General features: G+C 65.2%; 52 protein-coding genes. 31 read left to right on the top strand and 21 right to left on the bottom strand.

Annotation, left to right across the window (positions count from 1 at the left end; all coding sequences use genetic code 11):
- Positions 1 to 116 precede the first annotated feature (116 nt).
- Together I6F17_RS35660 and mnmA are read right to left on the bottom strand one after the other, a co-directional pair.
- The gene (locus I6F17_RS35660; protein WP_225131784.1) at positions 117 to 755 is read right to left on the bottom strand and encodes a methyltransferase domain-containing protein; all 639 of its coding nucleotides are present in this window, start codon (positions 753 to 755) and stop codon (positions 117 to 119) included.
- Positions 756 to 835: 80 nt separating this feature from the next.
- Complete coding sequence (mnmA, locus tag I6F17_RS35655; protein ID WP_225131783.1) at positions 836 to 2,017, bottom strand: tRNA 2-thiouridine(34) synthase MnmA; 1,182 nt, start codon at positions 2,015 to 2,017, stop codon at positions 836 to 838.
- 372 nt (positions 2,018 to 2,389) lie between these two features.
- Here mnmA and I6F17_RS35650 point away from each other — a divergent pair, with 372 nt between their 5' ends.
- The 9 genes from I6F17_RS35650 to I6F17_RS35610 all read left to right on the top strand — a co-directional run bounded on the left by I6F17_RS35650 (position 2,390) and on the right by I6F17_RS35610 (position 12,081).
- Positions 2,390 to 3,964 carry a flagellar hook-length control protein FliK gene (locus I6F17_RS35650; protein WP_346657050.1) on the top strand — a complete coding sequence of 525 codons (1,575 nt, stop codon included), beginning with the start codon at positions 2,390 to 2,392 and terminating at the stop codon, positions 3,962 to 3,964.
- 13 nt (positions 3,965 to 3,977) lie between these two features.
- Positions 3,978 to 4,682, top strand: coding sequence for a flagellar hook capping FlgD N-terminal domain-containing protein (locus I6F17_RS35645; protein ID WP_225131781.1), 705 nt, complete (start codon positions 3,978 to 3,980; stop codon positions 4,680 to 4,682).
- Between the two features lie 384 nt (positions 4,683 to 5,066).
- Positions 5,067 to 5,342: a DUF1153 domain-containing protein gene (locus I6F17_RS35640; RefSeq protein WP_002714638.1), complete on the top strand. Its 276-nt coding sequence runs from the start codon at positions 5,067 to 5,069 to the stop codon at positions 5,340 to 5,342.
- Between the two features lie 178 nt (positions 5,343 to 5,520).
- The gene (fliF, locus tag I6F17_RS35635; RefSeq protein ID WP_225131780.1) at positions 5,521 to 7,131 is read left to right on the top strand and encodes a flagellar basal-body MS-ring/collar protein FliF; all 1,611 of its coding nucleotides are present in this window, start codon (positions 5,521 to 5,523) and stop codon (positions 7,129 to 7,131) included.
- A 32-nt stretch (positions 7,132 to 7,163) separates the two neighbouring features.
- Positions 7,164 to 8,261 (top strand): flagellar motor switch protein FliG, encoded by a 1,098-nt coding sequence (fliG, locus tag I6F17_RS35630; protein ID WP_036043749.1) that lies wholly within the window; start codon positions 7,164 to 7,166, stop codon positions 8,259 to 8,261.
- The gene (locus I6F17_RS35625) at positions 8,261 to 8,884 is read left to right on the top strand and encodes a FliH/SctL family protein (protein ID WP_225131779.1); all 624 of its coding nucleotides are present in this window, start codon (positions 8,261 to 8,263) and stop codon (positions 8,882 to 8,884) included. The genes fliG and I6F17_RS35625 overlap by 1 nt, the downstream gene beginning before the upstream one ends.
- A gap of 3 nt (positions 8,885 to 8,887) precedes the next feature.
- The gene (gene fliN, locus I6F17_RS35620; protein WP_035704875.1) at positions 8,888 to 9,238 is read left to right on the top strand and encodes a flagellar motor switch protein FliN; all 351 of its coding nucleotides are present in this window, start codon (positions 8,888 to 8,890) and stop codon (positions 9,236 to 9,238) included.
- A 51-nt stretch (positions 9,239 to 9,289) separates the two neighbouring features.
- Complete coding sequence (locus I6F17_RS35615; RefSeq protein WP_225131778.1) at positions 9,290 to 10,675, top strand: sigma-54 dependent transcriptional regulator; 1,386 nt, start codon at positions 9,290 to 9,292, stop codon at positions 10,673 to 10,675.
- A gap of 257 nt (positions 10,676 to 10,932) precedes the next feature.
- A complete protein-coding gene (locus I6F17_RS35610) occupies positions 10,933 to 12,081 on the top strand; it encodes a M20 family metallopeptidase (RefSeq protein WP_225131777.1) in 1,149 nt (382 codons plus the stop codon).
- A 118-nt stretch (positions 12,082 to 12,199) separates the two neighbouring features.
- On the opposite strand, the gene I6F17_RS35605 is transcribed toward I6F17_RS35610, so the two are convergent.
- The 8 genes from I6F17_RS35605 to I6F17_RS35575 form a co-directional block, all read right to left on the bottom strand.
- The gene (locus tag I6F17_RS35605) at positions 12,200 to 12,355 is read right to left on the bottom strand and encodes a hypothetical protein (RefSeq protein WP_192893091.1); all 156 of its coding nucleotides are present in this window, start codon (positions 12,353 to 12,355) and stop codon (positions 12,200 to 12,202) included.
- A gap of 94 nt (positions 12,356 to 12,449) precedes the next feature.
- Positions 12,450 to 13,031, bottom strand: a complete 582-nt coding sequence (locus I6F17_RS35600) for a flavin reductase family protein (protein ID WP_225131776.1) — start codon at positions 13,029 to 13,031, stop codon at positions 12,450 to 12,452.
- Positions 13,032 to 13,064: 33 nt separating this feature from the next.
- On the bottom strand, positions 13,065 to 13,901 hold the full coding sequence (locus I6F17_RS35595; protein ID WP_225131775.1) for an ATP-binding cassette domain-containing protein: 837 nt from the start codon (positions 13,899 to 13,901) through the stop codon (positions 13,065 to 13,067).
- A 20-nt stretch (positions 13,902 to 13,921) separates the two neighbouring features.
- Positions 13,922 to 14,728 (bottom strand): aliphatic sulfonate ABC transporter permease SsuC, encoded by an 807-nt coding sequence (gene ssuC, locus I6F17_RS35590; RefSeq protein WP_225131774.1) that lies wholly within the window; start codon positions 14,726 to 14,728, stop codon positions 13,922 to 13,924.
- On the bottom strand, positions 14,725 to 15,888 hold the full coding sequence (gene ssuD, locus I6F17_RS35585; protein ID WP_225131773.1) for an FMNH2-dependent alkanesulfonate monooxygenase: 1,164 nt from the start codon (positions 15,886 to 15,888) through the stop codon (positions 14,725 to 14,727). The genes ssuC and ssuD overlap by 4 nt, the downstream gene beginning before the upstream one ends.
- 10 nt (positions 15,889 to 15,898) lie before the next feature.
- Positions 15,899 to 16,021 (bottom strand): hypothetical protein, encoded by a 123-nt coding sequence (locus tag I6F17_RS37850; RefSeq protein WP_276573292.1) that lies wholly within the window; start codon positions 16,019 to 16,021, stop codon positions 15,899 to 15,901.
- A 2-nt stretch (positions 16,022 to 16,023) separates the two neighbouring features.
- Positions 16,024 to 16,974, bottom strand: coding sequence for a sulfonate ABC transporter substrate-binding protein (locus tag I6F17_RS35580; protein WP_225131772.1), 951 nt, complete (start codon positions 16,972 to 16,974; stop codon positions 16,024 to 16,026).
- Between the two features lie 525 nt (positions 16,975 to 17,499).
- Complete coding sequence (locus I6F17_RS35575) at positions 17,500 to 18,666, bottom strand: cytochrome P450 (RefSeq protein ID WP_225131771.1); 1,167 nt, start codon at positions 18,664 to 18,666, stop codon at positions 17,500 to 17,502.
- Positions 18,667 to 19,268: 602 nt separating this feature from the next.
- Between I6F17_RS35575 and I6F17_RS35570 the strand changes: the two genes are divergently transcribed.
- Positions 19,269 to 20,381, top strand: a complete 1,113-nt coding sequence (locus tag I6F17_RS35570) for a helix-turn-helix transcriptional regulator (RefSeq protein WP_225131770.1) — start codon at positions 19,269 to 19,271, stop codon at positions 20,379 to 20,381.
- Positions 20,382 to 20,508: 127 nt separating this feature from the next.
- Positions 20,509 to 20,712: a hypothetical protein gene (locus I6F17_RS35565; protein ID WP_225131769.1), complete on the top strand. Its 204-nt coding sequence runs from the start codon at positions 20,509 to 20,511 to the stop codon at positions 20,710 to 20,712.
- A gap of 69 nt (positions 20,713 to 20,781) precedes the next feature.
- Here the strand turns inward: I6F17_RS35565 and I6F17_RS35560 are convergent, their stop codons facing one another.
- A complete protein-coding gene (locus I6F17_RS35560) occupies positions 20,782 to 21,165 on the bottom strand; it encodes a hypothetical protein (protein WP_225131768.1) in 384 nt (127 codons plus the stop codon).
- A gap of 290 nt (positions 21,166 to 21,455) precedes the next feature.
- Between I6F17_RS35560 and I6F17_RS35555 the strand changes: the two genes are divergently transcribed.
- Both I6F17_RS35555 and I6F17_RS35550 read left to right on the top strand, forming a co-directional pair.
- A complete protein-coding gene (locus I6F17_RS35555) occupies positions 21,456 to 21,779 on the top strand; it encodes a hypothetical protein (RefSeq protein ID WP_225131767.1) in 324 nt (107 codons plus the stop codon).
- Between the two features lie 33 nt (positions 21,780 to 21,812).
- Entirely contained in the window at positions 21,813 to 22,709 is an 897-nt protein-coding gene (locus tag I6F17_RS35550) for a tetratricopeptide repeat protein (RefSeq protein WP_050991854.1), read from the top strand.
- A gap of 327 nt (positions 22,710 to 23,036) precedes the next feature.
- On the opposite strand, the gene I6F17_RS35545 is transcribed toward I6F17_RS35550, so the two are convergent.
- Positions 23,037 to 23,810: a helix-turn-helix transcriptional regulator gene (locus tag I6F17_RS35545; RefSeq protein WP_225131766.1), complete on the bottom strand. Its 774-nt coding sequence runs from the start codon at positions 23,808 to 23,810 to the stop codon at positions 23,037 to 23,039.
- Between the two features lie 563 nt (positions 23,811 to 24,373).
- On the opposite strand from I6F17_RS35545, the gene I6F17_RS35540 reads away from it, so the two are divergent.
- From I6F17_RS35540 to I6F17_RS35530, 3 genes are all read left to right on the top strand, one after another.
- Positions 24,374 to 25,279: a LysR family transcriptional regulator gene (locus I6F17_RS35540; RefSeq protein WP_225131765.1), complete on the top strand. Its 906-nt coding sequence runs from the start codon at positions 24,374 to 24,376 to the stop codon at positions 25,277 to 25,279.
- A gap of 156 nt (positions 25,280 to 25,435) precedes the next feature.
- Positions 25,436 to 26,710 carry an SDR family oxidoreductase gene (locus I6F17_RS35535; RefSeq protein WP_225131764.1) on the top strand — a complete coding sequence of 425 codons (1,275 nt, stop codon included), beginning with the start codon at positions 25,436 to 25,438 and terminating at the stop codon, positions 26,708 to 26,710.
- Entirely contained in the window at positions 26,710 to 27,189 is a 480-nt protein-coding gene (locus I6F17_RS35530; RefSeq protein WP_225131763.1) for a DUF2269 domain-containing protein, read from the top strand. The genes I6F17_RS35535 and I6F17_RS35530 overlap by 1 nt, the downstream gene beginning before the upstream one ends.
- Positions 27,190 to 27,270: 81 nt before the next feature.
- On the opposite strand, the gene I6F17_RS35525 is transcribed toward I6F17_RS35530, so the two are convergent.
- From I6F17_RS35525 to I6F17_RS35505, 5 genes are all read right to left on the bottom strand, one after another.
- Positions 27,271 to 28,008, bottom strand: coding sequence for a hypothetical protein (locus I6F17_RS35525; protein WP_225131762.1), 738 nt, complete (start codon positions 28,006 to 28,008; stop codon positions 27,271 to 27,273).
- A complete protein-coding gene (locus I6F17_RS35520) occupies positions 28,005 to 28,421 on the bottom strand; it encodes a phage holin family protein (protein ID WP_036041044.1) in 417 nt (138 codons plus the stop codon). Before I6F17_RS35520 ends, I6F17_RS35525 begins: the two co-directional genes overlap by 4 nt.
- Positions 28,418 to 29,095: a hypothetical protein gene (locus I6F17_RS35515; protein WP_036041045.1), complete on the bottom strand. Its 678-nt coding sequence runs from the start codon at positions 29,093 to 29,095 to the stop codon at positions 28,418 to 28,420. Before I6F17_RS35515 ends, I6F17_RS35520 begins: the two co-directional genes overlap by 4 nt.
- Positions 29,096 to 29,106: 11 nt before the next feature.
- Positions 29,107 to 29,991, bottom strand: a complete 885-nt coding sequence (locus I6F17_RS35510) for a DUF3618 domain-containing protein (RefSeq protein ID WP_338107429.1) — start codon at positions 29,989 to 29,991, stop codon at positions 29,107 to 29,109.
- 330 nt (positions 29,992 to 30,321) lie between these two features.
- Positions 30,322 to 31,527 carry an LLM class flavin-dependent oxidoreductase gene (locus tag I6F17_RS35505; protein ID WP_225131761.1) on the bottom strand — a complete coding sequence of 402 codons (1,206 nt, stop codon included), beginning with the start codon at positions 31,525 to 31,527 and terminating at the stop codon, positions 30,322 to 30,324.
- Positions 31,528 to 31,757: 230 nt separating this feature from the next.
- On the opposite strand from I6F17_RS35505, the gene napE reads away from it, so the two are divergent.
- From napE to I6F17_RS35450, 11 genes are all read left to right on the top strand, one after another.
- On the top strand, positions 31,758 to 31,943 hold the full coding sequence (gene napE / locus I6F17_RS35500; RefSeq protein WP_018318384.1) for a periplasmic nitrate reductase, NapE protein: 186 nt from the start codon (positions 31,758 to 31,760) through the stop codon (positions 31,941 to 31,943).
- A gap of 26 nt (positions 31,944 to 31,969) precedes the next feature.
- The gene (locus tag I6F17_RS35495) at positions 31,970 to 32,284 is read left to right on the top strand and encodes a chaperone NapD (protein ID WP_036041048.1); all 315 of its coding nucleotides are present in this window, start codon (positions 31,970 to 31,972) and stop codon (positions 32,282 to 32,284) included.
- Between the two features lie 16 nt (positions 32,285 to 32,300).
- Positions 32,301 to 34,814, top strand: a complete 2,514-nt coding sequence (napA, locus tag I6F17_RS35490; protein WP_225132220.1) for a nitrate reductase catalytic subunit NapA — start codon at positions 32,301 to 32,303, stop codon at positions 34,812 to 34,814.
- A complete protein-coding gene (locus I6F17_RS35485; RefSeq protein WP_035998936.1) occupies positions 34,811 to 35,281 on the top strand; it encodes a nitrate reductase cytochrome c-type subunit in 471 nt (156 codons plus the stop codon). Before napA ends, I6F17_RS35485 begins: the two co-directional genes overlap by 4 nt.
- A complete protein-coding gene (locus I6F17_RS35480) occupies positions 35,278 to 35,931 on the top strand; it encodes a NapC/NirT family cytochrome c (RefSeq protein WP_035998932.1) in 654 nt (217 codons plus the stop codon). The genes I6F17_RS35485 and I6F17_RS35480 overlap by 4 nt, the downstream gene beginning before the upstream one ends.
- A gap of 267 nt (positions 35,932 to 36,198) precedes the next feature.
- Entirely contained in the window at positions 36,199 to 37,314 is a 1,116-nt protein-coding gene (locus tag I6F17_RS35475) for an ATP-dependent RecD-like DNA helicase (RefSeq protein WP_128264114.1), read from the top strand.
- Positions 37,315 to 37,775: 461 nt separating this feature from the next.
- Positions 37,776 to 38,861 carry a lipase family protein gene (locus I6F17_RS35470; protein WP_225132219.1) on the top strand — a complete coding sequence of 362 codons (1,086 nt, stop codon included), beginning with the start codon at positions 37,776 to 37,778 and terminating at the stop codon, positions 38,859 to 38,861.
- A 240-nt stretch (positions 38,862 to 39,101) separates the two neighbouring features.
- Positions 39,102 to 39,806, top strand: coding sequence for a peptide-methionine (S)-S-oxide reductase MsrA (msrA, locus tag I6F17_RS35465; RefSeq protein ID WP_057028015.1), 705 nt, complete (start codon positions 39,102 to 39,104; stop codon positions 39,804 to 39,806).
- A gap of 30 nt (positions 39,807 to 39,836) precedes the next feature.
- A complete protein-coding gene (gene msrB / locus I6F17_RS35460; RefSeq protein ID WP_035998918.1) occupies positions 39,837 to 40,256 on the top strand; it encodes a peptide-methionine (R)-S-oxide reductase MsrB in 420 nt (139 codons plus the stop codon).
- Between the two features lie 108 nt (positions 40,257 to 40,364).
- Positions 40,365 to 40,529 (top strand): DUF3309 family protein, encoded by a 165-nt coding sequence (locus tag I6F17_RS35455; protein ID WP_225132218.1) that lies wholly within the window; start codon positions 40,365 to 40,367, stop codon positions 40,527 to 40,529.
- Positions 40,530 to 40,741: 212 nt separating this feature from the next.
- The gene (locus tag I6F17_RS35450) at positions 40,742 to 41,035 is read left to right on the top strand and encodes a hypothetical protein (RefSeq protein WP_024337713.1); all 294 of its coding nucleotides are present in this window, start codon (positions 40,742 to 40,744) and stop codon (positions 41,033 to 41,035) included.
- A 212-nt stretch (positions 41,036 to 41,247) separates the two neighbouring features.
- Here the strand turns inward: I6F17_RS35450 and I6F17_RS35445 are convergent, their stop codons facing one another.
- Together I6F17_RS35445 and I6F17_RS35440 are read right to left on the bottom strand one after the other, a co-directional pair.
- Positions 41,248 to 41,790, bottom strand: a complete 543-nt coding sequence (locus tag I6F17_RS35445; RefSeq protein WP_085972009.1) for a DUF4112 domain-containing protein — start codon at positions 41,788 to 41,790, stop codon at positions 41,248 to 41,250.
- 58 nt (positions 41,791 to 41,848) lie between these two features.
- Positions 41,849 to 42,274, bottom strand: a complete 426-nt coding sequence (locus I6F17_RS35440; protein ID WP_035998913.1) for a DUF5413 family protein — start codon at positions 42,272 to 42,274, stop codon at positions 41,849 to 41,851.
- 142 nt (positions 42,275 to 42,416) lie between these two features.
- On the opposite strand from I6F17_RS35440, the gene I6F17_RS35435 reads away from it, so the two are divergent.
- The 3 genes from I6F17_RS35435 to I6F17_RS35425 all read left to right on the top strand — a co-directional run bounded on the left by I6F17_RS35435 (position 42,417) and on the right by I6F17_RS35425 (position 43,438).
- On the top strand, positions 42,417 to 42,659 hold the full coding sequence (locus tag I6F17_RS35435; RefSeq protein ID WP_036022082.1) for a hypothetical protein: 243 nt from the start codon (positions 42,417 to 42,419) through the stop codon (positions 42,657 to 42,659).
- A gap of 35 nt (positions 42,660 to 42,694) precedes the next feature.
- Positions 42,695 to 42,913 (top strand): hypothetical protein, encoded by a 219-nt coding sequence (locus I6F17_RS35430; RefSeq protein ID WP_036022080.1) that lies wholly within the window; start codon positions 42,695 to 42,697, stop codon positions 42,911 to 42,913.
- Positions 42,914 to 43,165: 252 nt separating this feature from the next.
- Positions 43,166 to 43,438 carry a hypothetical protein gene (locus I6F17_RS35425; protein ID WP_035998968.1) on the top strand — a complete coding sequence of 91 codons (273 nt, stop codon included), beginning with the start codon at positions 43,166 to 43,168 and terminating at the stop codon, positions 43,436 to 43,438.
- A 166-nt stretch (positions 43,439 to 43,604) separates the two neighbouring features.
- Here I6F17_RS35425 and I6F17_RS35420 read toward each other — a convergent pair whose 3' ends face one another.
- Both I6F17_RS35420 and I6F17_RS35415 read right to left on the bottom strand, forming a co-directional pair.
- Entirely contained in the window at positions 43,605 to 45,194 is a 1,590-nt protein-coding gene (locus tag I6F17_RS35420; RefSeq protein WP_225190470.1) for a hypothetical protein, read from the bottom strand.
- Positions 45,195 to 45,231: 37 nt separating this feature from the next.
- Positions 45,232 to 46,524 (bottom strand): adenylosuccinate synthase, encoded by a 1,293-nt coding sequence (locus tag I6F17_RS35415; RefSeq protein ID WP_225132274.1) that lies wholly within the window; start codon positions 46,522 to 46,524, stop codon positions 45,232 to 45,234.
- Positions 46,525 to 46,946: 422 nt separating this feature from the next.
- Here I6F17_RS35415 and I6F17_RS35410 point away from each other — a divergent pair, with 422 nt between their 5' ends.
- The gene (locus tag I6F17_RS35410; protein ID WP_225132273.1) at positions 46,947 to 47,879 is read left to right on the top strand and encodes a DMT family transporter; all 933 of its coding nucleotides are present in this window, start codon (positions 46,947 to 46,949) and stop codon (positions 47,877 to 47,879) included.
- The last annotated feature ends 192 nt before the right edge of the window (positions 47,880 to 48,071 follow it).

Below are 48,071 nucleotides of genomic sequence, written 5' to 3'. Positions count from 1 at the left end.
GGGCCTGCGCGATTGCGCTGCCTGAGGCGGCGATCAGGAGGCCCGCAAAAATGAGGTTTGTCGTGCGCATGGGAAGGAAACGCGCGCGCGAGGCCCCCTGTTCCCGCAGGTGGCAATCACGATTTGCGGTAGCGAATCAGGGAGAAATGACCCATCGGCGGCATGGGGCGGCGCTCGGTGAGCGCGACGCCGCCGTGCCTTGTGGCCCAGCCCTCGAGCCGGGCCCAGGGGAATTCCGGGCGCCAGCCGAGGCGGCGGGCGATGGGCGCGAAGGCGAGCTCGAACAGTTTTCGCGGGCCGCTCTCGGCACCGATGTGATTGACCAGGATCAGCTCGCCGCCGGACTTGAGCACGCGCATGAACTCGTCGAGCGTGCCTTCGGGATCGGGCACGGCGGTGATGACATATTGCGCCACCACCGCGTCGAAGAAATCATCGGGGAAGGCGAGGTTCTTCGCATCCATCACCGAGAGCACTTCGACATTGGAGAGACGTAAGCTCCGGACACGCGCCTGCGCCTTGCGCAGCATCGGCTCGGAGATGTCAACGCCGCAGACCTTGGTGGTGCGCGCGTATTCGGAGAGCGAAAGACCGGTGCCGACGCCGACGTCGAGGACACGGCCGCCGATGCGGTCCGCCTCCGCGATGGTCGACTGCCGGCCGGCGTCGAACACCTTGCCGAACACGAGATCATAGACCGGCGCCCAGCGGCCATAGGCCTTCTCGACCCCGGCCCGCGAGATGTCTGCTGCCATGCCCCCTGCCCTTACTTCACCTCTCCCCAACAGGAGAGGTGAACCCAGCCCAATGAGTTGTGTTTGATGTCGTCATTCCCTCAGCCGCGCACGGCTTCCGCGAGCGGGCGCGATGTGCCCGCGCCGGCCTTGGCTGCAGCGCTTTGGATGAAGCCGCCGCCGAGCACGCGGGCCTGGCCGCCGGCTGCGTCGTAGAACACGCAGGCCTGTCCGGGCGAAACGCCCTCTTCGCCCGCGACGAGCTCGACCTCGTAACGGCCGTGGCTGCCGCGCAGCCAGGCTGCTTGCGGACTGCGGGTCGAGCGCACGCGCACGAACATTTCGAGGCCGCTTCCGATGGCGCGGTCGATGTCGCCGTCGCCGATCCAGTTGACGTCGCGCAAGCTGATGCGGTGCATCTTCAGCGCATCGCGCGGGCCGACCACGACGCGGCGGGTCGCGGCGTCCAGCCGCACCACGAACAGCGGCGCATGGGCTGCGATGCCGAGGCCGCGGCGCTGGCCGACGGTGAAATTGGCGATGCCGTTGTGCCGGCCGAGCACGCGGCCCTCGAGATCGACGATGTCGCCGGGGTCCATCGCATTGGGGCGCAGGCGCGTGATGATGTCGGTGTAGCGGCCGGTCGGCACGAAGCAGATGTCCTGGCTGTCGTGCTTGTCGGCGACCGCGAGGCCAAAGCGACGCGCGAGCTCGCGCGTCTCGGGCTTGGTCATGTCGCCGAGCGGAAAGCGCAGGAAGTCGAGCTGTTCCTGCGTGGTCGCGAAAAGGAAATAGCTCTGGTCGCGATCGGCGTCGGCGGCGCAGACCAGCGCGCGCGAGCCGTCGCCCCGGCGGCGCGAGGCGACGTAATGGCCGGTGGCGAGCGCCTGGGCGCCGAGCTCGCGGGCGGTCTTCAAGAGGTCGCGGAATTTGACGCTGCGGTTGCACTCGATGCAGGGCACCGGCGTCTCGCCGAGCGCGTAAGAGTCGGCGAAATTGTCGATGACGGACTCGCGGAAGCGGTCCTCGTAGTCGAGCACGTAATGGGGAATGCCGAGCTTGGCCGCGACGTCGCGGGCGTCGTGGATGTCCTGGCCGGCGCAGCAGGCGCCCTTGCGGTGGGTGGCCGCGCCATGGTCGTAGAGCTGCAGCGTGATGCCGACGACGTCGTAGCCCTCAGCCTTCAAGAGCGCAGCCGTCGTCGAGGAATCGACGCCGCCCGACATGGCAACGACGACCCTGGTGTCCTCGGGACGGCCTTCGAGATCCAGACTGTTGAGCATGGGCCCTAGAGCGTTGTGACGGCGGCGACGCGCGAATCCGCGATTTGCTTTCTCGGGGGACGGCGGCGATTCCCCGGAACCTTGGTTCCCGAAGAGCACGACTGCCCAAGTCGAAAGCGGCTGAGAGTAGCCTCTTTAATATAGGCGGCATTCCGGTGAAGCAATCACGCGAGCCCCCCGCTTAGGGCAATTCTTGCCGGGGCGGCAGAAATGGCGGGGTCGGAGCCGGCTGGCCGGCAATGCACCCACGTCGCCAAAGTATTGATTATGTTGCTGAAATCTTCGAGTCGGGACGCTGGCCCGCTCCTTGCTCCCTCTTGATGCGAAGTTGCTTGCAAGGGGTTGCCTGTGGTCGGTCGGATGTCAGATGTCGTGGCAAGCGTGCAAATCCAGAGCGCGCAGCAGAAGCCTGCCCCGTCGCAAGCCCCGAAGGACACGCCCGCGAGCGAGGCTTTCGGCTCGCTGGTCGACAGCAACACGCAAGGGATCGACAAAAACGCGCCGGCGCAGGACAGCCCGCCGCGCCGGAGCGAGCAGACCTCGTCCTCTCCGGCGGCCGAGCGGCCGTCGCGCGACACCTCGTCCACGGACCAGGCTTCGCAGAGCAAGGCAAGCGACGACACCGCCCCGTCTGCGCCGGCGGAGAATGACAGGGGCGAGGCGTCCAGCGATCCGGCCAAGGACGCCGGCAAGGTCAAGGACAAGTCCGAGATGGCGGAGGCCAAATCGGCCGACAAATCCGACGAGCCCGAGAGCGACGCGACTGATGGCACCGAGGTCCTCACCGCCGCCGTCGAGGCGGCTGCCGCTGCGCCGTCCGCGACGACGCAGACCGCCCTGCCCGACCCCGGCATCATCGTTGCCGCGCCCGTCGTCCCGGTCGACCCGAATGCAGCTGCGAACCAGGCTGGCGATGCCGCCGCGCCACTCGCGATCGCCGCGGCAGGTCTTGCCGCCAGCGCCTCCATCGCGGCCCAGATCGCCGGCACCAAGACCGATACTGCCACGGCGAGCGCCAAGGCCGCAGGCGCCGAGGTCGATGCCGAGACCACGACGACGCTCGGCGAGGCCGCCGCCGGCACGACCGAGACCGCCTCGACCGATGCAAAAGCTGGTGGCGGACTGATCGCCGCGGTCAGCCAGGGCACGCCCAAGACCGCGTTCAAGGATGCCGCCACGGCGCAGGCTAAGGGCGACGTCTCCAATATCGGCCAGGACACCGGCAAGGCGAACGTCGCTGCGCACGCACCGGCCGCCAACGCCGCCCATGCGCAAGGCTTGAAGCCGCAGGCCGATCACGTCGCGACCGATGCCAAGGCGGGCCCCGCCGACCGCGCCGCCGATCCGGCCCAGGGCACGTCGGCCGCGCCGGCGCATGCCGGCCCGCAAGCCACACTCGCTCCGACCGAAGCCAGCGCGCAGGCCGCCTCCGCCGTGCAGGCGCCGCTGACCAATACGACCTCGGCCGCGACAGCATCAACCGCGACGCTCACCGCGACCGCGGCGACCCACACTACGGCTGTGCCGATCAGCGGCATCCCGATCGAGATCGCAGCCGCCATTCGCTCCGGCAAGTCGCGGTTCGACATCAGCCTCGATCCGGCCGAGCTCGGCCGCATCGACGTGCGCATCAACGTCGACCGCGCCGGCAACGTCACCTCGCATCTCACCGTCGAGAAGCCGGAGACGCTGCAGATGCTGCGTCAGGACGCGCCGCAATTGCAGCGCGCGCTCGACGATGCCGGCTTCAAGACCGGCAGCAACGGTCTGTCCTTCAGCCTGCGCGACCAGAATTCATCCGGCCAGCACTCAGGCCAGAACAACGACAATGGTGGCAATGCCCGCCGCCTGATCATCAGCGAGGACGACAGCGTTTCCACGGCGCCCATCGGGCGCGGCTATGGCCGCATGCTCGGATCGAGCAGCGGCGTCGACATCAGAGTGTGAGGAGTATCAGGCAATGACCACCACGAATGCCGCCACTTCGCCCCCGGTCGTCTCCGGGACGACCGACCTGCCGAAATCCTCGTCGAGTTCGTCGATGAGCTCGACCACGGGGTCGACGCTCGCCGGCAATTTCCAGACCTTCCTGACCCTGCTGACGACGCAGCTGCAGAACCAGAACCCGCTCGATCCGCTCGACACCAACCAGTTCACCCAGCAGCTGGTGCAGTTCGCCGGCGTCGAGCAGCAGCTCAAGACCAACGAATCGCTGGCCCAGCTCGTCACCCTGCAGCAGACCACGCAGGCGACCCAGGCGCTGGGCTTCGTCGGCAAGACCGCGCTGGTCGACGGCTCTACCGCGACGATGAAGAACTCGTCGGCTGTCTGGCATCTCAACGTGCCGACCGACTCCACCGTCGAGATCTCGATCGCCAATTCCAGCGGCCAGACCGTGTTCAACGGCAAATATACCGCCGCCGCCGGCAACGACATTCCCTTCACCTGGAACGGCATGGGCAATGACGGGACGCAATGGCCCGACGGCAAGTACACGATCTCGGCCACGGGCAAGGACGTCGCGAACAACAATGTCGGCATCGCCGCCCAGGTGCAGGGCGTGGTGTCGTCGGTCGATCTGACCCAGTCGCCGCCGCTGCTCACCATCGACGGCGCCAGCTACACGCTGAGCCAGGTGAAGAGCATCATTGCGACGAGCTATTGAGGGCGGGCAAGCGAACCACATACGAGATGTCATCCCCGCGAAGGCGGGGATCCATAACCCCAGGAAGTCGTTTTCGCATTAGGTCGTAACCCCGAGTCGTCGTCAAACTGCTCCCTGGGGTTATGGGTCCCGGGCTCGCGCTACGCGCGCCCCGGGACGACGGTTGGGCCTCCGCGACACCACGGCAGGCCTCGTTTGTTAGTAAAGTATTTACCTTCTGCCCCGCTCGGCCGGCCGAGATTGCCTCTCCCGCCCGCCGAGTCGGCCGCGTTCCCGCAAGATTCAACGAGAATTGTATTGAACCCTTAGGCTTAGCGGATTTTTAAGCCGCGGGGGGTACGGTTACGGGCGTGAGTTCAGTGGTTGAGAGTTTGTGAGTACGCCATGACAGAACCCCATCGCCCGAGGGTAAAATACGTCATCGGGCCGGACGGCAGTCCGTTGACGATCGCGGATCTGCCTGCACCCGGCACCAAACGCTGGGTCATCCGCCGCAAGGCCGAAGTCGTCGCCGCTGTCCGTGGCGGACTTCTCTCCCTCGAGGAGGCCTGCAGCCGTTATACCCTGACGGTCGACGAATTCCTCTCCTGGCAGTTTTCCATCGACCAGCACGGTCTGGCGGGTCTTCGCACCACCCGCATCCAGCAATATCGCCAGTAGGCGATCCGGAATTCTGCGGTTATTGACGAAAATCGGCCTCGCTCTGCGAGGCCGATTTTTTTCATGATGCACTTTTGTCCGACCTCTTAACCTTCGTTAACCATATCGAAACCATCACCTAGGCAATAATTGCCCAGTCGACCGCTCGGTTGCGGGTCGGATTGGTCGGGGCGGTTGCTTGCAAGGTCTTGCGGACTTCTTAAAAAGTATCGGTGCCGCCCGGTTCGGGGCGATGATCGCGGTCACCGCCGCGCTCATCGGCTTCTTTGCCTTCGTCATCATGCGTGTCACCACGCCGCAGATGACGACGCTGTTCACGGACCTGTCCGTCGAAGACTCCTCCAGCATCATCAAGGACCTGGAACGCCAGGGCATCCAGTTCGAGATCCGCAATGAGGGCTCCATCATCATGGTGCCCAAGGACAAGGTCACGCGGCTGCGGATGAAGCTCGCCGAGGGCGGCCTGCCCAAGGGCGGCGGCGTCGGCTACGAGGTGTTCGACAAGTCGGACGCGCTCGGCACCACCTCCTTCGTCCAGAACATCAATCATCTGCGCGCGCTCGAGGGCGAGCTCGCCCGCACCATCCGGGCCATCGACCGCATCCAGGCCGCCCGCGTCCATCTGGTGCTGCCCGAGCGGCCGCTGTTCGCCCGCGAGGCGCCGGAGCCCTCGGCCTCGATCGTGGTGCGCGTCCGCGGCGCGCTGGAAGCCCAGCAGATCCGCGCCATCCGCCACCTCGTCGCCTCCGCCGTCAACGGCCTCAAACCGCAGCGGGTCTCGATCGTCGACGAGGCCGGCCAGCTGCTCGCCGACGGAGCCCAGACCGATCCGGAACAGGCGGTCGGCGAGGAACGCCGCATCGCCTTCGAGAAGCGGATGCGCAAGCAGGTCGAGGACATCGTCTCCTCCGTGGTGGGCTCGGGCCGCGCCCGCGTGCAGCTCTCCGCCGATTTCGACTTCAACAAGGTCACCCAGACCTCGGACAAGTTCGACCCCGAAGGCCGCGTGTTGCGCTCGAGCCAGACCCGCGAAGAGCAGAGCATGACCGCCGACAACAACGGCCAGGTCACCGTCAACAACGAGCTGCCCGGCAACCAGCAGAACAACGGCGTCGCGCCCAAGGACCAGAGCAAGAAGACCGAGGAGACCAACAATTACGAGATCTCCCGCACCACCAAGACCGAGGTGACCGAGGCCGGCCGGGTCAACCGCATCTCGGTCGCGGTGCTGGTCGACGGCATCTACAGCAAGAACGACAAGGGCGAGCTGGCCTACCAGGACCGCACCAAGGAGCAGCTCGACCGCATCGCCACGCTGGTGCGCTCGGCGATCGGCTTCGACCAGAAGCGCGGCGACCAGGTCGAGGTCGTCAATCTGCGCTTCGCCGACGCGCCCTCCACCGCCCCGATCGGCGAACCTGGCGGCCTCCTCGGCATGCTGCAGTTCACCAAGGACGACGTCATGTACTTCGTCGAGCTCGGCGTGATGATGCTGCTCGGCCTCGTCGTGCTGTTCCTGGTGATCCGCCCGCTGGTCAAGCGCATTCTCGCCTCCGACGAGGTCGCCGCCGCCATCTCCGGCGTGCTGACGGGCCCAGCCGCCTCGGAAGAGGCCGCGCCGGCCGGCCAGCCGCTGCTGCCGAGCGGCGGCACCAGCGCCATCGACGTCGCCACCATTCAGGGCCAGGTCCACGCCCAGTCCGTGCACCGCGTCGGCGAACTCGCCGAACGCAATCCCAACGAAACCGTCGCAATCATCCGCCAGTGGCTGACTGAGCCGACGAAATAACCAAAGCCAAGTGCATCAAGAAGTGATCTGACATGGCCGCTAATCTGCAAAACGCCAACTCGAACGACATCACCAGCGTGATCTCCACGCTGGGTCAGCGCGCCGGCAATCGCGCCGCCGACGGCAAGGGCCTCGAGCAGCTGCCCGGGCCGAAGCGTGCCGCGATCCTGATGCTGGCGCTCGGCGAGCAATACGGCGGCAAGATCTGGGGCCTGCTCGACGACGACGAGGTGCGCCAGCTCTCGCTGGAGATGTCGACGCTCGGCACCGTCGAAGTCGACACCGTCGAGGACATGCTGCTCGAATTCGTCTCGCGCATGTCGGCCTCGGGCGCGCTGATGGGCAATTTCGACGCCACCGAGCGGCTGCTCCAGCAATACCTGCCGCCGGAACGCGTCAACGGCATCATGGACGAGATCCGCGGTCCCGCCGGGCGCAACATGTGGGAGAAGCTCTCCAACGTGCAGGAAGAGGTGCTCGCCAACTACCTCAAGAACGAATATCCGCAGACCATCGCCGTGGTGCTGTCGAAGCTGAAGCCCGAGCACGCCGCCCGCGTGCTCGGCATCCTGCCCGAAGAGCTCGCGCTCGACGTCATCAACCGCATGCTGAAGATGGAGGCGGTGCAGAAGGAGGTGATCGAGAGCGTGGAGAAGACGCTGCGCGTCGAGTTCATGTCCAACCTGTCGCAGACCCGCCGCCGCGACGCCCACGAGGTGATGGCGGAAATCTTCAACAATTTCGACCGCCAGACCGAAACCCGCTTCATCACCTCTCTGGAAGAGGACAACCGCGAATCCGCCGAGCGCATCAAGGCGCTGATGTTCACCTTCGACGACCTGGTGAAGCTCGATTCCGGCTCCGCCCAGACCTTGATGCGCAACGTCGACAAGGACAAGCTCGGCGTCGCGCTCAAGAGCGCCAACGAGGACGTCCGCAACTTCTTCTTCGGCAACATGTCCTCGCGCGCGGCCAAGATGCTCCAGGACGACATGGCGGCGATGGGCCCGGTGCGCCTGCGCGACGTCGACGAGGCCCAGGCGCTGCTGGTCAATCTCGCCAAGGACCTCGCCGCCAAGGGTGAGATCATGCTGACCAAGAACCGCGCCGACGACGAGCTGGTGTACTGATGGCCGCTCCGGCAAAATTCCTGTTCGATACCGACTTCGCGGCGCCCGAGCGCGCGACGCGCGAGAAGGCCGCGACCGCGGCAGAGATCGCGCAGAAGGTCGCGGAAGCCGAGGCGCGCGCCTATCAGGACGGCTTTGCCGCCGGCCAACGCGAGGCCAAGGCCGAGAGCGACCGCCGCGTCGCGCTCGCGATGGAGGAGATCAACATCGCCATCCGCGGCGTCGCCGCCGGCATCGGCAACATCGAGACCAGGATGGAGACCGAGGCGGTCGAGGTCGCAATCGCGGTGGCTCGCAAGTTGTGTGCCGACCTCGTCGCCGCCGAGCCGCTCGGCGAGGTCATCGCGCTGGTCAAGGACTGCTTCTCGCATCTGGTCGCGACGCCGCATCTCGTCGTCCGCATCAACGATGCGCTCTACGACAGCGCGCGCGAGAAGATCGAGCGGCTCGCCAAGCAGAGCGGCTTCGAGGGCCGGCTGGTGATCCTGGCCGAGCCGGAAATTGCCACCGGTGACTGCCGGATCGAATGGGCCGATGGCGGCGTCGTGCTGGAGCGCGGCGCCATCGCGGCCAAGATCGACGAAATGGTCGGACGCTATATCGCGTCCCGCAGGGGGAGCTAAACCATGAGCGACACCGACGGACAGGTCCCGCTGCCCGATCTCAACGGCCCGATGCCGCCTGCCGGCACCGACGTCGGCTACAACGAGGACGAATATGCGGCGCGTGCCGCCGCCGACCTCGAGGCGGTATTCGACGTGCCGGTGCAGGTCTCGGCCGTGCTCGGCCGCTCCAAGATGGACGTCGGCGAGCTCCTGAAGCTCGGACCGGGCACCGTGCTCGAGCTCGACCGGCGCGTCGGCGAGGCCATCGACATCTACGTCAACAACAAGCTGGTCGCCCGCGGCGAGGTCGTCCTGGTCGAGGACAAGCTCGGCGTGACCATGACGGAAATCATCAAGGCCGAACGCGGCTGACACGCAAGGACATGACGCGCGACGGCGCGAGCAGACGGACAGGAGACTGACATGCGGCTTCTCATCGTTGGCACATTGAAGGGCCAGCTCACCACCGCCACCAAGATCGCGATGGAGAACGGCGCCACCGTGACCCATGCCGAGGATCACGAGCAGGCGATGCGCGTGCTGCGCGGGGGCAAGGGCGCAGACCTCCTGCTGGTCGACGTCGCGCTCGACATCCGCGACCTCGTGCTGCGGCTGGAAGCCGAGCACATCCACGCCCCGATCGTCGCCTGCGGCATCACCAACGACGCCCGCGCCGCGGTCGCCGCGATCCATGCCGGGGCCAAGGAATACATCCCGCTGCCGCCGGATCCGCAGCTGATCGCCGCGGTGCTGGCTGCTGTCGCCAACGATTCCCGCGAGCTGGTCTATCGTGACGATGCGATGGCAAAGGTGATCAAGCTCGCCCAGCAGATCGCCGGCTCGGACGCCTCGGTGATGATCACCGGCGAATCCGGCACGGGCAAGGAAGTGCTGGCGCGCTACGTCCACTCCCGCTCGGCCCGCGCCAAGCGCCCGTTCATCTCGATCAACTGCGCCGCCATCCCGGAGCACCTGCTGGAATCCGAGCTGTTCGGCCACGAGAAGGGCGCCTTCACCGGCGCGGTCGCCCGCCGCATCGGCAAGTTCGAGGAGGCGACCGGCGGCACGCTGCTGCTCGACGAAATCTCGGAGATGGACGTCCGCCTGCAATCGAAACTGCTGCGCGCCATCCAGGAGCGCGTGATCGACCGCGTCGGCGGCACCAAGCCGGTTCCGGTCGACATCCGCATCATCGCGACCTCGAACCGCAATCTCGCCGAAGCCGTGCGTGAGGGCACGTTCCGCGAGGACTTGCTGTTCCGCCTCAACGTCGTGAATTTGAAGATCCCGCCGCTGCGCGAGCGTCCCGCCGACATCCTGGAGCTCGCCCAGCACTTCGTGAAGAAATATGCCGACGCCAACGGCGTGCCGCTGCGTCCGCTCTCGGCCGAGGCGCGCCGCGTGCTCTCCGCCAACCGCTGGCAGGGCAACGTCCGCGAGCTCGAAAACACCATGCACCGCGCGGTGCTGATGGCCCAGGGCGACGAGATCGGGCCCGACGCCATCATCACGCCCGACGGCGACCGCCTCGACCTCGCCAAGACCGCCCCGGCCGTGGCGCATGCCACCATGGCCGCCGAGCAGGTGACGCGCGCGCTGGTGGGGCGCACCGTGGCCGACGTCGAACGCGATCTCATCCTGGAGACGCTGAAGCACTGCCTCGGCAACCGCACCCACGCCGCCAACATCCTCGGCATCTCGATCCGCACGCTGCGCAACAAGCTCAACGAATATGCCGACGGCGGCATCCCGATCCCGCCCGCAGGCACGCCCGGGGAATATCCGCGGATGCCGATGATGGGGGCGTAGACGCCCGCGACCATCGAGCGGACGCGAATGCCCGGGCCAAGTCCGGGCATTTTTCGTTTGGCGCAGGCCGCCACCCCGTCATTGCGAGCGCAGCGAAGCAATCCAGAATCCCTCGGCGGCGACAGACCGGATTGCCTCGCTGCGCTCGCAATGACGAACCTCAAGAGCATCCTTCGCATGACCAAACCGCGCCACGTGACTATGCCATCCGCGCGGCACGCCCTATAACCCCGCCCGAAAACCACGCGAGGGACCACATGTCTGAAGCTCAAATCACGGATTGGCTGGCGTCGCAGAAGCAGGCGATGATCGACCTGCTCCGCGACGTCGTGAACATCGATTCCGGCTCCTACGACAAGGAAGGCGTCGATGCCGTCGGTGCGCGGTTCGAGCGGCATTTTGCCGAGCACGGCATTCCGTTCCGGCGCGAAAGCCACGGCACGTTCGGCGACGCGATCCATGCCGAGGTGGCAAAGCCCGGCAGCAACGAGAAGCCGGTGCTGTTGATGGGGCATCGCGACACCGTGTTCGGCAAGGGCGAGGCCGGGCGGCGGCCGTTCACGATCCGGGATGGCCGCGCCTATGGACCCGGTGTCGCCGACATGAAGTCCGGCCTCGTCATGAACGTGTTCGTGGCCACCGCCTTCCACAAGTTCGGCGGCGCACCGCATCCGATCAAGGTGCTGATCACCTCCGACGAGGAGATCGGCTCACCCTCCTCGCGCCCGGTGATCGAGCGCGAGGGACGCGCAGCCCGCGCGGTGTTCAATTCCGAGCCGGGCCGGCCCACGGGAAACGTCGTCACCGGGCGCAAGGGCGGCATTTTCATGCACATGGCCATCACCGGCAAGGCCGCGCATTCCGGCGCCAACTTCGCCGCCGGCGTCAGCGCCATCGGCGAGCTCGCGCACAAGATCGTCCAGATCCACGCGCTCACCGACCTCGACAAGGGCATCACGCTCAATGTGGGCCTCGTCTCGGGCGGGCAGTCCGTCAACACGACGGCGCCTTACGCGGAAGGGCAGATCGACCTGCGCTATGTCGATCCGGCCGATCGCGCGTGGATCATGGGTGCGATCGAAAAGATCGTCGCGACCTCCTACGTGCCGGGCACCAGCGCGACGCTGTCGATCAAGGGCGAGTTCGTGCCGGTGGTGCAGAGCGCGGACTCGAAGGCGCTGTTCGAAGGCTATCAGGCGGCCGCAAGGCAGGTGGGCCTCACCACGCTGCAGGGCGAGTTCTCCGGCGGCTGCGCCGATTCCGGCTTCACGGCCGCCGTGGGCACACCGACCATCTGCGGCCTCGGCCCGGTCGGCGGCCTCGCCCACACGCCGGAGGAATATCTGGAGATCGACAGCATCGTGCCGCGCGCGCAGGCGCTGGCGCTGGCGATTCTGCGGGGGTGAACGGAGGTGCGTAGGGTGGGCAAAGCGAAGCGTGCCCACCGTTCCGGTTGCTGCCTTGGAGAGATGGTGGGCACGGCGCAAGGGCGCCTTTTGCCCACCCTACGAGACCGACCAAGTTCTACGAATAACTCGGCGCGTCCGGCTTGCGGAAGATGTGGATGGGATCGCCCGGCACGATCGGAGAGCCAGAGAACATCGCATAGGCGTAGAGCGCGAGATAGGCGATCGCGAGCGCACCGACGGCGTAGAAGATCAAGGTAGCCACGCGCTTCATCGTTCCGCTCCATGCGTCAGGCGGGACAGCCGAGGAGCGCTTCTAGAGCGATGAGGCGGAAAAGGCCAGCCTTGCGCGAGGCTGCCGTCGGCGATCAAATGCCGCGCCGGCCGCGCGCGGGAAGACTGACATCGGCGAGCCGGGCGGCGTCTTCGTCCTGGTCGACCGCCACGTACTGCCCGTGCCAATAGGCCAGTGCGGCGGTGCGGGTCGAGCTCCTGATGTCCCTGACACGGCCGATGACGATGCCGTGCGAGTGGCGCTCGACGATCTCCTCGACTTCGCAATCGAAGGCCGAGAGCGCGCCGACCAGCAGCGGAACACCCGAAACCGCCGTCACCCATTGGCTGCCGGCAAACCGATCCGCACCCTTCAGCCCGCCCTTGCCGGCAAAGCGTTCGGCGACCCCGAGCTGGTCGGCATTGAGGATATTCACGCCGAAAGCGCCAATGCGGCGGATCAGCGGAAACGACGAGGCGTCGCGGTTGATGCTGACCAGCAGCGTCGGCGGCTCGACCGACAGCGAGGTCACCGAAGTCACGGTCATGCCCGTGATGTCCTTGCCCCGCCCGGCGGTGATGACGCTGACGCCGCCGGTGAGATGGCGCATGGCGCCGCGGAAATCGGCGGACGAGACGGGGATTTCGGTCATGAGATCGCGGGGCACTACATTCATGGCGTTGCTCCCCACAAGCGGGGTTCCCTGTATCTAGGTACGATCGTCCGCCGACAACAGGTGGCTCAGGATGGAGCCTTCGAGGCCGGCCAGCTCGGCCGAGCCGCGCTGGCGCGGCCGGGCGGCGTTAACCGTGACGTCATGGGCGATGCGGCCCTCATCGATCAGCAGCACGCGATCTGCCAGCGCCACGGCTTCGGAGACGTCGTGGGTCACCAGGATCGCGGTAAAGCCCTGGTCGCGCCAGACTCGCTCCAGCAGGCGCTGCATCGAGATGCGGGTCAGCGCATCCAGCGCGCCGAGCGGCTCGTCGAATGCGAGCACGCGCGGGCGCGAGACCAGCGCACGGCCGAGCGCGACCCGCTGCTTCTGGCCCCCTGAGAGCACCGAGGGCCATTGGTCGCGCTTGTCGGCGAGGCCGACCTCGATCAACGCCTTCTCGGCGCGGGCATGCGCATCGCTGGACGCGCGATCGCGGCCGAGGCCAACCTCGACATTGGCGAGCACGCGGGCCCAGGGCAGCAGACGGGGCTCCTGGAACATCACGCGGATGTCCTCGGGCTGGATGTCCTGACCGAAGCTGATGCTGCCGGCATCGATCTTGTCGAGGCCCGCAATCAGACGCAGCAGGGTGCTCTTGCCGCATCCGCTCTTGCCGACGACCGCAACGAACTGGCCGGCGGGAATGTGCAGGTCGATGCCGCGCAGCACCTCGTTGTCACCGAAGGATTTTCGCAGGCCCCGGATGCTGAGCGGCAGGCCGCTGGCCTGAACCGGCCGCTCCTCCCGCACCACGCGGGCGTGAGGGGCGAAATTGGCGCGGCCGGCGAGCTCGGTCTCAGGAAGGGAGGTACGAAGCGCTGTCTGCATGTGATTCCCAGTATCCTTGCTCAACGTTTCTGGAAGGCGGGGTGCCAGGAGAGCGTGAGACGCTCCAGCACGCGGGAGGCGCTGTCGGCGACTTTGCCGAGCAGGGCATAGATCAGGATCGAGAGCACGACGACGTCGATCAGCATGAACTCACGCGCCTGCATCGCCATGTAGCCGAGGCCGGAAGAGGCCGCGATCGTCTCGGCGACGATCAGCGTCAGCCACATGATGCCGAGCGCAAAGCGGATGCCGACGAAGATCGAAGGCAGCGCGCCCGGGAAGATGACGCGGCGGAACAACTCGCCATCGGTCATGCCGTAGATGCGGCCCATCTCGATCAGCTGCGGATCGACGGTGCGGATGCCGTGCAGCGTGTTGAGATAGATCGGGAAGAACACCCCGAGCGCCACCAGGAACAGCTTTGCGCTCTCGTCGATGCCGAACCAGAGGATGACCAGCGGGATCAGCGCCAGATGCGGCACGTTGCGCACCATCTGCAGCGTGGTGTCGGTGAGCCTGGCCGAGAGCTGCGACAGGCCGTTGGCGAGGCCGAAGGCGAAGCCGATGCTGCCGCCGATCAAAAAGCCGATCGAGGCGCGCCAGAACGACACCCAGATGTTGCGGATGAGCTCGCCGGACATCAGCAGCTTCCAGCCGGCGAGCACGACGTCGCTCGGCGCCGGCAGTACCCGCGTCGGCACGAAGCCGGTGACGCTCGCGACTTGCCAGACCGCGATGATGGCGAGCGGCACGATCCACTGGATCAGGCCGTCGATGCGCGGCAGGCGGATGCTGCGCGGAAGCGAAATGCTGTCGATCATGCTCATGATTGCGACACCCGATGTTGCGGACGGAAATCGCTGCCGACCGTCTCGCCGAACGGACCGCCGTTGAAATGCAGCTTGGTCACGTTGGAAGGCTGTTCCAACGCTAGCAGCGGGAACACCAGCTCGGCGAAGCGATAGGCTTCCTCCAGATGCGGATAGCCCGACATGATGAAGGTATCGATGCCGAGATCCTGATACTCCTTGATACGTGCCGCCACCGTCTGGGCGTCGCCGACCAGCGCCGTGCCGGCGCCGCCGCGGACGAGGCCGACACCGGCCCACAGGTTCGGCGCGATCTCGAGCTTGTCACGCTTGCCGCCGTGGAGCTGCGCCATGCGCTGCTGGCCGACGGAATCCATACGGGCAAAGTTCTTCTGCGCCAGCGCGATGGTGTCGTCGCTGACATGCTTGATCAGCTTGTTCGCGGCGTGCCAGGCTTCTTCATTGGTCTCGCGGACGATGACGTGAAGACGGATGCCGAAGGAGAGTTTTCGGCCACGGGCCGCGGCAACGTCCCTCACCTTCGCGATCTTCTCGGCGACGAGCGCCGGCGGCTCGCCCCAGGTGAGATATTTGTCGACGGTGTCGACGGCGACGTCGATGCCGGCATCGGAGGAGCCGCCGAAATAGAGCGGCGGGCGCGGCGACTGGACGGGGGGAAACAGCAGCTTGCCGCCCTCGATGCGGATGTGCTTGCCCTCGACGTTCACCGTCTTGCCGGCGAGCAGGTCGCTGTAGACGTTGAGGAACTCGCGGGTGACCTCGTAGCGCTCGTCATGGCTGAGGAAGATGCCGTCGCCCTTGTTCTCGACGGGATCGCCGCCGGTGACGACGTTGACGAGGAGCCGGCCGTTCGAGATGCGATCGAGCGTCGCGGTCATGCGCGCGGCCACGCTCGGCGATTGCAGGCCGGGACGAACGGCGACGAGATAGCGCAGCCGCTCCGTGAACGGCGCGACTGAGGAGGCGACGATCCAGGAATCCTCGCAGGACCGTCCGGTCGGCAGCAGCACGCCAAAGTAGCCGAGCTGATCGGCCGCCTGCGCGATCTGGCGCAGATAGTTGAAGTTGACCTCGCGGCCGCCGATGCCGGTGCCGAGATAGCGGCCGTCGCCGTGGGTCGGCAGGAACCAGAGGATGTTGGCGTTGGATTGGCTCATCGATGTGCCCCTAGCCGTAAGTCGTGCCGACGGCGGCCGCGACGATGCCGATCGACAGCACGATGGCTGCGATCATGCGTTGAACGATGCGCTTCATGTTCAGACCTTTTTGAACGGGAAGAGTTGTCGGCACGGTCAGGCTGCCGGGTTGCGCCAGACGATGTCGCGAATGACGATCGGCTTCGGGATCAGGCCGAGCTTGTAGAAGCGGTCGGCGACGCCCTGCTGGGTCGCGGCGATCTCGTCGGTGACGGGGCCGACCACGAAGTTCGCGCGATTGGCGGCGACGGTCTGGATATCAAGCGGGACGCCGGTGATCGCGGCGAGCGATCTGGCGACCTCGTCGCGGTGCTGCTCGGCCCATTGGCCGGCCGCGGTCGTCACGTCGACGATCTGCTGCAGGATCGCCCCATTGTTCTTCGCGAATTCGCGGTTGGCGATGTAGAAGGAATTGGTCTTGGTGACCTCGCGCGCATTGATCAGGATGCGGCCGTTCTGCTTGGACTCGCCGATCGCAAAATAGGGATCCCAGACCGCCCAGGCTTCGATGCTCCCATTGGCGAAGGCGGGGCCGGCGTCCGGCGGCGTCAGGTAGACCGGCGCGATATCGGCATAGGTGAGGCCGGCCTTCTCCAGCGTCTGCACCACGACGTTGTGGGCGCTGGAGCCCTTGGTGAAGCCGATGCGCTTGCCCTTGAGATCGGCGATGTCGCGGATCGGCGACTCCCTGGGCACCAGGATGCCCTGGCCGTTGGTGATGGGCTGACCGGCGGCGTAGACGATCGCCGCGCCCGCGGCCTGGGCAAACACAGGCGGGGAATCGCCGACCGCGCCGAAATCGACGCTGCCGACGTTCATCGCCTCCATCATCGGCGGGCCCGAGGAGAACTCGATCCATTTCACCTCGATGCCTGAGGCTGCGAAATGTTTTTCCAGGGCAGCCTGCTGGCGCGCGATGACCAGCACGCCGGACTTCTGGTAGCCGATGCGAATTTCCTTCACCGCGCCTTGCGCGATCGCAGGCGATGCGAACGCAGCAGCGGCCGCAGTTCCAACCGAAAGTTTCAGAAAGTCCCGACGCTGCATTCCACACTCCCGGCCGCGTGCGGCTGTCATCATTCACGTTTGCGGAATGATGGTGCGCGTCATCGGAAGTGTCGAGATGTCCGGGAAAATAGCGATGCGAGCACTGCGCTGCATGCCGCGCGCGTGATTAATCTTTCAAGCGGCGAAGCGAATGAGGATGGAATTTTTCTGCACGCGAATGTGAGAGCTGCACGGATTGGGTCGGGCCCGGACCGGCGGAACGTAAAAAGTCGCAAAACAACCCCATGCACAGTAGCCGGGCGTGCGAAAACAATGACTTACGTATTATCCGAAGTGCGTTTGACTCGTCGGGCAAAACAGAGGCAGAATGGCATGATTGCGTAGTGGGTGCTGAGGCGCGGAGCTCCCTCCACCCTCTCGCCGTCATTCCCCGCGAAGGCGGGGAATCCAGTACGCCGCGGCCCGGCGATTCAACCACAACTGTCTCGGAGTACTGGATCGCCCGGTCAAGCCGGGCGATGACACCGAACGTGTGACGGGCGACGTGCCACAAGCACCACCGGCCTATTGCTCCCACCTCACCGGCAGATTCTGCAGCCCGCGAAAGGCCCAGCCGCCGATCCGCACCTCTTCGTCCCCGGCGAGCTCGATGCGCGAGGCGCGCGCGAACAAGGTCGGCAGCGCGACGTCGGCGATCATGGCGCGCGAGGCGAAGGCGCCGGCGCAGAAATGCGGGCCGGCGCCGAAGGCGACGCTCTTGGAGGTGTCGCGCCGCACGTCGAACTGATCGGCGCGATCGAAATGCTTTTCGTCGCGGTTGGCGGAGCCGAACATCAGGAACACGCGCTCGTCGAGCTCGAACGCCACATCGCGAATGGTCCAGGGTTTTGCGATGCGGCGCGGCGACATGCCGATCGGCGAGATCCAGCGGGCATATTCCTCGAAGGCCTGCAGCCACGACACCTCGCCGCGCAGGACCAGATCGAGCTGGCCGGGATGGGTCAGCAGCGCCCAGACCGTGCCGGCGATCGCCTTGCGCGGCTCGTTCTGGCCGCCGGAAATGGCGAGCTTGACGTTGGCGCGCACGCTCTCCATCGGCATGTCCGAGGCGAGCAGCACGCCCAAAATGCTCTGGTCGGGATGCTTGCGCATCACCGGCAGGATGTCGTCGATCGCGGCGTCGATGCCCACGGTTGCCGCATGACAGCGCGCCTCGACCTCAGGATCGCCGGCATAATTGGCGATCCCTTCGATCATGCCTTGCGACCACGCGTCCATGTCCTGAAAGCCGATATTGGTAAGGCCGGTGATCGACTTCAGGCATTCGCCGGAGAACGGCAGCGCGAAGTCGCGCATGAGATCGATCCGGCCCGGCTCGAGCGAGGCGATGATGCGATCTGCATGGGCCTGGAACTGGGCGGTCCAGTAGCTCTTCACCGTCTTCGGCGAGACCGTCGGAAACATGGCGCGGCGCTCGACGAGATGCGCCTCGCCGTCCTTGCGCATCATGTTGTGGCCCATCAGCCGGTTCATCAGGCCGGCGGGCTGGTGCGAGGAGAACACGTCGATCTGCTTCTCCGAGATCGAGATGTCGTCGCGGCTCGTCAGCAGCGTCGAGCCGAGCTGCGGCACGAAGGCGATCGGCGCCTCCTTCCGCATCTTGGCGAGCATCGGATAGGGGTCGGCCCAGAAGGCAGCCGGGTCGATCTCGATGCGCGGCGCGGTGCTCAAGCTTCGCTCCCTTGTCGTCTCCTCGATGCCGAGGCTAGCGCCTTTCAGTTGCCGCCGTCTGTCCCCGTGGATTGGGACATGCGGGCCAAAAGCTGCCTTTGTCTGCTTTCAACTCAGATGGCAGCTCCGGCCAGCAAGAAAGCGCCGCCAAGCGCGACCATCACAAGTCCAGGCCAGTTCGATTTGACGCCAAAGCCGCTACCGGGCCTTTCAGGCTCCAGCGTGTCACGCCCGGAGCGAAGCCACTTCCCACCGCTGAATCGACCCCGCCAAATGGGCTGAAACGCCATTTGGAATAGGCCACCGAAAACAAGGAGCACTCCAAGCCATATGAGAGTCATGCTTGCCTCCTCTACCCGCGGAACGGCCGGCCGGCGACCGGCGATCACCCGTACCAGGACAACCTCAGACCTCTCAAATAGTTGATATATGGACATGATTTCTGCTAGGCGTCCATCCGGGCCAGCTTGGGAAATAGTAGCAATTGGTTCCGCCGAAGCGGATTGGTATCAAGGGCCTTGGGCGGGCGAAGCACGAAGGCTGCTGCAGAAGCACGCCGCGCGTCTGAAAGATCGGTCGAATCTGATGGGTCCAGCGCAGCAATGACGGGCATCGATTTCGAGCAGATCGTGGACCGCATCCACGAGGCAGCGACCGTTCCGGAGCTCTGGCCGGACGTCCTGGAGAACATCGCTCATGCCGCGGGCGCGCATGGCATGGTCATGATCACCTCGGACTCCGATCAATGGTCCGGTGTCTGGAATGGTGTCGTGACGTCGCCGTCGATCCGCGAGGCTTTCTCGGCGTTCCTGCGTGGCGACCTCTCCAGCCGGACGGAGACGACCCCGCGACTCCTGGCGCTCGATCACCCCGGCTTCGTCGGCGAGCACGAGGCATTTTCGCTGGAGGAATGGGAGCGCGATCCCTATCGGGTGGAATGGAATAAGAAGTGGGGCTTCGAGCACGCTTGTGCGACGGCGGTCCGCAGCCCGTCCGGTGAGATCATCGTCTTCCACATGGAAAGACTGGCCGGCCGCCCTGCCTTTTCGCGGCAGGACCTCGATTTTCTCGACCGCTTTCGCCCCCATCTCGCGCGGGCGGCTTTGCTGTCGACACGCTGGCGCCTCACCCGGATGCGGGCGGCAACCGAGGCGCTGTCGCTGGTCGGCTTGCCGGCCCTCGCGATCACGCGCTCCGGGCGGGTTCTGGCCGCCAACGCCTTGATCGAAGCCATGACCGACCTTCTGCAATGGTTGCCGAAGGACCGGATTGCGATCAAGGACCGCGCCGCCGACACCCTGCTGCGCGCCGGCCTCGCCCAACTCGATGCGCCGGAAAAGGCCGTGTGCTCCTTCGCCGCGCGTCGCGCCGGCGATCTCGATCGGGTGGTGCTTCATCTGGTTTCGATGCCGGGCGAGGCCCGCGATCTCTTCGATGGGGCGGTTGGCCTCCTCATCGCGACGCCGGTCACCGCCTCCCAGGCCCCGAGCCTCGCCCTTATTCGCGGCCTGTTCGACCTCACCCCCAGCGAGGCGCGCGTTGCGCGCGGAATTGCGCAAGGACAGACGATCGGCGACATCGCCGCTCATCACGGCCTCAGCCGCGAAACCATCCGCACGCAGGTCAAGGCCGTCCTCGCCAAGACGGGAACGCGGAACCAGAAGAGCGCAGCCGCCCTCTTCGGTGCGATCCCCAAATTGCCGCTGAGAGATTGACGCTGGACTTGTCCGGTGGCCTGCCCCGGCAGGGGCAAGCTTCGCTTCACCCAAATGGGTGAAGACACGGGCCGGCGCTCCGGGTTCAACTCCGCCCAAATTGGACGTCTGGCGAGAAGCGGCGGCGATGGCGGGACCGGAATTTCCGATTTTCGAAGTGACCCTGGCGCAGCGCAGGCGCAGGACATGGAACTGGAGCGTCTGCACCGTTCAAGGGGCGGTGGTGATGCAGGGCCGGGAAGCCAGTCGACCCGCAGCAAAGTACCAGGCCGAGAGAGCGCTGTTCATGCTGCTGCTCACCGCGCCCTATCGTTCCCGACTTTCCGCATAGCAAGCCGCTCCTCGAGCGCTGCAGGGTTGCCAGTGTGCGGCAACTGCGGGCATTGATGGGGACAGCAAGCTAAGCGTCGGTCGGCGAGCGACCATGCGTCAGCCAATGGTCGATCTGCCAGGTCTCGTAACCGAGCAATTCGCCGAAGCGCCGTTCGCGATCATCGGACCACGCTCCGGGCTCGTTCAGCAGCGCAAGCATGGCGTCGATCCGCCACTCGTGACCGGGCAATGTGTAGAACAGCATCCGATATTCGAGCTGCGGCGCCCCAGGACATGGCTCGATGAGCTCGCGCTTCGTCAGGCGGCCTTCAGCGACATGCCGGTCGAACATGCGCCAATACCGAATACAAACGTCCGGCTCCTCGCCGACGATATCCATGAAATATGCGAGCGGCTTGGTGCCCCGGAGCATCAGGCCGAGCTCTCTGTTGGTGTGAACCAGATAGGGCACTTGACGACGCCGTTTGGAATGCATGTCTAGCATGTTGGCGACGCAACGTTAATTTCCGCTGAGAGACCCCGCGCGAACGTCCTGAGCGAAAGTCAACGACGGCTTCCGGCTCAATCCGGACAATTGCAACGAATTTCACGGTGTGCCCTCGTGACGGTGGACGTCATGATGGCCAAGACGTCCAGCAAAGAAACGGCTAACCACGTTGCAACGATCGCGTGCGCGAGAGCATGAAAGAGAAATCAACCCATGATAGTATCGGCCTCGCTAGCCGACCAAAGGGAACTGCCGTGACTGAAATGACCAAGCTTCGATCTCGACTTCTTTTGATTGCCTTGTGGGTCAGTCTCGTCGGAGCTCTCGTTGTCTTGTTTACGTTCGTCAACGCACGAGGCGGAAGCGATGGTTCATCCTGGGCGTTCAGCCTGATCGTGTCCTGGTTGCCATTCCTGGCGCTGATGGGCTTCTGGCTGTGGTACGCGCGTTTTAGCCGGCGTTCATCATCCAGAACGAGTTGGGTCGATCTCTACGAGCAGCAGGTCGCCGAAAACAGGCGAACCAATGCATTGCTGGAGAGGATCGCGACGGCTCTGGAAAAGCCGTCTCCGGGTTAGCTCAAACGCCGGTACAGTGCAGTGAGCAGCAGTATGCGCTCAGGATTTTCCGCGCGGATCTGGCTGGTTGCCCTCGCAGTCGCCGTCGTCAGCCGGCCAGCGACTGCCGACGATCGACAGGCTTGTCTGGAAGGATCGAAGGCGGCCTCTGCCGAGACCATCGCCGCCTGCACACGCGCGATCCAAAGCGGAGACTACAACGACCAGGACCTGGCCAATTTGTATCATGCGCGCGGCTATTCCTGGTCATGGACAAGCTTCTCCGATCGCGACGACCGCGCCTTGGCGGACTTCACCGCTGCGATCCGAGCCAACCCGAAGTCTGGCGGTTCACTGCTGAACCGGTCGCACATCTACAATCAACGGCGCGACTACGACCGGGCGATAGCCGACGTCAATCAGGCCTTCGAAGCCGGTCTATCGGACTATGGAAAGCGGGTCGGATACGGCGAGCGCGGCCATGCCTATCACGGGAAAGGGGACAACGATCGCGCCATCGCAGACTTCACCGCCAGCATCCAGCTGAATGCGAACGATGGTTTCGCCATCATGGCCCGAGGCAGCGCCTACTTTGCCAAAGGCGATTATGACCGTGCCATTGCCGACTACAACCGGGTGATCGCACTTGATCCCGAATATGCTCGCGAATACTCTGCCCGCAGCGGCCGCGCCATTGCGTACCTGCTCAAGGGTAACTTCCGCCGCGCCTTCGCGGACGTCGATCAGGGGCAGGCACTATCCTGGCTCGCCACCATCGTCTTTCTGGCAGCGCTGGTCTGGCTTTGTTGCCGAGGGGGCGCACGGGCGTTCGGATGGCGATCTGGACGAACGATCATCGAGATGTGCGAACAGCAGCTGGTCGACTTGCGGCACACAAACGCCGCCCTGGAGAAGATCGCGGCGGCTGTCGAGAAGCGATCGTCGGGTTAGCTCGGGTTCGTCGGACGTTCGGCCGCGCCGACGTTGCTAACTTCCGGAATGGCCGTCAGAGCCGCCGGACCAACCATCATTCTGGCCGGGTCCAAAGTTCGTATTGTTTCGATCCGGCGGGACCCTCATGCCCTGGTAAAAGGCGTAGCCAATGACTCCCAGCAAGGCGACCAGGCAGATAGGTGCAAGAAGCCAGTCTGGCATGTTCTCATCCTCGGATCGGCCCTACGTGCCGCAACCGCATCGGATGATAGGCCAAATGCTTCAACTACACATCCAACCAAATGCTAAAGTTGGATGGACACAGACATCGCGGACTTGGAGCCCCTAGTTCAGGCCGCGCGGACCCGTCAGCAGGCGCAGCACAATTCCGAATAATTCGCTCTGCGAGGAGATGCCGAGCCGCTCATAGGCGCGCTTGCGGTAGGTCAGGGTCGAATGCAGGCTGATGCCGAGTCCTTGCGAGATCGCCTCCGAGCTGAAGCCTGCGAGGATATGGCGGCAGACCTCCTGCTCGCGCGGGGTGAGCGCGGAGAGCGGCTTGCGCGTCGCGAACAGGGACGCAAGATCGGACGGCGGCTTCTCCTGGAAATGGCGCGCGACGCTGGCTGCGATCGCCGGTGCGATCGCCCCGAGCCGCTCGCGTTGCACGGCGCTGAAGCGGCCCTGCGCGGCGATCCGATAGAAGTTGACGTAGAAGCAGGTGTCACCGGTCCAGATCGCGGTCGCACATTTGTCGACGATGCCAGAATCCTGGAAGAAGATCTTGCGGTAGCGCGCACCATACATGCGCGGCGCAAAGCGAGGCAGCATGATCGGCGCGCCGCCCTCGCCTTCGAACAGCGCATCGCGGTTCGGATCCGTTTCGTGAAAATGGCCGGCATAGGCGGCGCCGAGATCGCCGCCGATTGGGATGTTGCCGGCATCGAGCAGGCAGCTTGCCGCGCCGGCCCGGCTCAACGCGAACACCATGCAATGGCCGACATCGGCCTGCCGGCGCAACGTGTCGATGAGCACATCGGGAAAATCGGAGCGGCCGATGGCGAGCACCGCGGGCGTGACATCGCCGGCCGACGGATCAAGGGTCCCGTTGGGTCGCACCGTATTCCTCCGCAAGACGCTCTTTTGCGAGAGGATAGCAGCAACGGAATCTTACCGGAAGCGCTCACGAGCACCGCCGCCCAGGGCCGCTCGGCTGTTGCAGACACCATTGGCGGTTCTCACGCTGCGCCTCCCCCTTCGAGACGGCATCGTCGCGATTTTCTCAGATGAGGCTGATCCGATGGCCCCACCGAGTCACTTCACCCTGTGCCTGAAAGCAATCTCGCGCAGATGACTGAAAAGCTTTGAGAGCCGCTTCAAGCGCTCACTCACGAGCCCGCAGAGAAGCATCAGCCACGTTGCGAGCGCGACACACCACAACAGAAATTCCAATGCTGCGGGCATGAGGGCACCTTTCGAAACGAGTTGCGAAACAAAGGCGGGGCACTAATGCTCGTTGAAAAACGCGAGCGCCGCGTCTGCGTTATCAGCCTTTATGGCCGCTCGCGCTGCCGCGATCATGATCGCCTTCGCTGCCGACCGCATTTGAAGGCTGTTACGGCCTCCTGAATTGCACTAGAATTAATGGTGAAAGTCACAATTCCATTTATGGGAATGATCCGATGGACAGGCTCGATGAACTTGCGACATTCGTCGCGATAGTTGAGGTTGGAAGTCTGGTAGGCGCAGCAAAGCGATTGAAGCGTTCGCCTCCCGCGGTCACTCGCGCGCTTGCGGCCCTCGAGGAAAGGGTCGGAAGACGATTGGTGGAGCGAACAACCCGCCGTCTTGCACCGACGGATGCCGGACGCCACTTTGCTGAGCGTGCCCGCGAGCTGCTCAACGGCTACTCGACCGTCATGAGCAGGCTTGTCGAGACGGAGGGGGCTCCGCTGCACGGTATCCTGCGAATAGCCGCTCCCACCATCTTCGGACGCCGTCATGTCGCTCCGATCGTATCGAGCTTCCTTGACGCTCATCCGGCGATCCGTATCGAGCTCGTCATGGGCGAAAGATCGCTCGACCTGATCAGTGAAGGCATCGATGTTGCGGTCAGGATAGGTCAGCCGCGCGACTCGCGCCTCGTCGTCAGATCAGTGGGGTCGGTCCGTCGCGTCCTGGTGGCCAGCCCTTCCTACTTGCGCAGGCAACCTGAGCTTCGACATCCGCGAGACATACCGAAGCACGATGTCGTGTTCTTTTCCGGATTTGCGGGGCCGACCGAACTGCGTTTTCAGAATCGAGGTCGCCTGCACACGGTTCGCATGATGCCGCGCCTCATGACGACAGATCTCGACACGGTCATTGCCGCCGTGACATCGGGCCAAGGCATCGCTCGACTTTTATCCTATCAGGTCGAAGCCGAGATTTCGTCAGGCAAGCTCGTGCGTCTTCTTCCGGCCTATGAGCCGCCGGCCGTACCGGTTCAAGTCGTGATTCCCGGTTCCCGGCGCACCGCACCGGCTGTGAGGGCATTCGCGGATCACGCCGCTGCGTCGCTCCGTACCCTTTCGATCATCCGCCAGTAACTTCGAGGGAGCTGCGCGGGGCGGGGTGTCCGGTTCTCTGCCTGCAGCCAAACCCATAGTTCCCCCGCGAGGAACGATTGCAGCCCCGCTTTATTGGTCCGTATCTTCAAGGCTTGATCGGGGCGTTGCCCAGGCCGCTCATCGAAGGATCAGTCGATGCGCATCCTTCTCGTCGGGGCTACAGGACTTATCGGATCGGCGATTCACGCCAGGCTGTCCGCCGAAGGACATGACTGCATCTTGGTGTCGCGTCATCCCGCGGCGGCGCACGATCCTCGCCACATCACGCTCGACGTCGCCCGAACCACCGATGCATCGAAATGGAAGGGCCTTCTCGCCGGCGTCGATGCCGTGATCAATGCAGCAGGTGCGCTGCAGGGACAGGACATGCAAGGCGTTCATGTCGCCGGCAGCGCGGCACTCTATGCGGCCTGCGAGACCGCCGGGGTCCGCAGGGTCATCCTGTTCTCGGCAATTGGCAGCAATGTCGATGCGCTCAGCGATTTTTCCCGCACCAAGCGCGAGGGCGAAGCCGCCTTGATGGCGCGGGAGCTCGATTGGGTGGTGCTGCGGCCTTCTGTCGTGGTCGGCCGGCCCGCCTATGGTGGCAGCGCGCTCCTGCGCGGGCTGGCGGCGCTGCCGGTTCTGCCGGTCATGCCCGACACGGCGGCGATTCAACCGGTGCATCTCGACGACGTCATTGAGACCGTGCTGTTCTTCCTGCAGCCCGGCGCGCCTTCACGGGTCGCGGTCGATCTGGCCGGCCCGCGGCGGATCGCCTTCAGCGATGCGGTCGCGCTGTTTCGCGCCTGGCTGCGCTGGCGCCCGGCCTATCGCCTGCAGCTGCCGCGCTGGGCGGCTTCAATTGCCTATCGTGCGGGCGACGTTGCGCAGATGCTGGGATGGCCAACGCCCATCAACACGACGGCACAGGCGGAAATGCGCCGCGGTGCGACCGGCGATCCCGAGCCCTGGCGTCGATTGACCGGCACTCCACCGCGCGATCTCGAAGCCGCGCTCGCGCGCGAGCCTGCGTCGGTGCAGGAACGCTGGTTTGCACGGCTGTATGCGCTCAAGCCGCTGATCTTCGGCGTCTTCGGCGCGTTCTGGATCGCCACCGGCATCATCTCGCTGAGCGCGGGCTGGAATATCGGCATGTCGTTGCTGCTTGAAGGCGGGCTGCAAGGGAACGTCGCGGCGCTCACCGTCACCGCGGGCGCGCTCGCCGACATCGTCATCGGCATCGCCATTCTCTGGCGGCCTCTGAGCCGCTACGGACTCTGGGCAGCACTGATCATCTCGATGACCTATGCCGTGATCGGCACGGCGCTGGTGCCGCGGCTGTGGGCCGATCCGCTGGGACCGATGCTGAAGATCTGGCCGGTGATCATGCTCAACCTGGTCGCCATGGCCATCCGCGAGGATCGCTGATGCTCTACTTCCTCGTGAAGATGGCGCACATCATCGGCGCTGCCGTGCTGCTCGGCACCGGGGCCGGCATCGCCTTCTTCATGCTGGTGGCGCATCTGCGCGGCGACCCGCGCGAGATCGCGGGCGTCGCGCGGACGGTGGTGCTGGCCGACTTCCTGTTCACGGCGAGTGCCGTGATCCTGCAGCCGATCACCGGGACATGGCTCGCCTGGTCGAGCGGCTATTCCCTCGGCGACGGCTGGGTGGCGGCGTCGATTGCACTGTATCTCGTGACCGGCGCCTTCTGGCTGCCGGTGGTGTGGATGCAGATGCAGATGCGCGATCTCGCCGTCGCAGCGGTCGCGAGCAACGGCAAGCTGCCCGCCCGCTATCACCGTCTCTTCTGGTCGTGGTTCGCCTTCGGCTTTCCGGCTTTCGCGGCCGTGCTGATGATCTTCTGGCTGATGATCGCCCGTCCGGCCATTCCATACTGGGATTAGGTTCGCCTTCAGGACAACCCACCTGCCTGATCACCCAACCAGAGCGGGGCGGGTGGCCGACGCACCCCGCTCTCCCTCGCCTCATTGCGGAGCCTTCACCTCGGCGCGGGCAGCTGCCGCGGCGTCCATCCCGGCCTGCTTGACCCGGTCCACAATTTCGGCGCCGGTATCGCTGATTTCCGAGACAACCGTGTCCGAGGCTTCGCGCAGGGCCTGCGAGACCGCACCGGCGCGCCGGTTCAGGTCGGCCTTCACGTCGTCGCTGACGTCTCCGATGTACTGGTTCTCGATCTCGGAGGCGCGGAACGCGCCCGCCACGGCCGCACCAATTACGATGCCCACGACCCCCAGCACGAGCGGTTGCCGCTCCAGCATGTCCGCCAGTGACGACTTCGCACTCGTCATGGTGTCCTTGTTCGGAAGCGCATTGCCCAGCTTGCCGAATTGCTCCTGCGCGAAGGCGACGCCCTCGTCGAAACGATCCCGGACGCCCTCGGCGGCCTGCGAGACAGTATCGGAAGCGGCGGCGGTCGCGCCACGCAGGGTCTCCCCGAACCCTTGCGAGCCGTCGTTGTCCATTTCGGGGGCGGTCGGCGGCGCCACGGTCTGCTTGATCGCGGATGCTGCCGACCTGAAACCTCTCGTCCCGATATCGGCAACAGGTTCGACGGCCTCGGCGGCGGAACGCGGCACAGTCTTCAGCCTCTGGTCGCCGGCCAACAGCCAAAGCGCGCCGCCTCCGATGAGGGCTGCGGCGAGCGGGTTGTCCCTGGCGGCCGTTACCAGATTGTCGATAAAGCCGGTCTTTGTGCTGCTCATCGCACCATTCCCTTCACGGTGTCCTTGTCTTTTTCCAGCTGGCCGATCGTTTCGCGGGGAGCCAGCTGACGCATATCAAGCCGGTTCATGCCCATGGCGACCAGCGCGGCGGCGACGGCCGCAGCGATGACTGCCGATGTCAGATATGACAGCGGCTGCGACCATCCTGCGGAGATCAATGCGGCGGATAGAGCGAATAAGGCCATGACGATGGCCGGGATCACCAGAACGGCGCCGCCTACGATCAAGCCGACGGCGCCGCCGATCTTCTGGAGCTTCTCGCCAACTTCTGCCTTTGCCAGGTCGATCTCGTTCTGGAACAGCTTGGCGAACTGCGACATGGCATCGCCGAGCAGCGTCGAGATTTCCCTGAACTCGCTTTTGCTGGTTTTGATATCGCGCTCGATGCTCATGGTAACGTGCTGCCCTGGAAGGATGAGGATTGTTGCGTATGGGGGTTACGGGTCCCGGACTCCTGATTCCAGCTTTGCTCTCCCGCCGAAAACGGGGTCCCACCCGACGTTTGCCCGCTCCCCGACGTGCTGCCGGGGGTGTTGCGCTGCCCTTGGGATGACGACTGTCCGCCCGATGCCTTCAGGAAGCGAACGGCCGCGAAGCCAGCCAGCACCGATATGCCAAGAAAGGCGGCCGGCTGACGTTTGGCGAAATCGGTCGCGCCTGCGACAAGATCTCGGAAACTTCCGTCCCGGATCTTCCGGGCAGCATCCTCGACATAGTCCGCCGCCGAACCGATGCCGCGTGCGGCGAACGGTACGTCGCTCTCGAAAGCCCGGCCGGCCTCGCGGATGTTGCCCGCGAGGCGCTCGACGAAATCGGCGCCCGATCGCTGCTGTTCGCGCGCCTGGCTCTGGATCTGGTCCATGGTTCCGTCCGCGACGCCCTTTGCTGCATCCGCGGCCTCGCCGAATTTGTCTCGCGCGACGTCGGCCGATTCCCGGAACGCATCGCCGGCGCGCTGCTTCATCTCAGCTCCGGCATCGCCGATCTGCTCTTTCATGTCCTTCGCGGCGCCCTTGTCCTGGTTCTTTGCGAACTGCGTCACGTTGTGCGGGTCCAAATCGCTCATGATGGGTTCCTTCAGGTGTTGGTTTGAGAGGGGCTAAAGGCAGCTTTGACCACGTCGTCCGCAGCCTCCTTCAGAGTGTCCGCCATGTTCTGCGTCATGCGGCTGGCATGGGTGCCGAGATCAGCATCGGCGACCCTTTGCGCCGCAGCATCGGCCGCCGACGTGGTGGCGTCTTTCGCGGCCTCGAACCCGGATTGCGCCGCGGCGGCAGCAGCCTGCTTCACCCCGTCGCTCGTCCGGCCCATAACCTTAGCTTCGACCTTGGTCTCGGGAAGAGCAGCCGCAATGATGGCGCCGATCGCGATGCCCAGGCCGCCGATGAGCGCAGCATTGTCGCCAATGGTCTGCCGGGCCTGATCAGGCGCGCTCGCGGCGGCATCCCTGGTTGCATTCATGCCACTCTTGAGCTTTTCACTCGCAAAACTGGCAGCACGCGCCGCGCTCTCCCGCAGATCAGCGGCAATGCCGGCGGCCTTCTCCTGCGCGTCACCAGCTATGCCAGCGGTTCGGCTTTGCGCGGAGGACAGCGTCTCCTTGGCATCACCCTGCATCGCCCGTGCGCCCTCGGCCACCTCCTCAAGCATGTGCCCGGCTTTGTCCAAGACCGGGCCGGTGACGTCTGCAGCACGATCGCGCACCGTCTTCGAGGTCAGGGCGAGTCCTGCGCCGATCATGAGAAGTGGCAACGGCGTACCTCGCACCAACCGAAGCAACGGAACGCCCACTGCGGCGCCCGCGGCGACCGCGCCCATCGGGTTGTCCATGATCTGTTGCTTGAGCCCTTCGACCCAGCTCTGGGTCTTGTGGCTGACGTATTCGGTGACTTCGGATTTGATGTGCTGCGGCGAGACCTTGTGGCGAATGTCGTCGGCGGTGTCCGATATCTGCTCCTTCAACCGTCCGACCGTCGCCGCCAGCTCCGCGCGGCTACGCTCGGACTCGCGTCTCAACTCCTCCACGGATCGTGTCATCGCGTTACCCTCTTGCTTTGTTTCTTGGATTTGAGGTCGAACTCACGCTGTGTTGAATCGTTCCTCGCGCCGCTTGGGCGCTTGCTGGGACGACGATATGCGTGAAGCAGCGCAAGGGAGAGCGACGTCGAGCGCCCAGCCATTGCTGGATGCAGAGGGTTCGAAAGGTCTGCTCCGGGTCAAAACGCCGCACTGATGCGCGGCTCACCGCACCGGCTTCAGCGCCAGGAAGCAGGACCTGTCGTTGCTTACAGGCTACCCCGCCGCCGCCTTCGCGGGGGCCACGTTGATCGCCAGCTTGCCGTAGCGATCGGTGAAGGCCTCGGTATCGATCTCTTCCAGCTCGATCTCGCCGCTCATCACCCCCTGCTTCCAGGCCGCCTGCGCCGGATCGTTCTGGAACTCCGGCATCACCTCGCGGCCGAACAGCTCCAGCGATTCGCAGATATGCTCGTGGCTGTTCTTGCCGGCCTGGTTAAGCAGGATGACCTGGTCGATGTGCGAGGACTGGAAGCGCTTCAGCTTCCTTCGGATCGTGTCGGGTGAGCCGATCAGGCCGCCACGCAGCGCCGCCTCCTGGGCTTGCGGATTGTCGCGCTTCCACTTGTTGTACTCGTCCCACATGTTGACGGTGTAGGGCGCGGGGCGCTGGCGGTTCTGCGAAGCGCCGTAGAAGCGCAGCGCGAACTGGAAGAAGGTGGCGCCGTCGGCGCGCGCACGCGCCTCCTCGTCGGTCTTGGCGCACATGAAGAACGAGACCAGCGCAATGTTCGGATTGATCTCGTAATCGGCCAGCTTGTGCAGCCGCTTGGTGATGGCGTTGTAATAGGCGTGCACCCAGGCATGCGCGGCATCGGCGCTAACGAACTGGAAGCCGAGCGCGCCGAAACCGTGGCGGCCGGCGCGCTCGATGGTCGGCAGCTGCGAGCAGGCCATCCACAGCGGCGGGTGCGGCTTCTGCACCGGCTTCGGCACGACATTGCGCAAGGGGATGTCGAAATACTTGCCGTGATGCTCTGAGCCGGCGTCCTTGAACATCGGGAAGATGGCCGCGACCGCCTCCTCGAAGATCTCCTTCTTGGTCTCCATGTCGCGGCCGAACGGCTCGAGCTCGGTGATCGAGGCGCTCTCGCCCATGCCGAACTCGCAGCGGCCGTTCGAAAGCAGATCCAGCACCGCGACGCGCTCGGCGACGCGCGCCGGATGGTTGGTGGTGAGCTGGAGGATGCCGTGGCCGAGCCGGATGTTCTTGGTGCGCTGGCTTGCGGCAGCCAGGAAGGATTCTGGCGAGGGCGAGTGCGAATATTCCTCGAGGAAGTGATGCTCGACCACCCAGGCATGGTCGTAGCCGAGCCTGTCGGCGAGCTCCATCTGCGAGAGCGCATTCTGATAAAGGGCGAGTTCGTCGCCGGCCGCCCAGGGCCGCGGCAGCTGCAGCTCGTAGAAGATGCCGAACTTCATGGCGTCGCTCTCCCGCTTATTGTTGTTAACGGCATCTTAATGCGCGAGGCGACGCTGTCTACGGATGCGCAATTCCGCCATGTGGGAGACGATCCATCCTCCGGGGCAGCGAGAAGCAGCCGACCGACATTGATCCAAATCAACGCGTTGTCGGGTGGAACGTATCTAAAGTGCAGCAAGGCGACGGCCCGGATGCCGTCACGATTCCCCACAGCTTCAAGAGACCGAATATGTCGGCCCCTGACGACACGACGTCGCGCGTGCGCCGTAAGCGCATGGAGATTTTCGCCTTCCTGTTCCTGACCGCGATCGTGATGCCCGTCCTCGCGGTCGGGACCGTCGGCAGTTACGGGCTCGGCGTCTGGATCTACCAGATGTTCGCCGGCCCTCCCGGCCCGCCGCCCTCCCCGCACTGATCCGCAACCAGCGAAAGACAGGCATCATGGCTCACGCCACACTCAACCGCCGCGCCTTGATCACCGGCCGGGTGCTCAGCGCGGACCGCGTCATCGCACCGCCGGGCGCCGAGATCGCCAGCATCATCGTGCAGGCGCGGCCCGAGCGCCTTGCCGAGCTCGAAGCCGAGATCACCGCGCTGCCCGGCTGCGAGATCCACGGCCGCGACTCGCGCGGCAAGCTCGTGGTCGTGACCGAAGCGCCCGATGCCGGCAGTCTCGGCACGCTGCTCAACACCATCCAGTCGCTGCCGAACGTCTATTCCGCGGCGCTCGTCTTCCACGCCATCGAAACCGCCTGAGTCAGGAAGAGCCATCATGACATCGCCGAAGCTCGACCGCCGCCAGATGCTCAAGCTCGAGGCCGCCGCGATCGCCGCGGCCGCCGCCGGCCTGCCGGCACCGGGGCTCGCCGCCAACCTCGCCGCTGAGCGGAAGGAGAGCGAATTGAAATGGAACAAGGCCGCCTGCCGCTTCTGCGGCACCGGCTGCTCGGTGATGGTCGCGACCAAGGACAACCGCGTCGTCGCCACCCATGGCGACATCAAGGCCGAGGTCAATCGCGGCCTCAACTGCGTCAAGGGCTACTTCCTCTCCAAGATCATGTACGGCCATGACCGGCTGACGCAGCCGATGCTGCGCAAGACGGGCGGCAAGTACGACAAGAACGGCGAGTTCACGCCGGTGAGCTGGACCGAAGCCTTCGACATCATGGAGCTGAAGTGGAAGGAGGCGATCAAGAAGCGCGGGCCCAACGGCGTCGCCATGTTCGGCTCCGGCCAGTGGACGATCTGGGAAGGCTATGCCGCCGTCAAGCTGTTCAAGGCCGGCTTCCGCACCAACAACATCGACCCAAACGCCCGGCACTGCATGGCCTCGGCGGTCGCCGGCATGATGCGCACCTTCGGCATCGACGAGCCCCCGGGCTGCTACGACGACATCGAGGCGACCGACGCCTTCGTGCTGTGGGGCTCCAACATGGCGGAGATGCATCCGATCCTGTGGACGCGCATCGCCGACCGCCGGCTGTCCGCACCGCATGTCCGCGTCGCCGTGCTCTCCACCTTCGAGCACCGCTCGTTCGACCTCGCCGACATCGGCATGGTGTTCAAGCCGCACACCGACCTGTACATCCTCAACGCCATCGCCAACCACATCATCAAGACCGGTCGCGTCAACAAGGACTTCGTTGCCGCGCATACCGTGTTCAAGCGCGGCCAGACCGACATCGGCTACGGCCTGCGGCCCGAGCATCCGCTGCAGAAGAAGGCGACGGGCGCCGCGAAGCCCAACGACGCCACCGACATGAGCTATGACGAATTCGCCAAGTTCGTGTCGGAGTACACGCTGGAGAAAGCCGCCCAAATGTCGGGCGTGCCGCTCAACCGTCTCGAGGCGCTCGCCGAGCTCTACGCCGATCCGAAGACGAAGGTGGTCTCGTTCTGGACCATGGGCTTCAACCAGCACACCCGCGGCGTCTGGTGCAACAACCTCGTCTACAACATCCACCTTTTGACCGGAAAGATCTCCGCGCCCGGCAACAGCCCGTTCTCGCTGACCGGCCAGCCCTCGGCCTGCGGCACCGCGCGCGAGGTCGGCACCTTCTCGCACCGTCTGCCCGCGGACATGGTGGTGACCAACAAGAAGCATCGCGACCACACCGAGCAGATCTGGCAGCTGCCCGAGGGCACCATTCCCGACAAACCCGGCGCGCACGCGGTGCTGCAAAGCCGGATGCTGAAGGACGGACTGATCAACGCCTATTGGGTGCAGGTCAACAACAACCTGCAGGCCGGTCCCAATGTCAACGAGGAGATCTATCCAGGCTTCCGGAACCCCGACAATTTCATCGTGGTCTCGGATGCCTATCCGTCGGTGACCGCGCTTGCGGCCGATCTGATCCTGCCCACCGCGATGTGGGTGGAGAAGGAAGGCGCCTACGGCAATGCCGAGCGGCGCACCCAGTTCTGGCACCAGCTCGTCCCCGCGCCGGGCGAGTCGAAGTCGGATCTCTGGCAACTCATGGAGTTCTCCAAGCGCTTTAGAATCGAGGAGGTCTGGCCCGCGGAGCTGATCGCCAAGAAGCCGGAATATCGCGGCAAGACCCTATTCGACGTGCTCTACAAGAATGGCCAGGTCGACAAATTCCCGGTCACCGATATCGAGCCGGGCTATGCCAACGACGAATCCAAGGCGTTCGGCTTCTACGTCCACAAGGGCCTGTTCGAGGAATATGCCCAGTTCGGCCGCGGCCATGGCCATGACCTCGCGCCGTTCGACACCTATCACCGGGAGCGCGGCCTGCGCTGGCCCGTCGTCAACGGCCAGGAGACCAAGTGGCGCTTCCGCGAAGGCAGCGACCCCTACGTCAAGCAGGGCACCAACGTGCAGTTCTACGGCCATGCCGACGGCAAGGCCCGCATCTTCGCGCTGCCTTACGAGCCGCCGGCGGAATCGCCCGACAACGAATATACCTACTGGCTCTCGACCGGCCGCGTGCTGGAGCACTGGCATTCCGGCACCATGACGCGCCGCGTCCCCGAACTGTTCAAGGCCTTTCCCGAAGCGGTCTGCTTCATGCATCCGGACGATGCGCAGGACATGAAACTGCGCCGCGGCGACGAGGTGAAGGTGGTCTCCCGCCGCGGCTTCATCCGCGCCCGCGTCGAGACGCGCGGCCGCGACCGGCCGCCGCGCGGTCTCGTCTTCGTGCCGTGGTTCGACGAATCCAAGCTGATCAACAAGGTGACGCTCGACGCCACCGATCCGATCTCGCTGCAGACCGACTTCAAGAAATGCGCCGTGCGCATCGAGCGGGTGAACATGTCATGATGAAACGATCCGCAATCATCCTGCTCGCCTTCGCGATCGCAGCCGGCACAAGCTCGCTGACGGCGCAGACGGTGACCTCCGGCCTGCGCGGCCCGACCCCGCTCAACGACGAGGGCCCGGCGCCGCCGATGCTGCCGAACCGCAACACCTCCGAGAAGGAGGTGCGCAACTATCCGGAGCAGCCGCCCGTCATCCCGCACAATATCGACGGCTATCAGGTCGACCTCAACGGCAACAAATGCCTGTCCTGCCATGCACGGGCGCGCACGGCGGAGTCGCAGGCGCCGATGGTCTCGATCACGCACTTCATGGATCGCGACGGCCAGTTCCTGGCCTCGGTCTCGCCGCGCCGCTTCTTCTGCACCGAATGCCACGTGCCGCAGAACACCGCCAATCCTCCAGTCAGCAACGATTTCACCGACATCGACACGCTGCTGTCACGCGCAAGCCCGGGTGGCCGCAGATGACGACGACTGCCGACGATCCCAACGCGGAGCTGAATGCCAAGCGCGGCGTCATCGCGCGCAGCCGGGCGTTCCTGCTCGAGCTGTGGCAGGTGCTGACCCGGCCGAGCTCGGTGTTCGCGCTCGGCACCCTGGTGCTGGCCGGTTTTGTCGCCGGAGTGATCTTCTGGGGCGGCTTCAACACCGCGCTGGAGATCACCAACACCGAGAAGTTCTGCACCGGCTGCCACGAGATGAAGGACAATGTCTACGCCGAGCTGAAGTCGACCGTCCACTTCACCAACCGCTCCGGCGTGCGCGCGACCTGCCCGGACTGCCACGTGCCGCACAACTGGACCGACAAGATCGCGCGAAAGATGCAGGCCTCCAAGGAGGTCTGGGGCAAGATCTTCGGCACGATCGACACCCGCGAGAAATTCCAGGATCACCGGCTCGAGCTCGCCGCGCACGAATGGGCGCGCTTCAAGGCCAACGACTCGCTGGAATGCCGCAACTGCCACAGCGCCGATTCCATGGACATCACCAAGCAGTCGCCGCGGGCCTCGGTGGCGCACCAGCGCTTCCTGTTCACCAAGGAAAAGACCTGCATCGACTGCCACAAGGGCATCGCCCACCAGCTGCCCGACATGCGCGGCGTTCCCGGCTGGCAGTAGGGTTTGGCGACGCCTGAGTGAACGCCTCGTCCTTCGAGACGGCTGCTTCGCAGCCTCCTCAGGATGAGGCTCAACGGCATCTTGCCCGCCAAAAATGCCGCCGCGCACTCAGCCCTCATCCTGAGGGCCCGCCAAAGGCGGGCGTCTCGAAGGATGGCGGCCGGGAACGGACTTCAAATGCGACGGGCCCGCGCTTGAACCAGCGGGGCGAATGGTTAGTTTTGGGGGAAGGCGAATCGCCTCATTCGCCGCTCCCTCAAGACAGACATGGCCACTTTCACCCCGCATCAGGATGCTGCGCTCAAGGCCGTCGGCGACTGGCTCAAGGCCAAGCCGGGACGGGGCGGCACGCCGCCGGTGTTCCGCCTGTTCGGCTTTGCCGGCACCGGCAAGACCACGCTGGCGCGGCACATCGCCGAGGGCGTCGACGGCGAGGTGAAGTTCGCCGCCTTCACCGGCAAGGCGGCCCTCGTCATGCGCAACAAGGGCTGCGACGGCGCATCCACCATCCATTCGCTGATCTACCGCGCCCGCGAATCCGGCGAGGAGCAGCCGAGCTTCGAATTGTGGGACGATGCGCCGGCGTCGAAGGCGAAGCTGATCGTGATCGACGAATGCTCGATGGTCGATGCCGAATTGGGGCGCGACCTGATGTCGTTCGACTGCCCGCTGCTGGTGCTCGGCGATCCCGCGCAGCTGCCGCCGATCCAGGGCGGCGGCTTCTTCACCAATTCCGAGCCGGACGCGATGCTGACCGAGGTGCATCGCCAGGCCCAGGACGATCCGATCGTGCGGATGTCGATGGACGTGCGCGAGGGACGCGAGCTCGACATCGGCCGCTACGGCGAGAGCGAGGTCGTCACGCGCAAGGAGCTCGACCCCGATCGCGTCATGGGCGCCGACCAGATCCTGGTCGGCCGCAACAACACACGCCGCGCCTACAACATGCGGGTGCGCCAGCGCCAGAACATCGAGGACCAGTTCCCGGTCGCCGGCGACAAGCTGGTGTGCCTGCGCAACAACCGCAAGAAGGGCCTGTTCAATGGCGGCCTGTGGCGCGTCAAGTCGCGGAACACCTCTCGATCGAAATCGCGCATCCTCTCGATGCGGTTGTCGCCGGATGAGGATTTCGGTCACAAGGTGACCAAGGTCTCAGTGCGCGCCGATTGCTTCGAGGGCGGCGTCGAGCAGATCGCCTGGGAGCAGCGCAAGCCCTATGACGAGTTCGACTACGGCTACGTCCTGACCGTGCACAAATCGCAGGGCTCGCAATGGGACGACGTCGTGCTGTTCGACGAGAGCTTTGCGTTCCAGGATTCGCGGGCGCGGTGGCTCTATACCGGCATCACGCGTGCCGCGAAACGGCTGAGCGTGGTGGTATGAAGCTGCCGTAGCGCGGATGAGCGTAGCGATATCCGAAACAGAACCAGCCGCATGTAGCTGCGCTCATCCGGACCACACCCGCACACAATGAGCAGCCACGACGAGGTGCGTTCACTGCCCGCTAGGCTTTGTGCTGTATCAGCTTGCGATCTGCCTCGGAGTGGAACGCATGACCTCGCGCGCGACAAAGCCTGATGAGCTCTGTAACCGGCTCGATGATGTTGTGGTGAGCCGCCGGAGCTTCCTCAAGTCCGGGAGCGCGGCAGCGGGCCTCGCGCTGTCAACGGCAATTCCGGAAAATGCTTTTGGGTTGACGGCGCAGGTTCGACGCGCGGATGTGGCCCAGCCTGTGCGCGTGTCCAAGGAACGGCTCAATGCGCTGGCCGCAAAGTTTTATACCGTGTTCAACGAAGGCAATATCCTGCCAGCTGCCTTCCCCGAAATTTGCAGCACGCAACGACGTGGAGCTGCGGCGCATCGCCACCTTCACGCGCATCCCCGAAACGGGAGAACGCGTCAAGGTCAGCGGCCTGCTTGCGGTGCCGGCCGGCGCGCGCGGCGCCTTGCCGCTGCTGTCATGGCAGCACGGCACGATCCTCTCCTTCGACCAGGTCCCATCGAACCTGCTGCGGCTGAAGGAGGAAAATTACGAGCTGCGCGACAATGTCGATTCGCTCGAGACCCTGTTCAACATCCAGCGCTTCGCCGGCAACGGCTATGCCGTCATCGCCGCCGACTACATCGGCAAGGGCCTCCATCGCGACGGTCGGAGCGAAGCCTATGCCGTGAAGGGCGCGACGGTGCAATGCTGCCTCGACATCCTGACGGCAGGGTTGCACGAATTGCGGACACTGGGCCTGCGCCCATCTAACCTGTTCCTGAACGGTTGGTCGCAAGGCGCCTTGAACACGCAGTGGCTGAAACAGGAGCTGCAGCGCCGCGGCATCAAGGTGCGGGCGACCGCCACACAGAGTCCGTTCAATGATCTCGCCGAGAGCTTTCACTATTGGACGAACCCCACGGCCTATATTCCGGCCTCGGAAACCTCCTACCCGATGCCGCCGGCCTGGATCACACCCTGCCTGATCGTCCTGCTCGGCAGCTATCGCCGCTACTACGGGCTGACCGACTTGTTCAAGACGGCGGTCAAGCCCCAATATCAAGCCTTCGCGGAGAAATACTGGTCCGATTACAGCCTCGAGGGCGAGATCGCGAAGAGCATTCCGCCCGCCGGCGATTTCCTGGTCGAAGGCTTCTTCGATCGCTTCACTAACGAGACTAACAGCGCATTGCTGCGCCGCCTTGGTGGCAATGGTGCGACGTACTGGCAGTACGATTCCCCGATCAGATTTTACTACGGGCTGGCGGATGAGGCCCTGCATCCCCGGTTGGTGCGGCCCGCGATCGCCGCCGGCGGGCATTTCGCCGCGGGCGTCGCGGTCAATGGCGCAAGCCATCGCGGCACGTTCCTGTCGAGCCTCTATGGCGAAGCGGCCGTTCTGAACGGAAACGCGACGGCGTTCGACTGGTTCAATTCGCTGGCGTGAGCGCTGCACCTTCCCGGCGACCAAGTAAATCATCTAGCGCGGAGTTCCGCATCCCGCCAAGCCGGCCCGTCGCCGCGTCAGCCGCGTCCTCACGGTCTCGTGTCCGCCCCGGCGTAACAATCTGCGGTACGGCCCGTATCTCGGATGATGCGAAAACGCGGCCGGGGCAGGCTGTTCGCCCGGTCCTGACCGCCCTAGACTGTCAGCCTCGCGCACGAGGATTGCCGAAAGAGGATTGCCATGCGCCGAACCGCCCTCGCCACCCTGCTCGCCGCAACCACCGCCCTGACGCTGGCTTTCGTGATGCCGTCGCGGGCCGCGGAGGAGGCGGTCGTGATCCCAGCCCCTACATTGGACGCGGCGCCCGCGAGTGGCGTCCAGACCGCCGTGCTCGCCGGCGGCTGCTTCTGGGGCGTGCAAGGCGTCTTCCAGCACACCGCAGGCGTCGTCAACGCGGTCTCCGGCTATGCCGGCGGTACCAAGGCGACCGCCGACTACAAGACCGTGTCGAGCGGCCGCTCCGGCCATGCCGAGGTGGTCGAGATCAAGTACGACCCGAAGAAGATCTCCTACGGCAAGATCCTCCAGATCTACTTCTCGGTGGTGCACGACCCGACCCAGCTCAACCGCCAGGGTCCCGACGTCGGCCCGCAATATCGCTCGGCCATCTTCACCACGTCGGACGAGCAGAAGAAGGTCGCGGAGGCCTATATCGCCCAGCTCAACGGCGCCAAGGTGTTCAACAAGCCGATCGTGACCAAGATCGGCGCGCTGGAGGCGTTCTATCCGGCGGAGGCCTATCACCAGGATTATCTGACGCTGCACCCGAACCAGCCCTACATCGTCTATAACGACATCCCCAAGGTCGAGAACCTGAAAAAGCTGTTCGCGGATAACTACATCGAGAAGCCGACGCTGGTGAATGCCGGCAAGGCCACCAACTGATCGCGAGATCCCCAAAGCAACGGGAGACCCATGCCCGACACCAAGACGAAAGCGACCGACGACAAGGTTATCAAGAGTGAAGAGCAGTGGCGGCGTGAGCTGACGCCGATGCAATACGCCGTGCTGCGCGAGAAGGCGACTGAGCGTCCCTTCTCGGGCGAATATGAGCACGACCACCGTGCCGGCACCTATGTCTGTGCCGGCTGCGGCAATGTGCTGTTCGAGTCGGATGCCAAGTTCGATTCCGGCTGCGGCTGGCCGAGCTTCACTCAGCCCGCGGTCGAGAGCCACATCGATGAGGAGCGGGACACCAGCCACGGCATGATCCGCACCGAGGTGCTCTGCTCCAAATGCAGCGGCCATCTCGGCCACGTCTTCCCCGACGGCCCCGGGCCGACCGGCCTGCGCTACTGCATCAATTCCGCGGCCCTGAAGCTCGAGCCCAAATAACCCAAGCCCGCCGCCGGGTTCCGCCGTGGAACCCGACGGCGCGATGTGCTTTTCTGCTCTGGCGGTGCGGCCGATCATCGCATTTCGGTGGCCGCCAGGGAGGATGCCATGGCGCTTGGGACCATCCTGATCATCCTGGTGATCATCTATCTCATCGGCGGCCTGTCCGGCCGGTTCGGCGGCTACGGCTATGGCCTTGGCCATTCCGGTATCGGGATCGGCGGGGTCGTGCTGGTCATCCTGGTCGTGCTGCTGCTTCTTGGCAAAGTTTAAGCCATATAAGTCTTTGAAATATTGATAAGTTTCGTCTCCGCGGGGCTGCCATGCGCTGATTCATCATCTCGCATCGCGGGGGTCGCATTTTTGTCAAATCGGCCTATATTAGAAGGCGACAACGACATGCGGCGGGCCCGCTCGATTGCGGCCCCTGCCCTCCCCAACCCCACGCGCTTAAAGCCCCAGAGAAGATCACGAGGTCTTTGACCATGCGTCCACTGCGTCCGTTCAACTTCAACACCTCCGCCGAGCTCTTCCCCGCCGCCATCCGCAAGAAGAAGCGCGCGGGCTTCACCTATCGGCGGTTCGGCACTGCGGCCGAGGCCGTGCAGTTCGCGATGGAGCAGTTGCCGACGGACTCGCTGAACGGCGCCTATCTCCAGGTCGAGGAAGCGCGCTTCGACCAGAACGGCATCCGCTCGCTGTACGAGAGCGATGCCTTCCCGCTGCCCCGCCGGCCTAAGCCGGCCCCGGCCGCGGAGACCGACGCCGACGCGGCGTAAGCTTTCGCAACAAAGTTCGATGTGCGCAGAAGGCGCGATGGCGGAAAGGTCGTCGCGCCTTTTGTGTTTTGGGGCTTTCCGCAGCAGCGTCATGGCCGGGCTTGTCCCGGCCATCCACGCCTTGCCGAGCGGCAGGAAGAACGTGGATGCCCGGGACAAGCCCGGGCATGACGACCTCGATCATCTTCATCCATTTGCGGAGAGGAACGGTCCTACATCCGCGGCTGCTTTTCCAGCCAGCGCTGAAGCAGGCGGACGTTGCGCGTGTTGGCGCGGAACATGACGTCGAAGGCGTCGCCCGCGAACGGGACGAGGCCGACCACGCCGTCAACCGCGACATTGCCGAGCATGCGCGCCGTGATGTGCCAGGGCGCGCCCAGCGCGCGGGCTTCGCGCACAAGCCACAGCGAGATCGCGGTGGTGATGACGTCGCCGACGACGGGAATCAATCCGATCAGCCCGTCGATGCCGTAGCGGATGTTGGTGCCGGGCAGGATGAAGGCGACGTCGAGCAGCTTGGCGATCGCCTCGAGCCGCGCGATCCGCTGCTCGCGCGTCAGATTGCCGAACGGGCTGCCTTGACCGAACTCGAAACGAAACTCGCGAAATCCCTGCTCCAGGCTTTCCGGCCTGATCTCGTGGCCGTCCTGGTCGATGATCGGGCCGCGCGCCTCGTCGCGCGAAAAGCGCGCATGCGAGCCGCTCCCGGAACGGGATTTGCGCGGAGCGAGGATGTCGTCGTCTTGCATGGCCATAGCCTTCAGTGAACGCGCCAGCGCGGCGGAGGTTGCGGCCGCGCCCGAACGCCGCGCGTCAGGTCGGCACCGGCGCGGCTTGCGGCTCCTCGACGTAGCGATGCACCAGCCAGGATGAAATCACCGCCGGCACGAAACCGACGAGCCCGTACAGGATGAACTGCACCGCGCCCGAATCCGGCCCGCGCGAGCTGTGGGTGAGCGAGGCCAGAGCGAAGGCGAACAGGCCGACCAGGAGCATCCGCAAGACCGGCCCAATCCGGCGGATGTGGATCAGGATGTCATCGACTGCGCCGATCATCAGCGCAGGCAAGAACCCGAACAGGTAGCTGTATTGGAGCGTCTTGAAGAACACCGCGAACAGCTTGCCGACCTCGCCGAGGTTGGTCTGGGCCCAATAGCCTGACTGGTAGGTCGTCGTCAGCAGCAGCAGGAACCCGCCGATGAATGGGACGACCAGCGCAAATACCAGATAGCGTTTCATCAAGCACCTCACACTCTGCAGGCGTTATAGCAGCGCAGCGGGAACCTTGAACAGCGGGCGCCGGGCTCCTTAAGGGGAACAAGTGGCAAGGCGATGAGTTCATGCTGGACCTGAATTGACCCCTGGCAGACTGGAGCCGCCGATGGCCCGCAAATTTCTCCTGGCGACGATCGCGCTGGCGGCCCTGAGCAGCCTGCCGACGGCACCCGCGCTGGCCCAAGGCCATATGGGCACGCCGCAGGAGCGGCAGGCTTGCACGCGCGATGCGCAGCGCTTCTGCCGCAAGGACCTCGGCAATGACGGCGCGGTGCAGAGCTGCCTGCAAGCCAACCGGGCCAAGCTGTCGAAGTCCTGCAGCAAGGTGTTTCAGAGCCACGGCATGTGAGGGCGGACCCATACCCGCCAACGGAGAGTGACGCCATGTTGCACGACGAAGAGCTCTCGATCCTGCGGGACATCAGCCAGTCCGTTGCCTTTGCCGACGACCGGCATGGCAAGATGGGGCAATTGATCGCCGACGGCTACGTGATGAAGGACGGCGATCTGTTCGAGCTGACGCCCAAGGGCGTTACCGCTGTCGAGGAGCACGCCGCCGCTCTCGGCGCGAGCGATGAGGAACAAGCGTCTCCGATCGGCTGATCTGATCGCGCGACGTGACTGGCGTGCAACAATTGCGAATTCCTTTGTGCCGGCCATTGCGGGCGCGTGACAATGGCGCATACTTCGCTCGGGCGGCGCAGCACTTTCGATTCGAGCATCAAGAAGTCGAGCGACCACACGCGGGATCGAAGCTCCCGACGTGAAGGCTGCGACATGCGGCAGATCAAGCCGCGTGCGGCGCCCCAAAACCAAGCGGCTCAAGCCTTAAGGGAACTCGGGGATCCATTCCACATGACACGCCTTCAGACCATCGCTTCGCTCTTCGCAGTCGCCACCACCTTCGCTCTCCAGACCTCACCCAGTCTCGCCTTCACGCAAGAAGCCCAGCAGATGTGCTCGGGTGACGCCATGCGGCTGTGCTCCAGCGAGATTCCCGACATCCCGCGGATCACCGCCTGCATGGTGCGGAACAAGGCGCAGGTCAGCCCCGGCTGCCGCGCCGTGATGGACCGCCAGCACGCCGCCGCCGCGGCATCGCGCAAGCGGGAAGCCGCGGCGCAGTAGAAGGGGTAGCGACGCTGCCGCTCCGCCGTCATTGCGAGGAGCGCTTGCGACGAAGCAATCCAGAACTGTCACCGTGGAAAGACTCTGGATTGCTTCGCTTCGCTCGCAATGACGGAGTGCGTGGCGACGCCTCCGGTCATGCAGGCCGAGATTTCCCGGAGTAAGCCTAATCGCCCCACTGCGCGAAGGCGTCGTTGAAGGCGCGCTCGCCGGGGGCGCCCTTCTCGATGGCGATGATGGCGCGGCGCTGGTTGGCGTAGACCAGCGGCACGTCGAACCAGGAGCGCTCCTTCAGGAGCTGGACGTTGCGGGCGCGGTCGGCATCGACATTGGAGAGGCCGACCAGGAAGAAGCCGTCGGTGACCTTGACCGCGAGCCCGGCGAGCGGCGTGCCGCGGGCCTGCTCGTTCGACTTCATCAAGATGCCCGGCACGTTGGAGACGCTGCCCCCGGGGAAATCCTGCGGCAGGATGAAGGTCAGCTCCGCCGTGTGGCTCGCCGGCAACGAGGAATCGGTGTTGCGGCGGAACGACATCGTCATCTTGAACTTGCGGTCGGGAATCTCGATGTCGGCGCGCACGGCGACGTCGGCCTTCTGGTTGCCCGAGGCCTTGATCGGCTCGAGCCGCCACACCACCGAGCCGACATATTGCTTGCCCTTCGGATCGGACGGATCCTCGTCGTAGAGCACGACCTTCTGCGCCACCGGCGCGACCGGCTGGTCCGCCGAGGGCTGACCGACGCGATCGGGAATCTTGGGCTTGCTCTGCGGCTGCGCCGGGGTCGTCGGCGTATCCGCAACTTGCGTCGCGGACGGCTTGAGAAAGCCGTTGACGATCTGGACCAGTTGCTTGCCCCAGAGGATGCCGGCACCGACCAGGATAAGCACGATGCCAACGGCAATCGCGCTCTTGAACGGAAAGGTGGAGCCGGTGCGGGCGCGCTTCTTGACGTCGCGATCGGGGGCGATGCGCGGACGCGGCGACGGCGGCTGCGGCGTGTAGCGCTCGGCCTCCTCGATCGACTCGTCGTAGGAATAGGGCGCTTCGGTCTCACCGGCGCGGTTTTCCAGGCTCGGCTCCAGCCGGTCGAATTCCGGCGAGGGCGAGGGCACGTTGGCGTAGGTGCGGCGCGCGGCGCGGCTGGCCTGCGCGGCGGCACCGCCGAGATCGTTGGCGTCGGCCGTGATGTCGCGGAAGCCGCGCACGCCGGGTGAGGACGGCAGCGGCGGCGGTGGGCCGACGTCGGGCGGACGCCGCCCACCCTGGCGATCGCGGCCGGCCGGCGGCTCCGGCGGCGGGGCGGCGGGGCCAGGTGGACGCGGGGCGTCGAAACGGGGCGCGCGCGGCGGCCGCGGGGCCTCGCCTTGATCATCGACGTTGAAGGACGGGCGGTCGGCGCGCGGCGGCGTCGGGGCCGGACGCGTGCGCGGCGGAGCCGCAGCCGGGCTCGCCTCGGTGGCACGGGTGCTGGCGCGGCGGAAGGCATCGCCACTCGAGCCGGAGCGGGCGCCGCCACCGGGACGCGAGGCCTCGCGGGCTCGCTGGGCGGCCTCCGATTCGACCTTGCGGACGGCCTCCTCGAGCGACAGCCGTTCCCGGGTGATCTCGGATTCGGAGAGCGGCGGCTGCACGCTGCGCAGCTGCGCGATCAGGGCCGTGCGCGCCCGTTCATAGAGCGCGCGACGGCTTTCGCCGGGAGCGTTGGGGTCCAGGGCGGCAATAGCGCGGGCGATCAGCGGATAGTAATCAGCCATTTCTACTCAACTATACGCGCGTCCCGGTAAGATATCGTTAAGCCTCAAACGGATTTTGCACCAGGATAGTATCTTCGCGTTCCGGGCTGGTGGAAAGCAGCGCGACCGGACATCCCACCAATTCCTCGATCCGCCGGACATATTTGATGGCCTGCGCCGGCAGGTCGGCCCAGGACCGCGCATTGGCGGTCGGCTCCTTCCAGCCCTCGATGGTCTCGTAGATCGGCTCGACCCGGCTTTGCGCGCCCTCGCCGGCCGGGAAATGGTCGATCTCCTTGCCGTCGAGCTTGTAGCCGGTGCAGACCTCGATTGAATCGAAGCCGTCGAGGATGTCGAGCTTGGTCAGCGCCAGGCCGTTGATGCCGCAGGTCCGGACCGCCTGGCGGACCAGCACGGCGTCGAACCAGCCGCAGCGGCGCGGACGGCCGGTATTGGTGCCGAACTCGCGGCCGCGCTCGCCGATCTTGCGGCCGATCTCGTTGTCCTGCTCGGTCGGGAACGGGCCCTGGCCGACGCGGGTCGTGTAGGCCTTGCACAGGCCGAGCACGTAGCCGACCGCGCCCGGCCCGAGGCCGGCGCCGGTCGCGGCCTGCGCCGCCACCGTGTTGGACGAGGTGACGTAGGGATAGGTGCCGTGGTCGACGTCGAGCAGCGCGCCTTGCGCGCCCTCGAACAACATGCGCTTGCCGGCGCGCCGCTCGATATCGAGCAGCCGCCAGACCGTCTCGGCATAGGGCAGGAGCTGCGGCGCCATCGCCATCAGCTCCTTCAGGATCACCGCGCTGTCGAATTCCGGCAAATTGAGGCCGCGGCGCAGCGCGTTGTGGTGCGCCAGCAGGCGGTCGATCTTGTGCGGCAGCGTCTGATGATCGGCCAGATCCATCAGGCGGATGGCACGGCGGCCGACCTTGTCTTCATAGGCCGGCCCGATGCCGCGGCGGGTGGTGCCGATCGCAGTCGCGGCGCTGGCGGATTCGCGGTGCGCGTCGAGCTCGCGGTGCAGCGGCAGGATCAACGTGACGTTTTCCGCGACACGCAGGTTGTCGGGGCCGACATCGACGCCCTGCGACCTGAGCCTGGCGACCTCGTCGAGGAAGGCGGCGGGGTCGAACACGACGCCGTTGCCGATCACCGACAGCTTGCCCTCGCGCAGCACGCCGGAGGGCAGCAGCGCGAGCTTGTAGGTCTTGCCGTTGATCACCAGCGTATGGCCGGCGTTGTGGCCGCCCTGGAAGCGGACGACGATATCCGCCTGCTCCGACAACCAATCGACGATCTTGCCCTTCCCTTCGTCGCCCCACTGGGCGCCGACGACGACAACATTGGCCATTCGCGGGTAATCCTGTTCAATCTGTCTCTAGAAGGCATGATCCTCGCGGAAAACCGGTGCCCACTCTTCCGGGATCACGCCTGCGCCCAGCCCAATCGGCAGCCGGAGCCGCCCGCACGCAAGGCAGCCAACCGGATAAAGGAAGCAGCCCTTCTAGGCAAGCAAGAACGGGGCTTTTTCGGGGTCCAACGTCCGGTCCAAGCCCTTGATATCCGCGGAAAATCCCGAACCCTGGCAGGCCGGCGCAACAGCTTCGACCAAAGCGGGAGAGGCCGCCTTCGCCGCCAGCATGGTCGCGATGCGCCCGTCGGCGTTGATGCAACCTCGATTTCCGTGTCTTTGGACCTGCCGGGTGATCAGCCGGCCCGGACCTCGCCGGGCCGGAGGGCTCGGCGTACTCGACGCGGGGCCCAACCGTCACAATGTCCGCCACCGGCCAGACCACGCCCGCGGAAACATCCGGCCACAGCTGGATCGCCAACCAGCCTTACCTGCTGCTCAGCATCACCGCGCTGTGCTGGGCCGGCAACGCCATCGTCGGTAGGCTCGCTGCCGGCCACATTCCGCCGGTGACGCTGTCGTTCCTGCGCTGGTTCTTCGCCTTCCTGCTGGTGCTGCCGTTCGCCTGGAAGCATCTCGTGCAGGACTGGCCGGCGATCCGCGGCAAGCTCGGCCTGATGGCCACGCTCTCGGTCACCGGCATCGGCGCCTTCAACACGCTGCAATATTGGGCCCTGGAGCACACCCAGGCGCTCAATACGCTGCTGCTGCAATCGGCCGCGCCGCTGCTGGTGGCGCTGTGGTCGCTGGTCATCCTCGGCATCCGTCTCACCGCCGCGCAGGCCTTCGGCGTGCTGCTGTCGATGTGCGGCGTGCTGACCATCCTGCTGCACGGCGATTTCACCGCGCTGTCGAGCATCGACGTCAACAAGGGCGACCTGATCTTCCTGCTCGCGCTCCTGATCTTCGCGCTCTATTCGGTGCTGTCTCTGAAGCGGCCGCCGATGCACGGCCTCTCGTTCCTCGCCTTCACCTTCGGCTGCGGCGCCGCCTGTCTCATTCCGCTGGAAATCTGGGAACTGTCCGCGCGCCCGGTGATGAAGCTCGACGGGCCGAACCTCCTGACCCTGTTCTACGTCGCCGTCTTTCCCTCGACGCTCGCCTATCTCTGCTTCAATCGCGGCGTGCGCCTGATCGGCGCCAACCGCGCCGCACCGTTCTTCCACGTCGTGCCGGTGTTCGGCTCGATCATGGCGATGGCGTTTCTGGGCGAGCACCCGCAGGCGTTCCACTTCATCGGTTTCGCATTGGTGCTGGCGGGCGTGTTCGCGGCGTCGCGAAAGCAGGCGGCGTAGCCGCAGCATTCATGCAAATACGCAGGTGCCTCTTACCCTTCCCTGGGAGGGTCGGCTCACATTGAGCGCAGCGAAATGTGAGCCGGGGTGGGGTGACAGTCTCTCCACGTTCGACACTGCCCGAGTTGAGAGACCCCCCACCCCGCTCGCGCTTCGCGCGATCGACCCTCCCCCTCCAGCGGAGGGTAAGCA

This window comes from Bradyrhizobium sp. NBAIM18 (assembly GCF_020193825.1).
GTDB classification, from domain to species: Bacteria; Pseudomonadota; Alphaproteobacteria; order Rhizobiales; family Xanthobacteraceae; genus Bradyrhizobium; species Bradyrhizobium yuanmingense.
The sequence above is the reverse complement of the archived record's forward strand: the minus strand, read 5'-3'. Positions and strand labels throughout refer to the sequence as shown.

Excerpts from the sequence above, each read along its gene's own strand:
- I6F17_RS35660 (WP_225131784.1), bottom strand. The coding sequence starts at position 755 with ATGGCAGCAGACATCTCGCGGGCCGGGGTCGAGAAGGCCTATGGCCGC.
- mnmA (WP_225131783.1), bottom strand. The coding sequence starts at position 2,017 with ATGCTCAACAGTCTGGATCTCGAAGGCCGTCCCGAGGACACCAGGGTC.
- I6F17_RS35645 (WP_225131781.1), top strand. The coding sequence starts at position 3,978 with ATGACCACCACGAATGCCGCCACTTCGCCCCCGGTCGTCTCCGGGACG.
- I6F17_RS35640 (WP_002714638.1), top strand. The coding sequence starts at position 5,067 with ATGACAGAACCCCATCGCCCGAGGGTAAAATACGTCATCGGGCCGGAC.
- fliG (WP_036043749.1), top strand. The coding sequence starts at position 7,164 with ATGGCCGCTAATCTGCAAAACGCCAACTCGAACGACATCACCAGCGTG.
- I6F17_RS35625 (WP_225131779.1), top strand. The coding sequence starts at position 8,261 with ATGGCCGCTCCGGCAAAATTCCTGTTCGATACCGACTTCGCGGCGCCC.
- fliN (WP_035704875.1), top strand. The coding sequence starts at position 8,888 with ATGAGCGACACCGACGGACAGGTCCCGCTGCCCGATCTCAACGGCCCG.
- I6F17_RS35615 (WP_225131778.1), top strand. The coding sequence starts at position 9,290 with ATGCGGCTTCTCATCGTTGGCACATTGAAGGGCCAGCTCACCACCGCC.
- I6F17_RS35610 (WP_225131777.1), top strand. The coding sequence starts at position 10,933 with ATGTCTGAAGCTCAAATCACGGATTGGCTGGCGTCGCAGAAGCAGGCG.
- I6F17_RS35605 (WP_192893091.1), bottom strand. The coding sequence starts at position 12,355 with ATGAAGCGCGTGGCTACCTTGATCTTCTACGCCGTCGGTGCGCTCGCG.
- I6F17_RS35600 (WP_225131776.1), bottom strand. The coding sequence starts at position 13,031 with ATGAATGTAGTGCCCCGCGATCTCATGACCGAAATCCCCGTCTCGTCC.
- I6F17_RS35595 (WP_225131775.1), bottom strand. The coding sequence starts at position 13,901 with ATGCAGACAGCGCTTCGTACCTCCCTTCCTGAGACCGAGCTCGCCGGC.
- ssuC (WP_225131774.1), bottom strand. The coding sequence starts at position 14,728 with ATGAGCATGATCGACAGCATTTCGCTTCCGCGCAGCATCCGCCTGCCG.
- ssuD (WP_225131773.1), bottom strand. The coding sequence starts at position 15,888 with ATGAGCCAATCCAACGCCAACATCCTCTGGTTCCTGCCGACCCACGGC.
- I6F17_RS35580 (WP_225131772.1), bottom strand. The coding sequence starts at position 16,974 with ATGCAGCGTCGGGACTTTCTGAAACTTTCGGTTGGAACTGCGGCCGCT.
- I6F17_RS35570 (WP_225131770.1), top strand. The coding sequence starts at position 19,269 with ATGACGGGCATCGATTTCGAGCAGATCGTGGACCGCATCCACGAGGCA.
- I6F17_RS35565 (WP_225131769.1), top strand. The coding sequence starts at position 20,509 with ATGGCGGGACCGGAATTTCCGATTTTCGAAGTGACCCTGGCGCAGCGC.
- I6F17_RS35550 (WP_050991854.1), top strand. The coding sequence starts at position 21,813 with ATGCGCTCAGGATTTTCCGCGCGGATCTGGCTGGTTGCCCTCGCAGTC.
- I6F17_RS35540 (WP_225131765.1), top strand. The coding sequence starts at position 24,374 with ATGGACAGGCTCGATGAACTTGCGACATTCGTCGCGATAGTTGAGGTT.
- I6F17_RS35535 (WP_225131764.1), top strand. The coding sequence starts at position 25,436 with ATGCGCATCCTTCTCGTCGGGGCTACAGGACTTATCGGATCGGCGATT.
- I6F17_RS35530 (WP_225131763.1), top strand. The coding sequence starts at position 26,710 with ATGCTCTACTTCCTCGTGAAGATGGCGCACATCATCGGCGCTGCCGTG.
- I6F17_RS35525 (WP_225131762.1), bottom strand. The coding sequence starts at position 28,008 with ATGAGCAGCACAAAGACCGGCTTTATCGACAATCTGGTAACGGCCGCC.
- I6F17_RS35520 (WP_036041044.1), bottom strand. The coding sequence starts at position 28,421 with ATGAGCATCGAGCGCGATATCAAAACCAGCAAAAGCGAGTTCAGGGAA.
- I6F17_RS35515 (WP_036041045.1), bottom strand. The coding sequence starts at position 29,095 with ATGAGCGATTTGGACCCGCACAACGTGACGCAGTTCGCAAAGAACCAG.
- I6F17_RS35505 (WP_225131761.1), bottom strand. The coding sequence starts at position 31,527 with ATGAAGTTCGGCATCTTCTACGAGCTGCAGCTGCCGCGGCCCTGGGCG.
- napE (WP_018318384.1), top strand. The coding sequence starts at position 31,758 with ATGTCGGCCCCTGACGACACGACGTCGCGCGTGCGCCGTAAGCGCATG.
- I6F17_RS35495 (WP_036041048.1), top strand. The coding sequence starts at position 31,970 with ATGGCTCACGCCACACTCAACCGCCGCGCCTTGATCACCGGCCGGGTG.
- napA (WP_225132220.1), top strand. The coding sequence starts at position 32,301 with ATGACATCGCCGAAGCTCGACCGCCGCCAGATGCTCAAGCTCGAGGCC.
- I6F17_RS35485 (WP_035998936.1), top strand. The coding sequence starts at position 34,811 with ATGATGAAACGATCCGCAATCATCCTGCTCGCCTTCGCGATCGCAGCC.
- I6F17_RS35480 (WP_035998932.1), top strand. The coding sequence starts at position 35,278 with ATGACGACGACTGCCGACGATCCCAACGCGGAGCTGAATGCCAAGCGC.
- I6F17_RS35475 (WP_128264114.1), top strand. The coding sequence starts at position 36,199 with ATGGCCACTTTCACCCCGCATCAGGATGCTGCGCTCAAGGCCGTCGGC.
- msrA (WP_057028015.1), top strand. The coding sequence starts at position 39,102 with ATGCGCCGAACCGCCCTCGCCACCCTGCTCGCCGCAACCACCGCCCTG.
- msrB (WP_035998918.1), top strand. The coding sequence starts at position 39,837 with ATGCCCGACACCAAGACGAAAGCGACCGACGACAAGGTTATCAAGAGT.
- I6F17_RS35455 (WP_225132218.1), top strand. The coding sequence starts at position 40,365 with ATGGCGCTTGGGACCATCCTGATCATCCTGGTGATCATCTATCTCATC.
- I6F17_RS35450 (WP_024337713.1), top strand. The coding sequence starts at position 40,742 with ATGCGTCCACTGCGTCCGTTCAACTTCAACACCTCCGCCGAGCTCTTC.
- I6F17_RS35445 (WP_085972009.1), bottom strand. The coding sequence starts at position 41,790 with ATGGCCATGCAAGACGACGACATCCTCGCTCCGCGCAAATCCCGTTCC.
- I6F17_RS35440 (WP_035998913.1), bottom strand. The coding sequence starts at position 42,274 with ATGAAACGCTATCTGGTATTTGCGCTGGTCGTCCCATTCATCGGCGGG.
- I6F17_RS35435 (WP_036022082.1), top strand. The coding sequence starts at position 42,417 with ATGGCCCGCAAATTTCTCCTGGCGACGATCGCGCTGGCGGCCCTGAGC.
- I6F17_RS35430 (WP_036022080.1), top strand. The coding sequence starts at position 42,695 with ATGTTGCACGACGAAGAGCTCTCGATCCTGCGGGACATCAGCCAGTCC.
- I6F17_RS35425 (WP_035998968.1), top strand. The coding sequence starts at position 43,166 with ATGACACGCCTTCAGACCATCGCTTCGCTCTTCGCAGTCGCCACCACC.
- I6F17_RS35420 (WP_225190470.1), bottom strand. The coding sequence starts at position 45,194 with ATGGCTGATTACTATCCGCTGATCGCCCGCGCTATTGCCGCCCTGGAC.
- I6F17_RS35415 (WP_225132274.1), bottom strand. The coding sequence starts at position 46,524 with ATGGCCAATGTTGTCGTCGTCGGCGCCCAGTGGGGCGACGAAGGGAAG.
- I6F17_RS35410 (WP_225132273.1), top strand. The coding sequence starts at position 46,947 with ATGTCCGCCACCGGCCAGACCACGCCCGCGGAAACATCCGGCCACAGC.